The 55,842-nt window shown below is 65.5% G+C and carries 52 protein-coding genes (1 of these 52 only partly in view); 21 read left to right on the top strand and 31 right to left on the bottom strand.

The features are described 5' to 3' along the window. The 13 genes from ACFQU1_RS05205 to ACFQU1_RS05265 form a co-directional block, all read right to left on the bottom strand. A protein-coding gene (locus ACFQU1_RS05205; protein ID WP_378130013.1) for an HlyD family secretion protein crosses the window boundary here: on the bottom strand, positions 1–499 show its 5' portion. Its footprint begins 485 nt before the window's first position; 499 of the gene's 984 nt are visible here — the first part of the coding sequence; the start codon lies at positions 497–499; its stop codon lies beyond the left edge, outside the window. After that, positions 496–1,122: a TetR/AcrR family transcriptional regulator gene (locus tag ACFQU1_RS05210; protein ID WP_378130015.1), complete on the bottom strand. Its 627-nt coding sequence runs from the start codon at positions 1,120–1,122 to the stop codon at positions 496–498. The genes ACFQU1_RS05205 and ACFQU1_RS05210 overlap by 4 nt, the downstream gene beginning before the upstream one ends. Positions 1,123–1,474: 352 nt before the next feature. Beyond that, positions 1,475–2,071: an NTP transferase domain-containing protein gene (locus tag ACFQU1_RS05215; protein ID WP_378130017.1), complete on the bottom strand. Its 597-nt coding sequence runs from the start codon at positions 2,069–2,071 to the stop codon at positions 1,475–1,477. Beyond that, entirely contained in the window at positions 2,068–3,123 is a 1,056-nt protein-coding gene (locus tag ACFQU1_RS05220; RefSeq protein ID WP_378130019.1) for a molybdopterin-binding protein, read from the bottom strand. The genes ACFQU1_RS05215 and ACFQU1_RS05220 overlap by 4 nt, the downstream gene beginning before the upstream one ends. Then, positions 3,120–3,821, bottom strand: a complete 702-nt coding sequence (locus ACFQU1_RS05225; RefSeq protein WP_378130021.1) for an XdhC family protein — start codon at positions 3,819–3,821, stop codon at positions 3,120–3,122. The genes ACFQU1_RS05220 and ACFQU1_RS05225 overlap by 4 nt, the downstream gene beginning before the upstream one ends. Positions 3,822–3,828: 7 nt before the next feature. After that, the gene (locus tag ACFQU1_RS05230; protein ID WP_378130023.1) at positions 3,829–4,458 is read right to left on the bottom strand and encodes a LysE family translocator; all 630 of its coding nucleotides are present in this window, start codon (positions 4,456–4,458) and stop codon (positions 3,829–3,831) included. Between the two features lie 18 nt (positions 4,459–4,476). Further along, positions 4,477–4,800: an XdhC family protein gene (locus ACFQU1_RS05235; RefSeq protein WP_378130025.1), complete on the bottom strand. Its 324-nt coding sequence runs from the start codon at positions 4,798–4,800 to the stop codon at positions 4,477–4,479. 53 nt (positions 4,801–4,853) lie between these two features. Further along, positions 4,854–6,140, bottom strand: a complete 1,287-nt coding sequence (locus ACFQU1_RS05240; RefSeq protein WP_378130027.1) for a VWA domain-containing protein — start codon at positions 6,138–6,140, stop codon at positions 4,854–4,856. A gap of 3 nt (positions 6,141–6,143) precedes the next feature. Beyond that, a complete protein-coding gene (locus ACFQU1_RS05245; protein ID WP_378130029.1) occupies positions 6,144–7,061 on the bottom strand; it encodes an AAA family ATPase in 918 nt (305 codons plus the stop codon). Positions 7,062–7,162: 101 nt separating this feature from the next. Beyond that, positions 7,163–7,966 (bottom strand): FAD binding domain-containing protein, encoded by an 804-nt coding sequence (locus tag ACFQU1_RS05250; RefSeq protein WP_378130031.1) that lies wholly within the window; start codon positions 7,964–7,966, stop codon positions 7,163–7,165. Between the two features lie 87 nt (positions 7,967–8,053). Next, positions 8,054–10,420, bottom strand: a complete 2,367-nt coding sequence (locus ACFQU1_RS05255; RefSeq protein WP_378130033.1) for a xanthine dehydrogenase family protein molybdopterin-binding subunit — start codon at positions 10,418–10,420, stop codon at positions 8,054–8,056. Positions 10,421–10,494: 74 nt separating this feature from the next. Beyond that, on the bottom strand, positions 10,495–10,992 hold the full coding sequence (locus ACFQU1_RS05260) for a (2Fe-2S)-binding protein (RefSeq protein ID WP_378130035.1): 498 nt from the start codon (positions 10,990–10,992) through the stop codon (positions 10,495–10,497). 220 nt (positions 10,993–11,212) lie between these two features. After that, entirely contained in the window at positions 11,213–12,406 is a 1,194-nt protein-coding gene (locus ACFQU1_RS05265; protein ID WP_378130037.1) for a glycosyltransferase family 61 protein, read from the bottom strand. Between the two features lie 184 nt (positions 12,407–12,590). Here ACFQU1_RS05265 and ACFQU1_RS05270 point away from each other — a divergent pair, with 184 nt between their 5' ends. Next, a complete protein-coding gene (locus tag ACFQU1_RS05270; RefSeq protein WP_378131575.1) occupies positions 12,591–13,832 on the top strand; it encodes an O-antigen ligase family protein in 1,242 nt (413 codons plus the stop codon). Between the two features lie 14 nt (positions 13,833–13,846). On the opposite strand, the gene ACFQU1_RS05275 is transcribed toward ACFQU1_RS05270, so the two are convergent. Both ACFQU1_RS05275 and ACFQU1_RS05280 read right to left on the bottom strand, forming a co-directional pair. Further along, complete coding sequence (locus tag ACFQU1_RS05275) at positions 13,847–14,317, bottom strand: carbon monoxide dehydrogenase subunit G (RefSeq protein ID WP_378130039.1); 471 nt, start codon at positions 14,315–14,317, stop codon at positions 13,847–13,849. Between the two features lie 117 nt (positions 14,318–14,434). Then, positions 14,435–15,082, bottom strand: coding sequence for a GntR family transcriptional regulator (locus ACFQU1_RS05280; protein WP_378130041.1), 648 nt, complete (start codon positions 15,080–15,082; stop codon positions 14,435–14,437). Between the two features lie 179 nt (positions 15,083–15,261). On the opposite strand from ACFQU1_RS05280, the gene ACFQU1_RS05285 reads away from it, so the two are divergent. The 7 genes from ACFQU1_RS05285 (at position 15,262) to ACFQU1_RS05315 (ending at position 22,223) form a co-directional block, all read left to right on the top strand. Beyond that, entirely contained in the window at positions 15,262–16,191 is a 930-nt protein-coding gene (locus tag ACFQU1_RS05285) for a dihydrodipicolinate synthase family protein (RefSeq protein ID WP_378130043.1), read from the top strand. 359 nt (positions 16,192–16,550) lie between these two features. After that, complete coding sequence (locus tag ACFQU1_RS05290) at positions 16,551–17,468, top strand: branched-chain amino acid ABC transporter permease LivH (protein WP_378130045.1); 918 nt, start codon at positions 16,551–16,553, stop codon at positions 17,466–17,468. A gap of 19 nt (positions 17,469–17,487) precedes the next feature. Further along, positions 17,488–18,909, top strand: coding sequence for a high-affinity branched-chain amino acid ABC transporter permease LivM (livM, locus tag ACFQU1_RS05295; RefSeq protein WP_378130047.1), 1,422 nt, complete (start codon positions 17,488–17,490; stop codon positions 18,907–18,909). Further along, complete coding sequence (locus tag ACFQU1_RS05300) at positions 18,909–19,763, top strand: ABC transporter ATP-binding protein (RefSeq protein WP_378130049.1); 855 nt, start codon at positions 18,909–18,911, stop codon at positions 19,761–19,763. Before livM ends, ACFQU1_RS05300 begins: the two co-directional genes overlap by 1 nt. Next, a complete protein-coding gene (locus ACFQU1_RS05305) occupies positions 19,760–20,530 on the top strand; it encodes an ABC transporter ATP-binding protein (protein ID WP_378130051.1) in 771 nt (256 codons plus the stop codon). The genes ACFQU1_RS05300 and ACFQU1_RS05305 overlap by 4 nt, the downstream gene beginning before the upstream one ends. Positions 20,531–20,572: 42 nt before the next feature. Then, positions 20,573–20,944, top strand: coding sequence for a DUF6867 family protein (locus tag ACFQU1_RS05310; RefSeq protein WP_378130053.1), 372 nt, complete (start codon positions 20,573–20,575; stop codon positions 20,942–20,944). A gap of 148 nt (positions 20,945–21,092) precedes the next feature. Next, positions 21,093–22,223 (top strand): branched-chain amino acid ABC transporter substrate-binding protein, encoded by a 1,131-nt coding sequence (locus ACFQU1_RS05315; RefSeq protein WP_378130055.1) that lies wholly within the window; start codon positions 21,093–21,095, stop codon positions 22,221–22,223. A gap of 66 nt (positions 22,224–22,289) precedes the next feature. Here ACFQU1_RS05315 and ACFQU1_RS05320 read toward each other — a convergent pair whose 3' ends face one another. Further along, complete coding sequence (locus tag ACFQU1_RS05320) at positions 22,290–23,018, bottom strand: cytochrome c biogenesis CcdA family protein (protein WP_378130057.1); 729 nt, start codon at positions 23,016–23,018, stop codon at positions 22,290–22,292. Between the two features lie 141 nt (positions 23,019–23,159). Here ACFQU1_RS05320 and ACFQU1_RS05325 point away from each other — a divergent pair, with 141 nt between their 5' ends. Next, positions 23,160–24,167: a P1 family peptidase gene (locus tag ACFQU1_RS05325; protein WP_378130059.1), complete on the top strand. Its 1,008-nt coding sequence runs from the start codon at positions 23,160–23,162 to the stop codon at positions 24,165–24,167. A gap of 83 nt (positions 24,168–24,250) precedes the next feature. On the opposite strand, the gene ACFQU1_RS05330 is transcribed toward ACFQU1_RS05325, so the two are convergent. Then, entirely contained in the window at positions 24,251–25,492 is a 1,242-nt protein-coding gene (locus tag ACFQU1_RS05330) for an NAD(P)/FAD-dependent oxidoreductase (protein WP_378130061.1), read from the bottom strand. A 148-nt stretch (positions 25,493–25,640) separates the two neighbouring features. Between ACFQU1_RS05330 and rpe the strand changes: the two genes are divergently transcribed. The 4 genes from rpe (at position 25,641) to sugE (ending at position 28,665) form a co-directional block, all read left to right on the top strand. Beyond that, a complete protein-coding gene (rpe, locus tag ACFQU1_RS05335; RefSeq protein ID WP_378130063.1) occupies positions 25,641–26,324 on the top strand; it encodes a ribulose-phosphate 3-epimerase in 684 nt (227 codons plus the stop codon). 51 nt (positions 26,325–26,375) lie between these two features. Next, complete coding sequence (purB, locus tag ACFQU1_RS05340) at positions 26,376–27,683, top strand: adenylosuccinate lyase (protein WP_378130065.1); 1,308 nt, start codon at positions 26,376–26,378, stop codon at positions 27,681–27,683. Between the two features lie 7 nt (positions 27,684–27,690). Further along, the gene (locus tag ACFQU1_RS05345) at positions 27,691–28,245 is read left to right on the top strand and encodes an RBBP9/YdeN family alpha/beta hydrolase (RefSeq protein ID WP_378130067.1); all 555 of its coding nucleotides are present in this window, start codon (positions 27,691–27,693) and stop codon (positions 28,243–28,245) included. 108 nt (positions 28,246–28,353) lie between these two features. Continuing rightward, the gene (gene sugE / locus ACFQU1_RS05350; RefSeq protein WP_378130069.1) at positions 28,354–28,665 is read left to right on the top strand and encodes a quaternary ammonium compound efflux SMR transporter SugE; all 312 of its coding nucleotides are present in this window, start codon (positions 28,354–28,356) and stop codon (positions 28,663–28,665) included. Positions 28,666–28,752: 87 nt separating this feature from the next. On the opposite strand, the gene ACFQU1_RS05355 is transcribed toward sugE, so the two are convergent. From ACFQU1_RS05355 to ACFQU1_RS05375, 5 genes are all read right to left on the bottom strand, one after another. Next, positions 28,753–29,457, bottom strand: coding sequence for an aquaporin (locus tag ACFQU1_RS05355; protein ID WP_378130071.1), 705 nt, complete (start codon positions 29,455–29,457; stop codon positions 28,753–28,755). Positions 29,458–29,747: 290 nt separating this feature from the next. Further along, positions 29,748–30,365: a 30S ribosomal protein S4 gene (gene rpsD, locus ACFQU1_RS05360; protein ID WP_378130073.1), complete on the bottom strand. Its 618-nt coding sequence runs from the start codon at positions 30,363–30,365 to the stop codon at positions 29,748–29,750. A gap of 201 nt (positions 30,366–30,566) precedes the next feature. Continuing rightward, entirely contained in the window at positions 30,567–31,418 is an 852-nt protein-coding gene (locus ACFQU1_RS05365; protein WP_378130075.1) for an FUSC family protein, read from the bottom strand. A gap of 298 nt (positions 31,419–31,716) precedes the next feature. After that, positions 31,717–32,613: a glutamate racemase gene (gene murI, locus ACFQU1_RS05370; RefSeq protein ID WP_378130077.1), complete on the bottom strand. Its 897-nt coding sequence runs from the start codon at positions 32,611–32,613 to the stop codon at positions 31,717–31,719. Between the two features lie 93 nt (positions 32,614–32,706). Further along, a complete protein-coding gene (locus tag ACFQU1_RS05375; protein ID WP_378130079.1) occupies positions 32,707–33,546 on the bottom strand; it encodes an RNA methyltransferase in 840 nt (279 codons plus the stop codon). 222 nt (positions 33,547–33,768) lie between these two features. On the opposite strand from ACFQU1_RS05375, the gene ACFQU1_RS05380 reads away from it, so the two are divergent. Next, positions 33,769–34,980, top strand: coding sequence for an NADP-dependent isocitrate dehydrogenase (locus ACFQU1_RS05380; protein WP_378130081.1), 1,212 nt, complete (start codon positions 33,769–33,771; stop codon positions 34,978–34,980). Between the two features lie 349 nt (positions 34,981–35,329). Beyond that, a complete protein-coding gene (locus ACFQU1_RS05385; protein WP_378130083.1) occupies positions 35,330–35,770 on the top strand; it encodes a response regulator in 441 nt (146 codons plus the stop codon). 108 nt (positions 35,771–35,878) lie between these two features. Here the strand turns inward: ACFQU1_RS05385 and alaS are convergent, their stop codons facing one another. Both alaS and recA read right to left on the bottom strand, forming a co-directional pair. Then, complete coding sequence (gene alaS / locus ACFQU1_RS05390; RefSeq protein ID WP_378130085.1) at positions 35,879–38,521, bottom strand: alanine--tRNA ligase; 2,643 nt, start codon at positions 38,519–38,521, stop codon at positions 35,879–35,881. Positions 38,522–38,795: 274 nt separating this feature from the next. Then, the gene (gene recA, locus ACFQU1_RS05395; RefSeq protein ID WP_378130087.1) at positions 38,796–39,878 is read right to left on the bottom strand and encodes a recombinase RecA; all 1,083 of its coding nucleotides are present in this window, start codon (positions 39,876–39,878) and stop codon (positions 38,796–38,798) included. Between the two features lie 540 nt (positions 39,879–40,418). Between recA and ACFQU1_RS05400 the strand changes: the two genes are divergently transcribed. The 3 genes from ACFQU1_RS05400 to ACFQU1_RS05410 are packed head-to-tail and all read left to right on the top strand — an operon-like array spanning position 40,419 to position 43,508. Then, on the top strand, positions 40,419–41,615 hold the full coding sequence (locus tag ACFQU1_RS05400; RefSeq protein WP_378130089.1) for an NEW3 domain-containing protein: 1,197 nt from the start codon (positions 40,419–40,421) through the stop codon (positions 41,613–41,615). After that, positions 41,612–42,565 (top strand): ABC transporter ATP-binding protein, encoded by a 954-nt coding sequence (locus ACFQU1_RS05405; protein WP_378130091.1) that lies wholly within the window; start codon positions 41,612–41,614, stop codon positions 42,563–42,565. The genes ACFQU1_RS05400 and ACFQU1_RS05405 overlap by 4 nt, the downstream gene beginning before the upstream one ends. Continuing rightward, positions 42,555–43,508, top strand: a complete 954-nt coding sequence (locus ACFQU1_RS05410) for an ABC transporter permease (protein WP_378130092.1) — start codon at positions 42,555–42,557, stop codon at positions 43,506–43,508. The genes ACFQU1_RS05405 and ACFQU1_RS05410 overlap by 11 nt, the downstream gene beginning before the upstream one ends. A 130-nt stretch (positions 43,509–43,638) precedes the next feature. Here the strand turns inward: ACFQU1_RS05410 and ACFQU1_RS05415 are convergent, their stop codons facing one another. Continuing rightward, positions 43,639–44,718, bottom strand: coding sequence for an NAD(P)H-dependent glycerol-3-phosphate dehydrogenase (locus tag ACFQU1_RS05415; RefSeq protein WP_378130094.1), 1,080 nt, complete (start codon positions 44,716–44,718; stop codon positions 43,639–43,641). Positions 44,719–44,848: 130 nt separating this feature from the next. Beyond that, the gene (locus ACFQU1_RS05420) at positions 44,849–45,715 is read right to left on the bottom strand and encodes a DUF4214 domain-containing protein (protein WP_378130096.1); all 867 of its coding nucleotides are present in this window, start codon (positions 45,713–45,715) and stop codon (positions 44,849–44,851) included. On the opposite strand from ACFQU1_RS05420, the gene ACFQU1_RS05425 reads away from it, so the two are divergent. After that, positions 45,714–46,013, top strand: coding sequence for a hypothetical protein (locus tag ACFQU1_RS05425; RefSeq protein WP_378130098.1), 300 nt, complete (start codon positions 45,714–45,716; stop codon positions 46,011–46,013). The two genes, ACFQU1_RS05420 and ACFQU1_RS05425, sit on opposite strands and share 2 nt — an antisense overlap. A gap of 321 nt (positions 46,014–46,334) precedes the next feature. Here the strand turns inward: ACFQU1_RS05425 and cckA are convergent, their stop codons facing one another. Continuing rightward, positions 46,335–48,866: a cell cycle histidine kinase CckA gene (cckA, locus tag ACFQU1_RS05430; RefSeq protein ID WP_378130100.1), complete on the bottom strand. Its 2,532-nt coding sequence runs from the start codon at positions 48,864–48,866 to the stop codon at positions 46,335–46,337. 350 nt (positions 48,867–49,216) lie between these two features. Here cckA and ACFQU1_RS05435 point away from each other — a divergent pair, with 350 nt between their 5' ends. Beyond that, complete coding sequence (locus ACFQU1_RS05435; protein ID WP_378130102.1) at positions 49,217–50,374, top strand: hypothetical protein; 1,158 nt, start codon at positions 49,217–49,219, stop codon at positions 50,372–50,374. Positions 50,375–50,443: 69 nt separating this feature from the next. Here the strand turns inward: ACFQU1_RS05435 and dksA are convergent, their stop codons facing one another. From dksA to ACFQU1_RS05455, 4 genes are all read right to left on the bottom strand, one after another. After that, positions 50,444–50,863 (bottom strand): RNA polymerase-binding protein DksA, encoded by a 420-nt coding sequence (gene dksA / locus ACFQU1_RS05440; RefSeq protein WP_378130104.1) that lies wholly within the window; start codon positions 50,861–50,863, stop codon positions 50,444–50,446. A gap of 173 nt (positions 50,864–51,036) precedes the next feature. Further along, entirely contained in the window at positions 51,037–52,095 is a 1,059-nt protein-coding gene (locus ACFQU1_RS05445; RefSeq protein ID WP_378130109.1) for a hypothetical protein, read from the bottom strand. A gap of 14 nt (positions 52,096–52,109) precedes the next feature. After that, positions 52,110–53,096 (bottom strand): hypothetical protein, encoded by a 987-nt coding sequence (locus tag ACFQU1_RS05450; protein ID WP_378130111.1) that lies wholly within the window; start codon positions 53,094–53,096, stop codon positions 52,110–52,112. A gap of 61 nt (positions 53,097–53,157) precedes the next feature. Then, positions 53,158–54,528, bottom strand: a complete 1,371-nt coding sequence (locus ACFQU1_RS05455) for an MBOAT family O-acyltransferase (RefSeq protein ID WP_378130113.1) — start codon at positions 54,526–54,528, stop codon at positions 53,158–53,160. 386 nt (positions 54,529–54,914) lie between these two features. On the opposite strand from ACFQU1_RS05455, the gene ACFQU1_RS05460 reads away from it, so the two are divergent. After that, entirely contained in the window at positions 54,915–55,790 is an 876-nt protein-coding gene (locus ACFQU1_RS05460; protein ID WP_378130115.1) for an SMP-30/gluconolactonase/LRE family protein, read from the top strand. Positions 55,791–55,842: the final 52 nt, after the last annotated feature.

A 55,842-nucleotide genomic window follows, 5' to 3' on the forward strand; every position in this document is an offset into this window, starting at 1 on the left:
GGCGCTCGGTTTCCTGCAGTTGCGCGGCATTCTGGTCGCGTGCGGCGACGGCATTGTCCAGCGCCGCCTTGCTCGCATTGCCCTTGGCATAGAGCGCCTGCTGCCGGTCGAGATCGGCCTGGGCGAGAGCGAGCGCAGCCTTCACCCGGTCGCGGGTCGCCCGGAGCACGGCGATCTCCTCAGGCCGTTGCTGGGCGGCTTCGAGGCGAGCGAGCCGGGCGCGGGCCTCGGCCAGCGAGGCGGCCGCCTGATCGCGCGCCGCCACCTGCAGCTGTTCATCGACGGCAAAAAGCGGCACGTCCTTTTCGACCGCCGAGCCCTCGTCGACGGCGAGCGACACCAGCCGGCCCGCCTCGTCGGGGCCGACGAAGAGGAGGTCGGCCTCCACATAGCCCTGGAAGCTCGACGGCTCCGAGGCGTTGCAGGCTGCGAGCGCGAGCAGTGCGCCGACGAGCGCACCCCGCGCCATCCTGCGATCGAGGCTCAGGGGCGATCTCATTCGAGCCCCCGCAGGAGGAGGTCGAGATAGGTCTCGATCATCGCGCCAGCCTCGAGCGGCTCGAACCGCTCGAAGAGCGCTTTCCAGATCACCGCGACCAGCATCGGCGCGACGATCAACTGCGGAAAGCGCACGAGCGCGTCGGAGGAGAACTCGCCGCGCGCGACGGCGCGGGCGGCAACGGCCCGGATCACGCCGATGCCCTTGGAGACGACCTCCTGCCAATAGAATTCGGCGAGCCAGGGAAAACGCGGCGCTTCGCTCAACACGAGCCTCAGAATGTCGGCCCGGTGCGTCTCCAGCACCTCCTTCTGCAGACCGGTCGCGAGCCGCTTCAAGAGGTCGCGTGTCGATCCCCCGAAGACACCGACCATCGCCTCCGTGCCGGCCACGACCGGCCCGATCTCCTCCTGGATCAGGCTGCGGAAGAGCTCCTCCTTGTCGGTGAAGTGCAGATAGATCGTGCCCTTGGCGACGCCGGCCCGCGCCGCGACATCGTCCATGCGCGCGGCCGTGTAGCCCTCTGCCAGGAACACGACGAGCGCGGCATCCAAAATCTGTCGCCGCCGCCGGCTGACGGACGACCGCCTCCGCCTCTTCTCGCCAGCAGGATCGTCGTTCATCGCGCATTCCCATGACTGACCGGTCAGTCATATTAACGTGAACGAAAGGCGCTGTCATCAAGGATGATGAGAAAGCAGCCGAGGCTAATCTGCCGAGACCTGATGGGAACTGAGTCCTTTCTGCTCACGTGTCGTCCCGGGGGCGAGCGCAGCGAGGAGCCCGGGACCCAGAACCGATGTCGTTCAAAGGTATTTCGCCGTTGCGGCTATGCCTTGCCGCGCATCGGTTCTGGATCCCGGACAGCGGCTTGCGCCGCTTCCGGGATGACCTACGGCACTGCTGAGAATTTCTGTAGGTGAAGGCCCAACGACCACCGGGCGGGGTGCCCTGAGAAGCAACGTCTAGGGGACCTCAGCGCTTAAACCGCTGCGCCACTTCGGCAAAGGCCTCGGGCGTGTCGACGTCGGCGGCGATCGCTTCGTCCTCGACCGGGATCTCGACGACACCTTCGCCCTTGATGATCCGCCGCGCGCCTTCATCAGCCGCGAGCTTGAGAACGGCAGGGAAGAGCGCACGGCCGAGGAGCACGGGATTGCCGCGCTGGCCCTTGCGCACCGGCACGGCGGCCGTAGCGTCCGGACGGGCCTCGAAGGTCTCGATCAACCGGTCGAGCAGATCGGGCGTGACGGCCGGCATGTCGCCGAGCACGACGAGCGCACCGTCGGCATCATCCGACACAGCGCGGATGCCAGCCTTCAGCGACGAGGCGAGCCCGGTGGCGTAGTCAGGATTGTCGACGGCGCGAACATCATAGCCGGCGAGCACCTCGGTCACCGCATCGGCCTGATGGCCGGTGACGACGATAACCGGCGTCGCCTTGGACGCCAGCCCGGCCTCGACTGCATGCGCCACCACGGGCTTGCCGGCGAGCGGCAGGAGGAGCTTGTTCGGCCCGCCCATACGCGTCGAGCGGCCGGCGGCGAGGACGATGGCCGCAATCGCGATCACGCGCCGCTCTCCACGTCGCTATCGCCATTCGCCTCGGGCTGCGGCTCGCCGCCCGCCCGCGGCTGCGGCCGCGAGACGATCTCCATGAGGAGCCCGCCGACGCCGAGGCTCGCGATGTCGCCGCGGGTGACGGTCAGCCCGGCAAGCAGCCGGTGCAGCACCCAGTCGAAGCCGTTCTCCTTGGGCGAGCGGGCGCAGCCCGGCGCGCCGACGACCGGAACGGAGCCGAGGTCACCGATGAGGAGGAGATTGCCGGGATCGACGGGCATCCCGAGATGCGAAACGACGCCGCCTGCCGCCTCGATCGCCGCCGGCACCACATCCCGCCGGTCGGCGACGGCCGAGGCACCGAAAATGATGAGGAGATCGATCGGCTCGGACCGGCTCGCGACGACCTCGGCCGCCAGCGCCTCGGCATGATGGTCGACGCGGCGATCGAAGGCGATCGTCGCTCCAGCCGGTGCCAGCCGTTCACCGAGCACGCGCAGCGTCTTGTCGACGACGCTTTCCTTGAGGCCGGGCAGCCGCGTCGAGATCACGCCGATCCGCCGCAACCGGTAGGGCGCCACGCTGACGAGCGGGGCGGCCGCCGCAGCCATGGACTCCACGCGCGCCAGCACGGAACCCGAAACCGCATAGGGAATGATCTTGGCGGTCGCGACCATCTCGCCGACGACGACAGGCTTGTAGGCCGGCAATGTGGCAAGGGTCACCGCTTCGTCGACGCCATTGACGGCATCGATCGCCTGCCGCTCGACGAGCAGCACCCCCGGCTCGGTGGCGTAGAGATTGGAGCGGCCGGTGAAGGGATCCTCCACCCTCACCCCCTCCCCCGCGACGGCGAGTGCCAAGCGATGCGCCGCTTCATCCTCGCTGACATCCTCCGGTTCGAGCTTCGCAGCGATGACGGTCGCCACGCCCGCGTCGTGGAGCGCTGCGATATCCTCGGCCGTCAGCCGCTTGCCCTTTTTGATCGTGCGGGAGGCCAGACGGACCGAATGGGCGGCGACGGCGCCCTCTGCCTCAGCGACCGCCGTCGGGCCGAACCTCATGCCGCCCGCCTCTCGCCGTCGGCCTTGAGCCGCAGCGCCGCAACGATCTCGCCGAGAATGGCGAGGGCGATCTCGGCCGGGCTCACCGCGCCGATGGGCAGACCGATCGGCGCCTTGATGCGCGCGAGCGCGGCCTCGGAGATGCCGCTTTCTTTCAGACGCTCGATCCGCTTGCCATGGGTTTTCCGCGAACCGAGCGCGCCGATGTAGAAAGCCTCGCTCGCCAGCGCCGCGGTCAACGCGGGGTCGTCGATTTTCGGATCATGGGTCAGCGCAACGAAGGCCGTGTAGCGGTCGATCGCCACCTTCGCGAGCGCCTCCTGCGGCCATTCGGCGAGGAGCCGCACGTCCGGGAAGCGCTCCGGCGAGGCGAAGGCCGTGCGCGGATCGATGATGGTGACATCGAGATCGAGAAGTCTCGCCATCGGCACGAGCGCCTGGCTGATATGAACGGCACCAGTCACCACCAGGCGCACGGGTGGGGCCTGCACCGTCAGGAAATAAGCGCCCGCCTCCGTCTCGACGAGCCCGCTCTTGCCCAGCCTGAGGCGCTCGGCGAGCACATCGACGAGCGGATCGCGCGCGATATCCTCCGCCCTGACAAGCCGCTGCTCGCCGCCCTCGACGGCCGTGACCAGGATTGCCGCGCGCCGGGCCGCACGTTCCGTATTGAGAGCCGTGAGAAGATCGAGCCGCATATGTTCCTCAATTCCGGTCGGTGGCGAGCTTCAGCCCCAATCCGACGAGGATCGAGCCGCCGAGATAGCGCACGATCCGCTGGCCGAGACTGCTCGCGCTCAGTCGCCGCATGATGGTCGAGGCCGCAAAGACCGTCACGATATCGGCGGAGGAGAAGGTGAAATTGACGATGATGCCGAGCACCAGAAACTGGAGCCATACCGGCGCGCTCGCCGCAGGATCGACGAATTGCGGAAGAAAGGCCAGGAAGAACAGCGCGACCTTCGGATTGAGCACCTCGACGATCACGCTCTCGATGAAAGCGCGCCTGGCCGATTTCGGCGCAACGACGCCGAGCGCCTGATCGTCGTCCTTTCGCCGGACCATGCTGATGCCGAGCCAGACGAGATAGATTGCACCCGCGATCTTCAGCGCGACATAAGCCTCCGGAACATGCCGAAGGATCGCCGACAGGCCGAGCGTCGCGGCAACGACATGCACATAGCAGCCGACATGGATGCCGAGAACGGCCATGAAACCGGCGCGGCGGCCGCGCGCGAGCGTCTGAGCCGCCGTGTAGAGCAGTGCCGGCCCTGGGAAGGCGGCGAAGGCGAGCGTCGCCAGGGCAAAGGCGACGAGGAGATCGGTGGAGGGCATGGGACCGCTCGCCCGGCGTCAGACGATGGGCTCGACATAGACCCTGATGCGGCCGCCGCAGGAGAGGCCGACCTGCCAGGCGGTTTCATCGGCGACGCCGAATTCCAGCATCCGCGGCTTCTTGTCGGTCAGTACATCCATCGCCTCGGAGACCACAGCCCCCTCGACGCAGCCGCCGGACACCGAGCCGAGGAAATTGCCCTCGCCGTCGATGACGAGATGGCTACCGACCGGCCGTGGCGCCGAGCCCCAGGTCTCGACGACGGTGGCGATCGCCACCTCCCGTCCGGCCTTCTTCCAGGCTTCAGCCTCGTTCAGGATCTGATCGTCGGTCGCGAGCATGGTGATCCTCCGTTACGGCGCCTCCCATAAAGGCGCGGCTATCATGTCGTATCTTACGCCACCTTGCGCAACCAGCGGCGCGGGTCGGCATCGCGGCTTCCGGCCACCGACAAAGCCCCGACCAAGTCGGTCATGGCAGCGAGATTATGCAGCGTGCGGAACTCGTCGACATGCGGCAGCATGGCGCGGATGCCGGCGGCCTTCGCCTCGAAGCCCTCGAAGCGCAGGAGCGGATTGAGCCATACCAGCCGCCGGCAGGAGCGGTTGAGCCGGTCCATGGCGCGGCCGAGTTCCGGCGTGATCTCCCGCTCGAGGCCGTCCGTGAAGAGGAGGACGATGGCGCCCTGGCCGAGCACCCGCCGCGACCACAGCCGGTTGAAGGCATCGATCGAGGCGGCGATGCGGGTGCCGCCCTCCCAGTCCTGCACCAGCGCGGAGGCCCGCGCCAACGCCTCGTCCGGGTCGCGCCGCGTAAGCGCATGGGTGATATTCGTGAGACGTGTTCCGAAGACGAAGCTCTGCACCCGCCTCTTTTCGCTCAACGCATGCAGGAAATGCAGGAAGAGCCGGCTGTAATCAGCCATCGAGCCGGAGATATCGAGAAGCGCCACGACCGGCGGATGCTTCTCTCGCAATTCGCGCCGGGCGAGATCGACGAAGAGGCCGCCAGTGCCGAGCGACTTGCGGAAGCTCGCCCGGGCGTCGATCCGCGCGCCGCGCCTGTCTGGCCGCCATCGCCGGGTTGCCACCTTGTCCTGAGGCAGGGCGAGCTGGGCGACGAGTCGCTTGGCGCTCGCGATCTCAGCCGTGGTCATCTGTGCGAAATCGCGGCTCGCGAGCCGCTCGCGATCGGAGACGGTGAGCTGCGCGGTGAACTCCATCGGCTTCTTCGGGGCGGGCGGCTCCCGCGTTCCCGTGGGGAATGCCGCCGCCACGCGCTCCTCGCCCGGCCGCGGCTTTTCTTCAGGCCGCGCCTCGCCCGGCGCGATGGGCGAGAGCGCCGCGATGAGCTTTTCGACGAGCGCCCGCCGCCGCCAGAACAACCGAAAAGCCTGATCGAAGAGCAGGCTTTCCTCGTGCTTCTTCACGAAGATGGCGTGCAGCGTCCAATAGAAGTCCTGGCGCGTGCCGATATGGGCGGCCTCGACGGCACCGATTGCGTCGATCACCGCCCCCGGGCCGACCGGCAGGCCCGCGGTGCGCAAGGCCCGCGCGAAATAGGCGATGTTTTCAGCCAGCCGGCCGGTGGCCGCCTCGTCGCCCGCAGCCGCCCCTCCCCCTTGTGGGGAGGGGTAAGGGGTGGGGGTGGTCTCCGTCGCGTCTCGGCCGGATCCCGTCATGGCTCACGCCGCCTTCAGGCTCGCCTGCACCGCGTCGAGCATCTCCTTCACCTTCGAGCCCTGCATCTTCTGAATGTCGTCCTGATACTTGAGCAGCACGCCCAGGGTATCGGAAACGAGCGAGGGATCGAGCGCCACCGCATCGAGCTCGACGAGGGCCGAGGCCCAATCGAGCGTCTCGGCGACGCCGGGCACCTTGAACAGCTCCTCCTTGCGGATCGCCTGGACGAAGGCGACGATCTCGCGGGTCAGCTTGCCCGGCGCGTCCGGCAGGCGCGCCTTGACGATAGCGAGCTCGCGCGACGCGTCGGGATAATCCACCCAATGATAGAGGCAGCGGCGCTTCAAGGCGTCGTGGATTTCGCGCGTGCGGTTCGAGGTGATGATGACGATCGGCGGGGCCGCCGCCTGGATCGTGCCGAGCTCCGGCACCGTCACCTGAAAGTCGGCCAGCACCTCGAGAAGAAAGGCCTCGAAGGCCTCGTCCGTGCGGTCGAGCTCGTCGATGAGGAGCACCGGCGCGCCGGCCGCGTCGGGCTCCAGCGCCTGCAGCAACGGCCGCTTCAAGAGGTAGCGCTCGGAGAAGACGTCCGACTCGAGCCGTGCCCGGTCCGTCTCGCCGGAAGCCTCGCCGAGGCGGATCGCCATCATCTGGGCGGCATAGTTCCACTCATAAACCGCCGAGGCGATATCGAGCCCCTCGTAGCACTGCAGGCGGATGAGCTTGCGGCCGAGCGACGTCGCCAGGACCTTCGCGATCTCGGTCTTGCCGACGCCCGCTTCGCCTTCGAGGAAGAGCGGTCGCCCCATCCTGAGCGCGAGGAACAGCACGGTCGCCAGCGGCCGGTCGGCCACATAGTCGGCCCCTACGAGGAGGTCGAGCGTGGCGTCGATCGATGCGGGAAGGGACGAAGCACTCATGCGGCGGTCTCTCCAGTCGCCATGGCCGGATCTGTCCGGCCATTCCGTTGGTCAGACCGCAACGCCTTTTCAGGTCGCAGGGGCGAGGTCAAGGCGGCGCTTTACCGCCCCGCCGCTTTCGCCACCGCCCGGCGCGCCATGACGGCGACGAGCTGCGCCCGATAGGCCTGATCGGCGTGGATGTCGCCGATCAGGCTGTCCGGCGAGGCTTTCAAGCCTTCCAGCGACTTCGGCGAAAAGCGCTTCTTGAGCGCTTCCTCGAATTCGGTGAGGCGGAACACGCCGCTTTCGCCCGCGCCCGTCACGGCGACGCGGATGTCGCTGCTGCGCTTGGCCACGAACACGCCCGCGAGCGCATATCGCGACGCCGGATTACGGAATTTGGAATAGGCGGCACGTGCCACGATCGGGAAGACGATCTTGGTGACGATCTCGCCCTCTTCCAGCGCGGTCTCGAAGAGCCCGGTGAAGAATTCCTCCGCGGGGATCTTGCGCTGGTTGGTGACGATGGTCGCGCCGAGCCCGACGCAGGCGGCCGGATAATCCGCCGCCGGATCGTTATTGGCGACGGAGCCACCGATCGTGCCGCGCTGGCGGACATGCGGATCGCCGATCATATGCGCAAGCTCGGCGAGCGCCGGAATGGCCTGCTGCACGACGGCCGAGGTCTCGACATCCGCGTGACGCGTCATCGCACCGATAACGAGGGAGCGGCCGCGCAGCTCGATGCCGACGAGCTCGGGTACTTGGTTGAGATCGATCAGGGCGCTCGGTGCGGCCAGCCGCTGCTTCATGGTGGGCAGCAGCGTATGCCCGCCGGCGAGAATCTTGGCATCCTCGACTTTGGCGAGGAGATTGACCGCTTTGCGCAGGCTGTCCGGGCGGTGATATTCGAAGGCATACATAGGCTTATCCTTCTCTGAAGGCGGCAGTCGTCCCGGCTGGAGCGCCCAACGGGACGCGCGAAGCCGGGACAACGAAAGTCGTTGGCCTCATTCCGCGGCCATCTGTGCCGGCGCGCGGCCAAGCGCGCGCCAGACCTCCTGCGATGTCGCCGGCATGGCGACATCCTCATGGCCGAGTGCATCGGTGATGGCGTTGATCACGGCCGGCGGCGCGGCGATCGCCCCCGCCTCGCCGCAGCCCTTGATGCCGAGCGGGTTCGACGGGCACGGCGTCGAGGTCATGCCGACCGTATAGGACGGCACGTCGCTCGCGCGCGGCATGGCATAGTCCATGAAAGTCGCCGTCACGAGCTGCCCCTGGGCATCATAGCGAGCGGCTTCGAAAAGCGCCTGGCCTATGCCCTGGGCAATGCCACCGTGCACCTGCCCCTCGACGATCATCGGATTGATGACGACGCCGAAATCATCGACAGCCGTCCAGCGGTCGATGCGCGTCACGCCGGTGTCGGTATCGATCTCCACTTCGCAGATATGGACGCCCGCCGGGAAGGTGAAATTGACAGGATCGTAGAAGGCGCCCTCTTTCAAGCCGGGCTCCAGCTCCTGGCCGGAAAACTTGTGCGCGATATAGGCCTGCAGCGCCACCTCGCCGAAACCGAGCCCCTTGTCGGTGCCTGCCACCGTGAAGCGCCCGTCCTTGAACTCGATGTCGCCCTCGGCGGCTTCGAGAACGTGGGCGGCGACCTTCTTGCCCTTGGCGATCACCTTGTCGAGCGCTTTGACGATCGCCGACATGCCCACCGCGCCCGAACGCGAGCCATAGGTGCCCATGCCGAACTGCACCTTGTCGGTGTCGCCGTGCACCACACTGATCTGGTCGATATCGATGCCGAGACGATCCGAGACGAGCTGCGCAAAGGTCGTCTCGTGGCCCTGGCCGTGGCTGTGAGATCCGGTGAGAACTTCGACGGATCCCGTTGGATTGACTCTGACTTCCGCCGATTCCCAGAGGCCGACGCCGGCCCCGAGCGAGCCGACCGCCTGGCTCGGCGCGATGCCGCAGGCCTCGATATAGGCGGAAAAGCCGATGCCGCGCAGCTTGCCCTCGCGGGCGCTCTCGCGCTTGCGCCTGGCGAAGCCCTTGTAGTCGGCGAGCTCCAGCGCCTTGTCGAGCGAGGCGGCATAGTCGCCGACGTCATAGGTCATGATCACCGGCGTCTGATGCGGGAACTTCGTGACGAAGTTGCGCTTGCGCAAGGTGATGGGGTCCAAGCCCATTTCGCGCGCCGCGACCTCGACGAGCCGCTCGACGACGAAGGTCGCCTCCGGCCGCCCGGCCCCGCGGTAGGCGTCGACCGGCGCGGTATTGGTATAGACGCCGTCGACTTCCGCGTGGATCGCCGGAATGGCGTATTGGCCGGAGAGCAGCGGCGCGTAGAGATAGGTCGGCACCGACGACGAGAAGGTCGAGAGATAGGCGCCGAGATTGGCGATGGTGTGGACCCGCAGCCCAAGCATCTTACCCTTGGCGTCGAGCGCGAGCTCGGCGTGGGTGATGTGGTCGCGCCCGTGCGCATCGCAGAGGAAGGCCTCGGTGCGGTCGCAGGTCCATTTGACCGGCCGGCCGACCTTCCGTGCCGCCCAGACGCAGACCGTCTCCTCGGCATAGATGAAGATCTTGGAGCCGAAGCCGCCGCCGACGTCGGGGGCGATGACGCGGAGCTTGTTCTCCGGTGCGATGCCGACGAAGGCGGAGAGCACGAGCCTCGCCACATGGGGGTTCTGGCTCGTCGTATAGAGCGTGAAGGTGCCGGTGCCCGTGTCGTAATCGCCGATCGCGGCGCGCGGCTCGATCGCGTTCGGCACCAGGCGGTTGTTGATGATGTTGAGACGGGTGATATGCGCCGCCTGCGCGAAGGCCGCATCCGTCGCCGCCTTGTCGCCCAGCTGCCAGGAAAAGACGTTGTTGCCGGGCGCGACGTCGTGCACTTGCGGCGCGCCCTTGGCTTCGGCCTCGGCGGGATCGGCGACCGCCGGCAGCACCTCGTAATCCACCGCGACAGCCTCGGCAGCGTCCTTCGCCTGGAGAACCGTATCGGCGATTACGACGGCAACATGATCGCCGACATAGCGCACGCGATCCTTGGCGAGCGCCGGATGGGCACCCGCCTTCATCGGCGTGCCGTCCTTGGAATGGATCATCCAGCCGCAGATGAGACCGCCGATCTTGTCCGCCTCGAGATCAGCCCCCGTGAGCACGGCGACGACGCCCGGCATGGCGAGCGCAGCGCTCGTGTCGATTCCACGGATATTGGCGTGGGCGTGCGGCGAACGCACGAAAACCGCATGGGCTTGGCCGGCGCGGTTGATGTCGTCGGTATACTGCCCCTTGCCGGTGATGAAGCGTTGGTCTTCCTTGCGGCGCACGGCGGCGCCAATGGCTGTCACGCTCATCCTGTCCCTCCCTCACCCGGGCCCGGGGGCTTCTGGCCCGACGGGCACCTGTTTCCTCCGGTTTTCGCAGTTTTTTATTCGGCCGCATGTTCCAGCGGCCGGCCGGCCGCCATGGCCTCGGCCCCGGCGGCGACGGCTTTGACGATGTTGTGATAGCCGGTGCAGCGGCAGATATTGCCCTCGAGTTCCTCGCGGATCGTCTGTTCGTCGAGCTCGCCGCCACGCCGGCCGACGATGTCGATGGCCGCCATGATCATGCCCGGCGTGCAGAAGCCGCACTGGAGGCCATGATGCTCACGGAAGGCCTCCTGCATCGGATGCAAGGTGCCGCCCTGAGCGAGGCCTTCGATGGTGGTGATCGCGGCGCCCTCGCAGCTCACGGCGAGCGTCGTGCAGCTCTTCACGGCACGCCCGTCGATATGGATGACGCAGGCGCCGCACTGGCTGGTATCGCAGCCCACATGGGTGCCGGTCAGACGCAGATTCTCGCGCAGGAACTGCACCAGGAGCGTGCGCGGTTCGATATCGGCGGACACGGGCTTACCGTTCACCGTCATGGATACGGTGGTCATGGGGGTCCCTCCTTGGCGGATATGACGCTTGCGAGCGCCAGTCGTCCTCTGCAGCGAACGATGCGGTCGGCCCTCGGATCGGGCCAGCGCAGTCAGTCTAGAACTATGCCAAAAAGAAGGTCAAGAGCCCGCATCGGCGCAGGCGGTCGCACGGCGGACCGCGATTCCCGGCCGATTTCGCCCATTTCAGCGATTCGCAGGAATAGCTAAGATCAAGGTTTTATACATCCTGGTCGAGCAGGGGATCGAGCTTCGCGAAGAAAGCCCGGCAGTCGATGGTGAAGGCCTCGAGCCGCCCCTCGTCGGAGCCGAGGACATAGTCATAGCCAAGGCCGAGCTCGGCGGCGATATTGAGATAGGTCGTCTTGCGACGCGTGCTCGGCGCGATCTCGACGAGTCGCGCACCGGGCCGCATCCAGACCATATTGGCGAGGCCGGCGCCATGCACGCCGACCGCGACCGAGGCAGCCGAAAAGCGGGCAACCTGCTCCGCGTGGTTGCTCCACTTGGCCTCGAAGATGTGAAAACCGCGCTGTTTCAGCCCGGCAATCAGCTCGTCCTCATTGGTGAGGGCCCGCAGGCGCGATTTGCCGCGGGTCATATAGAGGCGTGGCCCGAGCGCGACGGTCGGCGGGCCGTAAGCGGCTTCGAAGATCGAACGCAGGAGCGGCAGCGCCTCCTTGACCGGCCAGGACCGCTCGATGTTGCGGCAGCGGCTGAAGCCGACCAGGAGCTCGCGCGCATGGGCATGTTCGAAAGGCTTGAGATCGATGAGCTCTACGGGATAGCCAAGCTGGGCGATGCCGCGCGCAAAGGCCTCGACCATGGGCGGCCGGCTCGGCTTTGTGAGGATCGACAGGGATCGCCCCTCGGCCCCACCGAGGCGCAGGGCATCCGCCAGCGGCACCATGACGTCGAGCAGGAGATGGCAATAGTTCCGATAAGGCGGAACGACCATCGCGAGATCGGCGATCTCCCGGCGCTTGAGCCAGAATGGCGCGGGGAAGGCGAAGTGCCAGACCGCCAGACGAGAGTCGTCGAACTCCATCTGCACGAGCCGCTCGGGATCGACCGGCGTCAGCGTATGGCCGGGGACGATCACCTCGCCATAGACGCCGGCGATCTCGCGGATCCGGAATTCGTCCTTCTCGAAGAAGCTGTCGATGCGCACGTCCCGGTCGTAGAGCGACAGCGGCGCGACCATCTCGTAATAAGGCAGATCGAGCACCGCGCTCTCGCGCGTCCGGTCCTTCAGCAGGCGCACGAAGCGCGCACGGTCGTAAGGGCGGACATCCGGGAAGAAGCCGAGACGATAGGGCATGCGCGGCGAAAGCCGCGACAGCCCCTCGAACAGGGCGAAGGCTTTAGGCTTCAAATCCAACGCCCGCGACAGGCGGGAGCGGCGGCGCGGCATCGCTGATCGTCCTTTCCGGGCTTGGCCGGTCTGCTGCGGCGGCCAAGGCTTACGGGTTGATCGCCCTGTTGTCGCTGCGCTCATAGCATGTCGCGGGACGGATCCAATGTCGCCCTGCCATTGACACCCGCCGGCCTCGCGGCGATAGCTCGCGCAGCTGGGACGAGGAGCACGACGGGTGAGTATGAAGGCCGCGCTCAAAAGCGACTTCGCTTGGCCGCGTGACGCGCCGACCCTCCTGGTCTATGCCACCATTGCCGCGATCAGCGTCATACCGCTTCACGCCGCCTGGCTCATCACTTTCATCGCGCTCATCGTCGGCGGAGTGGTGATCCTCGCGCTCGACCACGGCATCCGCGATCTCTTCCGGAGCTCGCCAGATCTGCGCATCAGCCTTCTGTTGATGGCCTTCGTCTTCGTCTGGCAGGCGTTCGGGCTTTTCGCCCGCGGCGAAGCGGGCTCGGGAAAAGGCTGGCAATCGGCCGGCAACGTCGCGGCCATCGCCATGTTCGCGATCGTCGTCGTCGCGGCTATGCGCCGGGACCCCTCGCTGGCGCGCAACCTCCTGCCCGTTGCAGCCGCCATCATCGCCGCCGGGTCGCTCGCCGCCATTCTCGGCCAGGCGGTGCTGAACTGGTCAGAGTTCACGCGCATCGTTCTCTATGGCCGGGCGAACAGTTCGGTCATCGCGGCGGGCGTCCTCGTCTTCGGCACGGCCGCCAGCGTCTTTGCGCTTCTCGACGGCGAGAACGCGCGCAAGCCTCTCCTCTGGGCGGCACTTGCGCTCAACGGGCTCGCGCTCGTTCTCACCTTCAGTCGTGGCCCGATCGTCGCTGCAGTCGTGGCGGCGGTCGTCCTTTTCGTAACGACGCGTGTGTCGCCCGGACGCAAGCGCGGCATCGTTGCCGGCGTTGCGACGCTCGTCGCCGTGGCGCTGCCTCTCGTCCTCGTGCTCAACGAAACGCGCCTCAACGGGGTGGCCTGCAGCGTCAGCGCCGATATCTGCCGGGGGTCACATCGCCTGGAGATCTGGCTTCAGGCGATCGACGGCATTCGCGCCCATCCCTGGTTCGGCCTCGGTCCGACCGCCGAGATCGACAATCCCTTCGGCCGGCATCCGCACAGCGGCTATCTCGGCCCGGCCTTCTTCCACGGCATCCCGGTGGCGATCGCCTTCATCACGCTGATCGTCATCGCCTTTCGCGCCGTGCTGCGCGGCCAGATGGGCGCCAAGGCCGGTTCGCGGCTGGCGGAATTTTCGTTCTTCATGCTGGCCTTCACCATGGTCTACATGATGACGGATCTGAGAGAGGCCTTTTCCTTCCTCAATGCCCACTACCTCTTTTTATGGCTTCCCGCCTTCCTGGCCATCGAAAGCAATGCGCGCGGAGTTGCACCTCCACGCGCCGCTCCTAGGCGACAATAGACAGGCTGGCCACGTCAGGCGGGGGCAGCACCTTCCTGCGCAGGCGAGACGACCTGGACGAAATTGGCGAAGAAATCGTCGGCATATTTCTTGGCGACGCCGTTGATCAGGCGTCCGCCGAGTTGGGCGAGCTTGCCGCCGACCTGCGCCTCGACGTCATAGGTGAGCTTGGTGCCTTCCGGAATTTTCAGAAGGCGCACCTTGGCGCCGCCCTTGGCGAAGCCGGCGACACCCCCCTCGCCTTCACCGGAAATCGTATAACCGTGCGGCGGGTCGAGATCCGAGAGGGTGACCTTGCCTTTGAAGGTTGCCTTGACCGGGCCGACCTTGACCTTCACCACGGCCCTGAAGCCGCCGTCGTCTGTCTTCTCGAGCTCTTCGCAGCCCGGAATACAGGCCTTGAGCGCCTCGGGATCGTTAAGCTTTTCCCAGACGGTCGCCGGCTCGGCGGTCAACACATACTCACCCGTCATCGTCATTGCCACGGCAGGCTTCTCCTCACGCTCAGCGTCGCCTTCGCCGGCACGTTGTGCCGCGCCGGCCGCCTATAGTCTACGCCAAGTTGAGTATTCGGCCACCCCGGGGCGAGGCGCCGCAGCCGCTCACATGCCGACGACCGTACGCTTGATGCCGCTGCGCAGGTAGTCGACCAACGCCTCTGAGGCCGCCTCGGCCGCCGCGCTGTCGCCGGCAACGACACGGCCGATGACGGCGCGATGCAACTCCGCTGAGGGCGCGAGGTCATCGTCCCGCAGGAAATAGAAGCGGGCGCGGCGCGCCATCGCTTCGAGCGGCGCAAGGGCGCGGACCAGGAAGGGATTGGCCGCCGTCTGCCCGAGCCGCCGATGGATCGTCTTGTCGAGCTGCATGAAAGCGTCGACGTTGGCCGTTGCGGCGGTCGCCACAAGGCGCTCGCCAAGCTCGGTCAACTCCGCCTTCACCGCCGCATTCGCACGCCGGGCCGCTGCTCCGGCCACCAATCGTTCGAGCGCCGAGCGCACTTCAAGGGCCATGAGGACATCGAGCGGATTGATGACGGAAACCGCGATGCCCTTGCGCGGAAAGACGACGACGAGACCGTCGTTGACGAGGCGCTGCAAAGCCTCTCGCACCGGCGTCCGCCCGATGTCGAGGCGCGCGGCAAGTTCCTGCTCCGTCAACCTGGCACCGGGCGGCAGAACGAGGCGAATGATCTGGTCCTCGATCAATCGATAGGCCCGCTCGGCCAAGGTCTCTTCGGATGGCGGCAATGGGGACTCGGCAGCCGGACCGCTGGGATTCGCAACCGGCTCGCCGTCGGCGGGGTTAATGGACATGACAATGAACTCACACTTCCGAAAAAATACGTCCCGCCGGGCATCGCCAAGGGCGCATGACAGACGATCAAATCACTGTAATACTTCAAGAATTATAAGGTGGAGCGAACGAAATGAGCCAATTTGAGTGGCACGGGGTCTACCCTGCGGCAACGACGAAGTTCACGCCCGGCGACCTCCTCGATGTCGCCGAGATGGAGCGATGTTTTGCACGCCAGCTGGCTGCCGGTGTGCATGGATTGATCGTTTGCGGATCCCTCGGTGAAGCATCCACCCTCGACCATCGTGAAAAAATCGAGGTGCTGCGCACCGCCTTGCGCGTGACGGCGGGGAGCATTCCCGTCATCTGCACCATCGCCGAGGGCTCGACACGCAACGCGCAAGCTCTCGCTGAAGCAGCGGCAAGCGAAGGCGCCGCCGGGCTCATGGTTCTTCCTGGCATCCCCTACAGATCCGACCTGCGGGAGACCCTCACGCATTACCAAGCCGTGGCGGCGGCTGGTGGATTACCGATGATGATCTACAACAACCCGATCAGTTATGGCGTCGATATCACGACAGCCGTACTGACCGAAATGGCGAGCGAACCCTTGTTCGTCGCAATCAAGGAATCCTCCGGGGACGTCAGTCGCATTATTCGCCTCCACAACGAATTCGGTGGTCGCTTCAAGATCTTCACCGGTGTCGACAATCTTGCGCTGGAGAGTCTCGCAGCCGGCGCCGACGGCTGGGTGGCCGGCCTTGTCTGCGCCTTTCCGCAAGAGACGATGGCTCTCTACGATCTGCTGCACGCGGGCCGCATCACGGAGGCGCGAGAGCTCTATCGCTGGTTTCACCCGCTGCTCGACCTCGACGTCTCGTCCAAGCTCGTCCAGAACATCAAGCTCACCGAAGCACTCGCCATCGGCTCGAACGACCGCTGTCGGCCGCCACGCCTGCCGCTCGCCGGGGACGAGCGTGCTCGGGTCAAGGGTATCGTGCGCCACGCGCTCGCCACACGGCCGAAACTCGCCAGCGATCCACAGAGCAAAGCCGCGAAATAGGAGAATATGCATCGCCAAGACGCAAAAGGCGCCAACAGCGATATCTTTGGCGCAAAGGTCCAGGCGAGAAGGCCTACCGGCGCTTATGAGGCGCCCATGCCCCCGGTGAGGGCTCAAGTCGCCGAAGGATAAATCGATCACCGCTCCGCGCCGGCGTCGAGCCGCGCGGCGGCCAGGCGCTGCTTTGACAAGATGAAAGCGCTCGGCGATTGTTCGGCGGATTAAAGGATGGCCGGGGGAGTACTTAGCCGATCGGAGCATGGTGGCCGAACGCCGAAGCAGGCATCATGCGCCGTTACTGGCATGAACGGTGCATCGCGATATAAGCGGCCGACCGTTAGAGGGGATAAAGACGCGAGATGGAAGTTTTCCTGCAGCAGCTCATCAATGGGCTGACGCTTGGCTCGATCTACGGGCTCATCGCCATCGGCTACACGATGGTTTTCGGCATCATCGGCATGGTCAATTTCGCGCATGGCGATGTCTTCATGGTGTCGGCGTTCATCGCCCTCATCTTCTTTGTCCTGTTGACGAGTTGGCTCGGGATCGGGGCCATCGCGATCGCGCTGCTGATCGTGCTCGTTCTCGCGATGCTCTTGACATCGCTGTGGGGCTGGGCGGTGGAGCGCCTCGCCTATCGGCCGCTACGCGGTTCTTTCCGCCTCGCCCCGCTCATTTCCGCCATCGGCGTCTCCATCTTCCTCTCGAACTTCGTGCAGGTGGTGCAGGGCGCGCGCAACAAGTCGCTCCCGCCCATGTTGAATGGCGGCTTTCCGCTCTTCGAGGCGAACGGCTATGTGGTGACGCTCGCCTATAGGCAGATCGTGATCATGGCGGCCACCGCCGTGTTGCTGACGATCTTCTGGTATGTCGTTCAGAAGACGCCGCTCGGCCGAGCCCAGCGCGCCTGCGAGCAGGACCGCAAGATGGCCGCGCTGCTCGGCATCAATGTCGACCGCACGATCTCGCTCACATTCGTGATGGGCGCCGCGCTCGCGGCCGTCGCGGGCACGATGTATCTCCTGTACTATGGCGTCGTGAGCTTCTCGGACGGTTTCGTGCCAGGCGTCAAAGCCTTCACTGCCGCCGTGTTGGGTGGCATCGGGTCGCTGCCCGGCGCCGTCCTCGGCGGACTGATCATCGGGCTCGTCGAGACGCTCTGGTCCGCGTATTTTTCGATCGAGTACAAGGACGTGGCCGCCTTCTCGATCCTCGCGATCGTGCTCGTCTTCATGCCGTCCGGCATTCTCGGCCGTCCAGAGGTCGAAAAGGTCTGAGATGGGCGGGGAGACAATAATGAACGCTCCACCCCCCGCCCCGATCGTCGCCGCCGCGCCCAAATCTGCCCGGCACGGTTCGGATCTCACGACCGCCTTCAAGACCGCCGCCGTCGGCGCGCTGGTGATGCTCGGCCTGTCCATTCCGATCATCGCCTTCCGCACCGACCTCGACATGGGCAACGAGTTGATTCTCACGACCCGCTGGCGGGTCGTGGCGATTCTGTGCCTCATCGTCTTCTGCGTCCGCTTCGTGCTGGCCTTGAGCGGCGCGCATCTCACACGGCGACGTCTGGCCTCGCGCAAGGAGGCGATCGTCACCAAGGTGGAGGCGCCGGTCACCTTCGGCCAGCGGCTCCTCGCGGTTGCCGGCCCCGCGTTCCTGGGCATCGCCATCGCCTATCCGCTGATCACCGCCATCATCAATGATGGATTGGACGGGTCGCGCTATTGGATCGATCTCGGCATTCTCGTCCTGACCTATGTGATGCTCGGCTGGGGGCTCAACATCGTCGTCGGGCTCGCAGGGCTCCTCGACCTCGGCTATGTCGCCTTCTATGCGGTCGGCGCTTATTCCTATGCCTTGCTCGCCACGACCTACGGACTGTCATTCTGGATCTGCCTGCCGATCGCCGGCATTCTGGCAGCCTTTTGGGGGATCCTGCTCGGCTTCCCCGTCCTGAGGCTCCGGGGCGACTATCTCGCCATCGTGACGCTCGCCTTCGGCGAAATCATCCGGATGGTTCTGATCAACTGGGTGGATCTCACCAATGGCGGCGCGGGCATCGCCTCCATCCCGCGGGTGTCGTTCTTCGGCATTCCCTTCACCGCGAATGACGACGGCTTCGCAGCGGTCTTCGGGCTCGAATACAGCACCATGCATCGCATGGTCTTCCTGTACTACCTCATCCTGATGCTCGCGCTTGTCACCAACATCGTCACCCTGCGTCTGAGACGCCTGCCGGTCGGGCGCGCCTGGGAGGCATTGCGCGAGGACGAGATCGCCTGCCGCTCGCTCGGCATCAACACGACGAACACGAAGCTCACCGCCTTCGCCATGGGCGCCATGTTCGGCGGTTTTGCCGGGGCATTCTTCGCGGTTCGCCAGGGCTTCATCTCGCCCGAAAGCTTCAACTTCCTCGAATCGGCCATCATCCTGTCGATCGTCGTGCTCGGCGGCATGGGCAGCCAGATCGGCGTTGCCATCGCCGCCACGGTCATGGTGGCCGGCCCGGAGATGCTGCGCAATCTCGGTTTCCTCAGCGTGATCTTCGGCAGTGACTTCGACCCCAACCAGTACCGCCTTCTCATCTTCGGCGCGGCGATGGTGGCGATGATGGTGTGGCGGCCACGCGGGCTTGTCTCCCATCGCGATCCCTCCGCGGTGCTCGGCGAGCGCAAGGCGATCTCCGGCTCCCTCGTGAAGGAGGGACACGGCTGATGGCTGCGCATTATGATTTCGCGGTGGATCCGATCCTGTCGGTCGAGCATCTGACCATGCGATTCGGCGGGCTCGTCGCCGTCAACGATCTGTCCTTCCGCGCCGGCCGCGGAGAGATCACCGCCCTCATCGGCCCGAACGGCGCCGGCAAGACGACGGTCTTCAATTGCATCACCGGCTTCTACAAGCCGACCGAAGGGATGATGACGCTCGCTCACACGAACGGCGCCTCGTTCCTGCTAGAGCGTCTGCCGGGCCACAGCGTCGCCTGGAAGGCCAAGGTGGCGCGCACCTTCCAGAACATCCGGCTGTTCTCAGGCATGACGGTTCTGGAGAACCTGCTCGTCGCCCAGCACAATTCGCTGATGATCGCGTCGGGCTTCACCGTCCTCGGTCTTTTCGGCGCGCCGAGCTTCAGGCGGGCCGAGCGCGCCGCTGTCGAGAGGGCCAAATACTGGCTCGACAAAGTCGGATTGACCGAGCGCGCAGACGATCCCGCAGGGGATCTGCCCTATGGCGCGCAGCGGCGGCTCGAGATTGCACGCGCCATGTGCACCGAGCCGGTGCTGCTGTGCCTCGACGAACCCGCCGCCGGCCTCAATCCACGCGAGAGCCACGAGCTCAACGAGCTTCTCTTGTCCATCCGCACGCATGACGGCACCGCGATCCTGCTCATCGAGCACGACATGTCGGTGGTGATGGAAATCTCCGACCATGTCGTCGTTCTCGATTACGGCACCAAGATCGCCGACGGTCTGCCCGCCGATATCAAGAACGATCCGAGAGTGATCGCCGCCTATCTCGGCGTCGAGGACGAAGAGGTCGAGAAGGTCGAGGCGGAGGTGGGGCTATGAGCGAGACCGGCGCGACAGCTGAGGCCTCGCCAGTCGTGCGCGAGGCGCCCGTTCCCCTGCTGGCGGTCAGAGGGATCAAGACCTTCTACGGCAATATCATGGCCCTGAAGGGCATTGATATCGACGTCAACGAGGGCGAGATCGTCACCTTGATCGGCGCGAACGGTGCCGGCAAGTCGACCCTCATGATGACGATCTTCGGCAATCCCCGGGCCCGCGAGGGCACGATCGCCTACGCCGGCCGCGACATCACGCAGCTGCCGACGCATGAGATCGCCAAGCTCAATATCGCCCAGTCGCCCGAGGGGCGCCGCATCTTTCCGCGCATGAGCGTGTTCGAAAACCTGCAGATGGGCGCCGCGATCAACAACTTCGCCCATTTCGACGAGGATCTGGCGAAGGTCTGCGCCATTTTCCCGCGCCTCAAGGAGCGGCTCAACCAGCGGGGCGGCACGCTATCCGGCGGCGAGCAGCAGATGCTCGCCATCGCCCGCGCGCTCATGAGCCGTCCGCGGCTGCTCCTGCTCGACGAGCCGTCGCTCGGCCTGGCGCCGCTCGTCGTCAAGCAGATCTTCGACGTCATTCGCGAGCTCAACAAGACGGGTATGACGGTCTTTCTCGTCGAGCAGAACGCCTATCACGCGCTGAAGCTCGCGCACCGCGGCTATGTCATGGTGACGGGCTCCATCACCATGTCGGGCAGCGGTCAGGAGCTTCTCGCCAATCCGCAGGTGCGAGCAGCCTATCTCGAGGGCGGCAGGGGCTGAGCGGGCCGGGAACTCCCGGCGATCGATCAAGGGGCATTGCGTATGCAAGGTATTCTCTATGAAGAGCCTTCGATCTGGCTCTTCCTGCTCGTCACTTGCGTCATGGGCGGCTGGGCCGCCTGGATGACGGGCAGGGCCGTGGCGCGTACCTGGGGGGCGGTGGCGCAGTGTGTCGTCTATCTCCTCGTGCTCGGCATGGCAGTGCGGTTCATCCACTTCGCCCTGTTCGACGGCACGCTCATCTCGCTGCACTACTACGTGGTGGACACCATCGTCGTCATGCTGATCGGGCTCGCCGGCTACCGCTATCACCGCGCCCGGCAGATGACGACCCAATACCGCTGGCTCTATGAGCGCACGGGGCCTTTCACCTGGCGGCCGAAGCAGCCGGAGCAGCCGCTGGCAACGGACTGAGCGTCCGTCGGATGCCCTTCGAAAGGCGAATGGCGCATGGCTCGGAATCGGAGTGACTTCCGCCAAAAAAGGCGCAAGAGTACGGGACAAGGCGAGTTGTGCTCGCCGAAGGAGCTCCCGTAAGGGGATATTCCAGAGGAGTTGCTGAATGAAGAAGACTCTCCTATTGGCCGGCGTCGCATTGACCTTCGGCCTCGTCGCGGCGAGTGGCGCGCGGGCTGATATCAAGATGGGCGTTGCCGGGCCGATCACGGGCTCGATCGCCTCGTTCGGCGCTCAGCTCAAGAATGGCGCCGAACAAGCCGTCGAAGACATCAACAAGCAAGGCGGCATTCTCGGCGAGAAGATCGTGCTCTCGGTCGGCGACGATAACGCCGACCCGAAGCAGGGCGTCTCCGTTGCCAATAAATTTGCCGGCGAAGGCGTGAAATTCGTCATCGGCCACTTCAACTCGGGCGTCTCCATTCCCGCGTCGGAAGTCTACAACGACGCCGGGATGCTGATGATCTCGCCGGCCTCGACCAATCCGACGCTGACCGAGCGCGACATGTGGAACGTCTTCCGCACTTGCGGCCGTGACGATCAGCAGGGCGCGGTGGCCGGTGCCTATCTCGCCAGCCACTTCAACGGCAAGAACGTCGCCGTCGTTCACGACAAGACGCCTTACGGCAAGGGTCTTGCCGACGAGACGCAGAAGACGATGGAGTCCAAGGGCCTGAAGCCGGTGCTCTACGAGGGCGTCAACCCGGGCGAGAAGGACTATTCGGCGCTTGTCTCGAAGCTGAAGGGCGCCAATGTCGATGTCGTCTACTTCGGTGGGCTGCATCCCGAAGCCGGCCTCATCATCCGCCAGATGCGCGACCAGGGCCTGAAGACACCGCTGATGTCGGGCGACGGCATCGTCTCGAGCGAGTTCACGTCGATCGCCGGGCCGGGCTCCGATGGCACGCTCATGACCTTCGCGCCGGACCCGCGCAAGAACGAGGCGGCGAAGGCGGTCGTCGAGGAGTTCAAGGCGAAGAACTACGATCCGGAAGCCTACACCCTCTATTCCTATGCCGGCTTTCAGATCATCAAGCAGGCCGCGGAAGAGGCGAAATCGCTCGATCCGAAGAAGGTGGCCGAGGTGATGCATTCCGGCAAGGTCTTCAAGACCGTGCTCGGCGATATCTCCTTCGACAAGAAGGGCGACATCACCCGTCCGGACTACGTCATGTATGTCTGGAAGAAGGGCGCCGACGGCAAGATCAACTACGTCGGCAACGAGCTGACGAACTGAGCAACTTCGCCTTCGCATTGCATGATGGCCGGGCTCGTCCCGGCCATTTTCTTTAGCACTGCTGCTTCAGCCGAGCTGGCTCAATGCCGGGAAGGTCTCGAGAAGCCAGAAGGATACGTCCGTGATGGCGCCCGTCAGGAAGGCGATGCCGGTGATCACGAGCAGCACGCCCATCGCCTTTTCGACCAGTCCGAGCCGCGAGCGCATGCGCTTCAGGAGGGCGACGAAGGGTGGCATGGCGAAGGCCGCCGCGAGGAAGGGAATGCCTAGCCCGGCTGAATAGACGGCGAGCAGCAGGGCGCCCTGGCCGGCCGAATCCTCGGAGCCGGCGATGGCGAGGATGGCGGCGAGGATCGGCCCGATGCAGGGCGTCCAGCCGAGCGCAAAGGCGAGCCCCATGACATAGGCGCCGCCGAGCCCGGCGGGCTTGGCGACCGTGACGCGGGCCTCGCGATAGAGGAAGGCGAGCCGGAAAACGCCGAGGAAATGCAGCCCCATGGCGATGATGGCGATGCCCGCCAGCGTGCCCAGGATATTCACATATTGCCGGAAGACCTGGCCGAGCGCCGAGGCCGTGGCACCGAGCAGAACGAAAACCGTTGAGAAGCCGAGCACGAAGAGCAAAGCGGTGGCAAGCACCCGTCTGTTCAGGGCGGGTTCCTTCCGCTTCCCGAGCTCGTCTATGGTCGCGCCGGCGAGATAGCTCAGATAGGGCGGCACGAGCGGCAGCACGCAAGGGCTGAGAAAGCTCAGGAGCCCGGCCAGGATGGCTGCCGAGAAGGACACATGCGTCATGTCCGCGGTTCTAGCCGCAGCCTCACCTTTGAGAAAGGGCACATGCCGCCGCATTCGGGAAAGTGATGGGCCGCCCTTGCGGCAGAACACTTGCGGCAGGCCACCTGCGTCACGCAATCTCGGCAGAACAGGGAGGCCGCCGTGTCAGAACGCCGCAATCTCATTACCGATGTCGCCGGCATCCACGTCGGCAATGCCCATAACGCGCGCCTCGCCTCGGGCGTCACCGTGGCCCTCTTCGATCAGCAGACTGTCGCCTCCGGCGTGGTGGTGGGCGGCGCGCCGGCCGGCCGCGATACCGGCTGCCTCGATCCGGATCGGTTCGTCGAGGGCGTCGACGCCGTCGTGCTGTCGGGCGGCTCGGGCTTCGGCCTGGACGCGGCAACCGGCGTCCAGGCCTGGCTGCGCGAGAGGAAACGTGGGTTTCCGGTCGGCAACATGCGCGTGCCGGTGGTGCCGCAGGCGATCTGCTTCGATCTCCTGAACGGCGGCGACAAGGATTGGGGGCGCTACCCGCCTTATCGCGAACTGGGCTATGCCGCCTGCGAGGCGGCCGATCTCAGCTTTGCCATTGGCACGGCCGGCGGCGGCTATGGCGCAGCGACCGTGGATCTGAAAGGCGGCCTGGGTTCGGCGAGCGCCGTCACCTCGGGCGGCTTCACCGTCGGCGCGCTCGTCGTCGTCAACGCCATCGGCTCAACGGTCATCGGCGAGGGGCCGCATTTCTGGGCCGGCGGGCTTGAGGAGGACAGCGAGTTCGGCGGCCTCGGCCTGCCCACGAAGGTGTCGCCCGAGATGCGCCGGCTTCGATGGAAAGGCGCACCGGAGCCGGCCACGACGATCGCGCTCGTGGCGACCGACGCCGTTCTCGACAAAGCCATGACCAAGCGACTGGCGATCACCGGCCAGACCGGCCTCGCCAAGGGGCTCAGGCTCTCCCATGCCCTGACCGACGGCGACACCGTCTTTGCGGCGGCGACAGGCCGGCGTCCTCTCACCGACAGGAATAACGACGTCATCGAGATCGGCGCGACGGCGGCCGATTGCCTCGCCCGCGCCATTGCGCGCGCCGTCTACGAGGCGACCGCGCTCCCCTTCCCCGGCGCCCGCCCCGCCTGGAAGGACAAGTTCGGATCGCAGCTTCGCTAGAAGCGCCGCGCCTGCCGTGCCTCTCCGCCTTCGTGGAGCCACCCGTCACTATGGCCGGCGTTCAATCAGCAGTCGCTTTGCCCTCAAAACCGGTCGACACGGAAGGGAGTGGGATCGACGAAGGGCGTCTCGCCCGTCACCATTTCGGCGATCATGCGTCCGGTCACCGGACCGAGCGTCAGGCCGTGGTGAGCATGGCCGAACGAGAACCACAGATTCCTGTGGCGCGGCGCCTTGCCGATGATCGGCATCATGTCCGGGGTGCAGGGGCGCGAGCCCATCCAGGGCTCGTTGTCGAGCCGCTCGCCCAGCGGAAAGAACTCGCGCGCGATCGGCTCGGCGCGGTTGAGCTGCACCGGCGTCTTCATGCCGTCGCGCCGGGCGAATTCCGCACCCGTGGTGAGGCGAATGCCGCGCGCCATCGGGACGAGGAAATAGCCCCGCTCGGTGTCGAGCACCGGGTGATTGAGCGTCGCCTCGCCGGCCGCGCGGTAGTGCATGTGATAGCCGCGCTTCACTGCAAGCGGCAGATTATAGCCGAGCGAGCGCGTCACCATATCGGACCAGGGGCCCATCGCGACCACCGCTGCGCCCGCCGAGAGCGGCCCCTGCGCAGTCGTCAGCCGCCAGCCCGTGCCCTCCACTTCGAGCGTCGCCGCATTGCCCTGCACGTAACGCCCGCCGAGCGCCTCGAAGCGCCGGAGATAGGCGACGGCCAGGCCGTGCGGATCGTTGCAGGTGGTCGGCTCCGTCCAGTGCAGTCCACCGACCAGCACCGGGGCGAGATGCGGCTCCTCGGCCTTGAGCGCCGCCGCGTCGAGCGCGCGATAGGCGAGACCGAATTCCTTGTGCCAGCGTTCCGCCTCGGCGAGCCTGAGGTCGAGCGCCTCCTTCGTGCGGAACACCCTGAACCAGCCGTTGCGCTTGAAGAACTGGGTCGCATCGGCCTCGGCCGCGAGGGCGTCGTGTTCTTCCACGCAATGGGCGATCAGCGTCGCATAGCGCTTGGCTATCTCGGCATGCCGCGCCGGGCGCGAATGCTGCCAGTAGCGCCACAGGAAGGGCGCGAGATCGAGGAGTGCCGAGGGGTGATAATGGGCATCGATCGTGCGGTTCAGGCCATAGCGCAAGAGCGCGCCGAAATCGTGCGGGAAGCCGTAAGGGTAGACACCCTCCTTCTGAATGAGCCCGGCATTGCCATAGGAGGTTTCTTCGGCAGCGCCGCGGCGGTCGAGGAGGATGGTCGATCGGCCGCGCTTTTGCAGGTGGAGGGCAACCGAGATCCCGACGATACCCGCACCGAGAACGACCACGTCCGCCTGCATGGAATTCCTCACCATCTTCGCACCGCAACGCGGTGATACCGTCCTGCAGTCTGAAAGGCTATCCATATAGGTCTCGACACACCCCGATTTGCCGCATCGTCCGCCGCATGCTACCTGCCGCCCATCCTCTCATCGGAAGCCGGTTGCCATGACCCGCCCGCTCGTCATCGCCCCCTCAATTCTCGCCGCCGATTTCGCGCGCTTCGGCGAGGAGGTCCGCGCCATCGATGCCGCCGGCGCGGACTGGATCCACGTCGACGTGATGGACGGGCATTTCGTGCCCAACATCAGCTTCGGCCCGGAGGTTGTGCGCGCCATCCGGCCGGCAACGACGAAGCCGCTCGACGTGCATCTGATGATTGCGCCGGCTGATCCCTATCTGGCAGCATTCGCCGAGGCCGGCGCCGACCGCCTCACCGTCCACGTCGAGGCCGGGCCGCACCTGCACCGCTCGCTGCAGACCATCAATGCGCTCGGCAAGAAAGCGGGCGTCGCCCTCAATCCGGGGACGTCCGAGACGACGATCGCGCATGTGCTCGACCTCGTCGACCTCGTGCTCGTCATGAGCGTCAATCCGGGTTTCGGCGGCCAGGCCTTCATCCCGGCTGCGGTCGAGAAGATCGAACGCATCAAGGCGATGATCGGCGGGCGTGACATCCGTATCGAAGTGGACGGCGGCATTACGCCCGAGACTGCGCCGCTCGCCGTTGCCGCAGGTGCAGACGCGCTCGTTGCGGGCTCGGCCGTCTTCAAGGGCGGCGCCGAAGTCTATGCCGGTCATGTCGAGGCCATCCGCAGGGCCGGCGAGGCCGCCCGCGGCGAATGGGCTTAGATTGCACTTGGGACGTGCCCCGGCCCGCCCCGATGAACTGAGGACTGCTGTATGATCCCCCGCTATTCCCGCCCCGAGATGGTCGCCATCTGGTCGCCCGAGACGCGATTCCGCATCTGGTTCGAGATCGAGGCGCATGCGACGACGGCGCTCGCCGAGCTCGGCGTGGTGCCGAAAGCGGCCGCCGAGGCGGTCTGGGAGAAGGGGTCGAAGGCGGTCTTCGACGTCGAGCGCATCGATGCCATCGAGCGCGAGGTCAAGCACGATGTCATCGCCTTCCTGACGCATCTCGCCGAGATCGTCGGGCCCGAGGCACGCTTCGTGCACCAGGGCATGACCTCGTCCGACGTGCTCGACACCTGTTTCAACCTGCAGCTCGTCCGGGCCAGCGACCTTCTCCTGAAGGACCTCGACGCGCTGCTCGCGGCGCTCGAGCGGCGCGCCTTCGAATATAAGATGACGCCGACCATCGGCCGCTCGCACGGCATTCATGCCGAGCCGGTGACCTTCGGCCTCAAGCTCGCGCAGGCCTATGCGGAATTCAGCCGGGCCCGCGCCCGGCTGCTAGCGGCCCGCACCGAGGTCGCGACCTGCGCCATTTCCGGGGCTGTCGGCACCTTCGCCAATATCGACCCGAGGGTGGAGGCCTATGTTGCGGAGAAAATGGGGCTTGCCGTCGAGCCAGTCTCGACCCAGGTCATCCCGCGCGACCGCCACGCCATGTATTTCGCGACGCTCGCCGTCGTCGCCTCCTCCATCGAGCGGCTCGCCATCGAGGTGCGCCATTTGCAGCGCTCGGAGGTCTACGAGGCGGAAGAATTCTTCTCCGAGGGCCAGAAGGGCTCCTCGGCCATGCCGCATAAGCGCAATCCGGTGCTGACCGAAAATCTCACGGGGCTCGCTCGCATGGTGCGCTCCTATGCGCTGCCAGCGATGGAGAATGTGGCGCTCTGGCACGAGCGCGACATCTCCCATTCCTCGGTCGAACGCATGATCGGGCCGGATGCCACGGTGACGCTCGACTTCGCCCTGGCGCGCCTCGCGGGCGTCGTCGACAAGCTCGTGGTCTATCCGGAGAATATGCAGCAGAACCTCGACCGCCTCGGCGGGCTCGTGCATTCGCAGCGTGTCATGCTGGCGCTGACCCAGAAGGGCGTGAGTCGCGAAGACTCCTATCGGCTCGTGCAGCGCAACGCGATGCCCGTGTGGCGCGGCGAAGGCGACTTCCTGACCTTGTTGAAGAACGACCCGGAAGTGATTCAGCGGATTCCGAAATCCGAGCTCGAAGCTTGCTTCGACCTCACCTATCACTTGAAGCACGTGGACACCATCTTCCAGCGCGTCTTCGGCCGCAGCTGAGGGCCGCATGCGCGTCGCCGATCTCGACATCCTGTTCGTGCCAGGGCTCGGCGGCTCCGGCCCGGACCACTGGCAAAGCCGGTGGCAGGAGAAGCTCTCGACTGCGGTGCGTGTCGCGCAGGACGACTGGTCGCGGCTTGCGGTCGAGCCCTGGCGCGACCGTCTGGTCGCGGCGGTCGTCGCGGCGACGCGGCCCGTAATCATCGTCGCCCACAGCGCCGGGGTGATCGCAGTGGCCCATGCCGCCCCGCATCTCCCGAGGAGCGTGGTTCGGGGCGCCTTCCTGGTCGCACCGCCGAGCGAGCAGGTGCTCGCGGCCTTGCCCGAATGCGAAGCGGCCTTCGCCGCCCTGCCCCGGGCTCGCCTGCCCTTCCCGGCCGTGCTGGTGGCCAGCCGCGCAGACCCCTTTTGCACCTTCGAGGAAGCGACGGAGCTCGCCGCCGCCTGGGGTGTGACGCTGGCCGATGCGGGCGAGGCCGGCCATATCAATGCCGACTCAGGCCATGGCCCATGGCCTGAGGGGCTGATGCGCTTCGCAGGTTTTCTCAAGCGGCTGCGGTGAGCCGCGCCTATTGCCTGCAGACGATCAGCGCTTATCTCTGACGCCGCGCGGACGACCGCGCCGGTGTGACGCCTGGGCGGGGACGGCCCCGCGGCAAGGGAGCCTCACATGGCCTGGGTCTATCTGATCATTGCCGGACTGTTCGAAGTGGGCTGGGCCGTCGGCCTCAAATACACCGAGGGCTTCACGCGCCTCTGGCCGTCCGTTCTGACCGGCCTCTCGATGATCATCAGCCTCGGTCTGCTCGGCCTCGCCTTGAAGACGCTGCCGGTCGGCACGGGCTACGCGGTCTGGACCGGCATCGGCACGGTCGGCACGGCGATCCTCGGCATCGCGCTTTTCGGCGAGCCTGCGACCGCCGCACGCCTCGCCGCAATCGGGCTGATCGTTGCCGGGATCGTGGGATTGAAGGTCGTCTGAAAAGCCACAAGCCGCCCGAATGGCCACGCATCAAAAAGCCCGTGCCGGATAAACCCGGCACGGGCTGTTGCTTCGCGGCTGGACGGCTCAGCTCTTCGCGGTGAGGAGACCGTCCGACTTGAACAGGAGCCCGGCGATACCGGCGCCGATCAACGGTGCGACGATGAACAGCCAGACCTGCGCGAGCGCGGTCGGATTGGAAACGGCGCCGACAATGGCGGGCCCCAGAGAACGCGCCGGATTGACTGAAACACCGGTCACATTGATGCCGACGATGTGGATCGCGACGAGCGTCAGGCCGATGGCGAGGCCGGCGAAAGTCGACGGTGCGCCTGGCTGGGTCACGCCGAGGATGCAGACCAGGAACAGGAAGGTCGCAACCACCTCGAAGACGAAGGCCGAGACGATATTATACTCGCCGAGATACCCCGGCCCCCAGCCGTTCTGACCAAGGCCCCCGGTCCAGCCGGACGCCTTGCCGGACAGGATGAGATAAAGGACCAGCGCCCCGGCTAGTGCACCGAGCACCTGGGCGATCACATACTGGATGAAGTCGCCGACCGACATACGCCCGGCGAGCAGAACGCCGAAGCTGACGGCCGGATTGACGTGGCAGCCGGAAACCGGACCGATGCCATAGGCCATGGCAACGATGGCGAGGCCGAAGGCGAAAGCGATGCCGAGAACATCGATCGCCGTGGGCCCCGTGCCCATGCCCGCGATGACCGCCGCGCCGCAGCCAAAGAAGACCAATGCGAAAGTGCCGACGAATTCGGCCGCTGCCTTCTTCATGAGTACCCCCTTACCAGGATGCCGGACCCGCTCCGGCAGCCAAAGCTAAGCTGGCATCCGAGCGATATGTCCATCATCCACATGGGATATACGCGTAGAAATTGTGCAGAAGGGCTGAAAAGCAACAGGATTTCGGCATCCTTTGGGTGCACTGCCCCTTATTTCACTCGCTATGCGCGTAGAAACGATCCGTTTCGGACAGCAATTTCGTTCGCTGCCGAATCACTCGCCGAAAGGAGCCATAAAAAAGGCCGCCATAAAGGCGGCCTTTCAATCGAAAGCGGATGCAATCAGCGCGAATAGAACTCGATGATGAGATTCGGTTCCATCTGCACCGCATAGGGCACGTCGGAGAGGGTCGGGATACGGACGTACTTCGCCATCATCTTGTTGTGGTCGACTTCGATGTACTCCGGCACGTCACGCTCGGCGAGGCCGACGCTTTCGAGCACGATGACGAGTTGTTTCGAAGCGTCCTTCACCTCGACCACATCGCCCGGCTTCACGAGATAGCTCGGGATATTCACCCGGCGGCCGTTGACCTTGATGTGGCCGTGATTGACGAACTGGCGCGCGGCGAAAGGCGTCGGCACGAATTTCGCACGGTAGACCACCGCGTCGAGACGCCGCTCGAGCAGACCGACCAGGTTCTCGCCGGAGTCGCCCTTGAGGCGGATCGCCTCCTGATAATAGCGGCGGAACTGCTTCTCGGAGATATTGCCGTAGTAGCCCTTCAGCTTCTGCTTGGCGCGCAGCTGCGTGCCATAGTCGGAAATCTTGCCTTTGCGGCGCTGGCCATGCTGGCCGGGGCCATATTCACGGCGATTGACCGGGCTCTTCGGGCGGCCCCAGATATTCTGACCGAGGCGCCGATCGATCTTGTACTTCGCCTGTATTCTTTTCGACATCGCGTGTCCTCTCGACAACGAGCTTTGTGAGGAACGCGCCCTCCTCTTCTCCCGCCGAAAGAGCGGGCGACGACAGGTCCGGATTTACCGGGCCACGGGTGCGCAAAAACGCACACGCGGGCTGAAAAGCCCGCGCGAGCCCGGTTTCTCTAAGGCGCCATGCCGTCGGAGTCAACCGTCCGTCGATAGCCTACGCGCCAATCAGGCGCGCCTGTCGTCGATGGTCCGCAAGGGCCATATCATGGTCGCGACGACGAGACCAAGGCCGGCGCCGATGAGGGTCTCCCACAGACGCGAGAAAAGCAGCGCGACGGAATGCTCGCCGGTCACGGCCAATGTGACCACGAGGGTGAAAGCAAAGGCTCCGCATGCGATCTCATAATGCTCGGGCAGCGCCATGGCATAGATCACCATGGCGAGGGCGGCTGCAGTCCAGATCAGAAGGGGCGCGTGGGCGGCAATCGGAAGACAGGCGATGCCCAATGGCACACCGATGATGGTGCCGATAATCCGTCGGCGTGCACGATCCACGGTGCCGAGCGCCGAATTGGTGATGACATAGGTACTGGCCGTGATCGCCCATGCGGATTGGACAAGGCCAAGCATTTCGTTCAAGGCAACGATGACCAGCCCCGCAACACAGGCCTGCAGGCCCATGACGAGCTCCGGCGAGAAATACCGCCCGCCGGCGCGGGGAGCCGCCGAAAGGGTCAGTGCGGTCACCGGACGTTCTGCCGGGCCGCTCAGCATGCGCGGCACCACCGCTGCGATGGCGGCGATCACAGCAGCCACCGCGACCAGACCGATATCAGCCGTCGTCAGCTTCGTACCGTAAGTAAGGAGCTGCCCGATATAGACCTGCGATCCCAATCCTCCACCAAGGATGCCGAAGCGCTTGAGATGGCCGACAAGGAACGCGCCCAGGGCAAGCATCACCTCTGGGCCGGCCGGGCCGAAGCCGCTGAGAAGTGGCGCGAACACGAGAAAGCTGATGGCGCCCAGCGCCGCGGCAGCGACAAGGAGGACGAGATCGCGACTCGACTCAGTGCGCATCGCCTTCCCCTCGGAAACGCTTGCCCATAAGGCGAAGCCTCCGGCAAGCATGCTCAGAGAGCCACCACTGGCAAAACCGCCAGCAATATCCGGCATGGTCCCCAACATGGCGGCAAGGCCATAGGCCGTGACAAGACGAAGCCCCTTGATGCGGCGATGGGTACCCGGGTCGATCCGCTCAAGCCACCGAGCGACCAGCGTGAACGGCCACAACGGCGCCGGCCCCGGGCTGTCGGGAGATGCGCGGCGGGCGGCTTGATCCTCGTGATGATCCTCCATCGCCAGCCCCGCCAACCTTCTATAATGCAGCCGCAACCTCGGCTGAGAGCGGCATGGTGAGAACGCCAGCGCCCGAGAGCCCCCGCGCGGCCAGCGCCGCGACGAGCGCTGGGGTGAGCGTCGCCCCACCCGTGAAAACCGCCTGCGCCTCACCGGGCAGGGCCGGAGGCTCCGGGGCGGTGTGGCCCTGCTCGACGAGCAGTTGAACGGCACGCTTGGCGATGGCAGGCGCCGGATCAATCCAGGCGACCGGCCAGGAGGCAAGGCGCTCGAGGCGCGGTCGCAGGAGCGGATAATGGGTGCAGGCGAGCACGACCACATCGGTGCGCAGCCCGCCCTCCTGGACAAAGGCTGGCGCGATCTCCGCCGCGATCTCCACGTCCGGGACGGCGACCCCGTTGAGTTCCGCCTCGGCGAGCGAGGCCAGACGCGAAGCTCCCACCAGATTGACCGCGCAATCGGCTGCAAAGCTCGCGATGAGCCCCTGCGTATAATCGCGCTTCACCGTGCCCGGCGTGGCGATCACGCTGATGCGCTTCGTCCGGGTGAGCGCCGCTGCCGGCTTTATGGCCGGGACCGTGCCGACGAATGGAATGCTGTGCCTCGCCCGCAGCGTCGGCAGGACTGCCGTGGAGGCCGTGTTGCAGGCAATGACGACGAGATCGGGCCGGAACCGCGCGACGAGCCGATCCATGACCGCCACAACCCGGGCGACGAGCGCAGGCTCCGCAAGACGGCCATAAGGAAAGCCGGCATCATCGGCGGCATAGACGAAATCCGCATCCGGCCGCGCCTTGAGGAGCTCCGCGAAGACGGTGAGGCCGCCGAGGCCGGAATCGAACACGAGAACGGTAGGACGTTGCATCGGCAGTTCCGCTATCCGGCCTGGGCTCCCGGCGGTGATGTCGAGACGCATTCTGCCCTACCCTCGATGGCCCGCTGCACTGACTTTATCGCGCGAGGTCCTTACCGAAAGCTTCAAATTGCGCCGGAATTCAGATCGTTGCTCTCAGCTCTCGTCAGGCTCAGGGTTGGGCTCGCCTTGTGTAGCCAACGCGCTGCCCTGCCGGCCTGATTGCACGGCATTGCGGCCACCGCGGCGGCCGTTGACCAAGGCCACCGCTGCACCGCGCAGCGTGCGCAGGTCCTGTTCTGTTAGTTCCATCCGGTGGAAGATGTTGCGCAAATTGCGCGTCATCACCGGCTTCTTGTGAGCCGGCACGAAAAAGCCGCAGCGATCGAGCTCCGCCTCCAGAAAATCGAAGAAGGACATGAGCGCCTCGCGCGTTGCCGGCGGCGAGCGCCCGGGCGTCGAAAACGGAAGGTCGACGCCGCTTGCCTTGATCCATTCATAGCCGACGAGCAGCACCGCCTGGGCGAGATTAAGGGAGGCGAAAGCGGGATTGACCGGAAAGGTAACGACCGCGTCGGCGAGTGCGATGTCGTCGTTCTCGAGGCCGGTGCGCTCACGGCCGAAGAGAATGCCGACGCGCTCGCCCTGCGCGATCCGGCGAGCACTATCGGTCATGGCGATATCGGCGGCGAAGACGCGCTTCATCTGGCCGCGCTCGCGCGCCGTCGTCGCAAAGACGTAGTTCAGGTCCGCCATCGCCGACCGCAAATCGGTGAAGACCCGCGCCGCCTCGATCACATGCAGAGCCCCGGCTGCGGCCGCCTCGGCCTGGCTGTTGGGAAAGGGATCGCGCGGCGCGACGAGGCGCAGGTCCGAGAGGCCGAAGTTGGCCATGGCGCGGGCCGTCATGCCGATGTTTTCGCCGAGTTGCGGCGCAACCAGAATGACGGCAGGCCCGCCGGTGAACGACGTCTTTGATCGATCCGTCCCAGCCATAGCGCCTTCACGATCCTCTTCTTCGCTTGCGCGGCATATAGCCCGGCGGCGCGTCCGGGCCAATCGCCATTCCCTGCATGACTTGGTCGCCACCCGCGTGACTTGGCTGCATGCGCAATCCGCGGAACGAGCCTTCCCCCGGCGCATGTCGCGCTGTAGAAGCAGCTAACGCCGGCGAGCAAGCGCGCGCCGCGACCTCTTCTCCCATGCGAGGTGACATCAATGGCAAAGATCAAGGTAGCCAACCCGGTCGTGGAGCTCGACGGCGATGAGATGACCCGGATCATCTGGCAGCTCATCAAGGACAAGCTGATCCATCCTTATCTCGACGTCGATTTGAAATACTACGATCTCGGCGTCGAGCACCGCGACGCCACCAACGACCGCGTGACGGTCGAGGCGGCCGAAGCCATCAAGAAATATGGCGTAGGCGTCAAATGCGCGACGATCACGCCGGACGAAGCCCGCGTGAAGGAATTCAATCTGAAGGACATGTGGAAGTCGCCGAACGGCACCATCCGCAACATCCTCGGCGGCGTCATCTTCCGTGAGCCGATCATCTGCAAAAACGTGCCGCGCCTCGTGCCGGGCTGGACGCAGCCCTTCGTCATCGGCCGTCACGCCTATGGCGACCAGTATCGCGCAACCGACTTCAAGGTGCCGGGCAAGGGCCGCCTGACGATTAAGTTCGAGGGCGAAGACGGCACGGTGATCGAGAAAGAGGTCTTCAACTTTCCGGGCGCCGGCGTCGCCATGTCCATGTATAATTTGGACGAGTCGATCCGCGATTTCGCCCGGGCCTCGTTCAATTACGGTCTCGCCCGCAAATATCCGGTTTATCTCTCCACGAAGAACACCATCCTCAAGGCCTATGACGGGCGTTTCAAAGACATCTTCCAGGAGGTGTTCGACGCCGAGTTCAAGGCACAGTTCCAGACGCTCGGCCTCACCTACGAGCACCGGCTGATCGACGACATGGTCGCCTCCTGCCTCAAATGGTCGGGCGGTTATGTGTGGGCCTGCAAGAACTACGATGGCGACGTGCAGTCCGACACCGCCGCGCAAGGCTTCGGCTCGCTCGGGCTCATGACCTCGGTGCTGATGACGCCGGATGGCCGGACGGTCGAGGCCGAGGCGGCCCATGGCACGGTGACGCGCCACTACCGCGAGCACCAGAAGGGCAAGGAAACCTCCACCAATTCCATGGCCTCAATCTTCGCCTGGACGCGCGGCCTGCTGCACCGCGCCAAGCTCGACGACAATGCCGAGCTCAAGCGCTTCGCCGACACGCTCGAGAAGGTCTGCGTCGACACCGTGGAAGCGGGCTTCATGACCAAGGACCTCGCCCTTCTCGTCGGCGCCGAGCAGAAGTGGCTGTCGACCACCGGCTTCCTCGACAAGATCGACGAGAATCTCAAGACCGCGATGGCCTGAGCGTGCCGGCCCCCGCGCATGTTCCGCAACACGACATCTGTCGGACGAGAACATGCGCGCGGGCGCGGGGCGGTCCTGCGCTGGCTCTCCTGTTTGCGCCGAGAGCGGCGGCGTCTCCTCCGGCGGATCGCCGGAAGCCGGTGTCCGGGCGCTCTCTTGGCGGTTTCAGCTTAAGCTCACGCTTGCTCCATCGTGCACAAAGCACCATCTCTAAAGGTCTGCACTCGCCCCTAAGCTGCCGCGGCTCCGCCGAATAGGCGTCGAGGCGCTCGGGGGGCGGGCGTTCGGTCGAATAGATGCGGCATCGGCAGGTGCGGTATCCCGCGGCGCCACACGAGGTATTTGACGCATGGCCAATGCTGACCCGGGCGCTTCCCCGGCCGACGGGCGCAAGCTCAAGATCTTGCTCGTCGAGGACGAGGTGCTTGTCCGCTTGACGACGAACGACATGCTCTTGGATTTTGGCCATGAGGTCGAGGAAGCGCATGATGGCCGCTCGGCCCTGGCCATCGTCGAGGCGGGTCAGCCGATCGACCTGTTGATTACCGACATCGGCTTGCCGGACATGAGCGGTGCGGCGCTAGCCGCAGAATGCCGCAAGCGCCTGCCTGATCTGCGCATCATCTTCGCGAGCGGCTATGGCGCCGACCGGATCAAGGACGTGGCGAGCGATACCGCCCACATCTTGCTCGCCAAGCCCTTCCTGATCGGCGACCTCAAGCGCGCGCTCGATCAGGCCCTCGGGCATCGCTCGGCAGAAGGCCCGGAGCAGCCGATTTCGCGGGGCTAAGCGCCGCCGGCGAGGCCGTCGTCACCCGGAGCGCGGCCGCAAGCCAAATCAGCTGAGGCACATCTCAGTGGCCCAAGCCGATCTCCGCGGTCCCTACTGGCGATGCATTTATCCTGCAATCGCGGCCTCGATGGCCGCCAGCGCCTCGGCCGCGCGCGCGCCGTCCGGCCCACCAGCCTGGGCGAGATCCGGTCGACCGCCGCCGCCGCTTCCCCCGAGCTCAGCGGCACCGGCCTTGACGAGCGCGACCGCATCGACAGCGCCCGCCTTATCCGCGGTGACGCCGACAATCAGGCTCGCTCGGCCGTCCTCGGCGACGCTCACGAAGGCGACGACACCCGAGCCGATCCGCTTCTTGGCGTCGTCGACCACACCCTTGAGCTCTTTGGCCGGCATATTGGCCAGGACACGGCCGAGGTAATTCGTTCCGGCGATCGTCTTGACGAGGTCGCTCCCGCCACCGCCCGTGGCGAGCTGCTTGCGCGCCTCGGCGAGCTCACGCTCGAGCTTACGCCGCTCCTCGATCAATGACTCGAGACGCGCACCCGCCTCGCTCGGCGGGACCCGCAGCATGCCGGCGAGCGTTTTCAACTGCCGGCCTTCTTCCGCGAGATGGTGGCGCGCCACCTCCCCCGTGACCGCCTCGATGCGCCGGACACCGGCTGCGACCGCGGCCTCCGAGACGATCGACACGAGACCGATATCGCCCGTGCGGCGCACATGGGTGCCGCCGCAGAGCTCGATCGAAAAGACGCTGTTGCCGCCGGGCGAATGGCCCATCGAGACCACCCGGACCTCATCGCCATATTTTTCGCCGAAAAGCGCGCGCGCGCCCGAGGTAATGGCATCGTCCACCGCCATCAGGCGGGTCACGACCTCCTCATTCTCGAGAAGGACGCGATTGGCGATGTCCTCGACTTCGGCGAGCTCGTCTTCCGAAATGGGCTTCGGATGGCTGAAGTCGAAACGCAGGCGGTCCGGCGCGACGAGCGACCCCTTCTGGGCGATATGGTCGCCGAGGACGCGCCGCAAGGCCTCGTGCAGGAGATGCGTCGCCGAGTGATTGGCCCGGATCGCCGATCGCCGCGCGTGATCGACAGTGAGTTCGACCGCCTGGCCGTGCTTCAAGCCGCCGCTGCGCACCGCAACCCGATGCACGAAGAGGTCACCGAGCTTCTTTTGCGTATCGAGCACATCGACGGCACAGCCCGGCCCGCTGATGGTCCCGGCATCGCCGACTTGGCCGCCGGATTCCGCGTAGAACGGCGTCTGATTCAGGATGACGTGGCCTTCTTCGCCGGGATTGAGTTCCTCGACCTCGCGCCCGTCCCGCAACAGGGCCGTGACGACGCCTTCAGCGACCTCCGTGTCGTAACCCAGGAATTCGGTCGCCCCGAGCTTCTCGCGTAGCCCAAACCACACCGCCTCCGTTGCGGCCTCGCCCGACCCCGCCCAGCCGGCCCGCGCCATCTCGCGCTGACGCTGCATGGCGACGTCGAAAGCCTCCGTATCGACGCCGATATCACGGGCGCGCAGCGCATCCTGCGTCAGATCGAGCGGAAATCCATAAGTGTCGTAGAGCGTGAAGGCGACTTCGCCGGAGAGCCTGTCGCCCGATTTGAGCGACTGCGCCTCCTCTTCGAGGATCGACAGCCCGCGTTCCAGCGTTTTGCGGAAGCGGGTCTCCTCGAGCTTCAGCGTCTCGGTGATGAGCGCCTCGGCACGGACGAGTTCGTGATAGGCCTGCCCCATCTCGCGCACGAGAGCGGGTACAAGCCGCCACATCACGGGCTCGCGGGCGCCGAGCAGTTCCGCATGGCGCATGGCGCGCCGCATGATGCGCCTGAGAACGTAGCCCCTGCCCTCGTTCGACGGCAGAACGCCATCGGCCACCAGAAAGGCCGATGCCCGCAGATGGTCGGCGATCACCCGATGGCTCGCCTTCTGCGGCCCGTCCGGATCGACCCCCGTCAGATTGGCGACTGCCATCACGAGCGCCCGCATGAGATCGGTCGCGTAATTGTCGTGCGTGCCCTGGAGCACCGCCGCAATGCGTTCGAGCCCCATGCCAGTATCGATCGAGGGACGCGGCAAGGCGAGCCGATTGCCCGGGGCGATCTGCTCGAACTGCATGAAGACGAGGTTCCAGATCTCGATGAAGCGATCGCCGTCCGCATCCGGACTGCCGGGCGGGCCGCCCGGAATATGATCGCCGTGGTCGTAGAAAATCTCCGAACAGGGGCCGCAGGGACCCGTGTCCCCCATCTGCCAGAAATTGTCTGAAGTCGGGATGCGGATGATCTTCTCGTCCGAGAGGCCGGCGATCTTCTTCCAGAGATCGTAAGCTTCATCGTCCTCGGAAAAGACGGTGACCAACAGCTTCTGCTGCGGCAGCCCGAACTCTCGCGTCACCAGTGTCCAGGCGAGCTCGATGGCATCCGCCTTGAAATAATCGCCGAAGGAGAAATTCCCGAGCATTTCGAAGAAGGTATGATGGCGCGCCGTATAGCCGACATTATCGAGGTCGTTGTGCTTGCCACCGGCGCGTACGCATTTCTGCGACGTCGTCGCGCGCGTATACGGCCGCTTCTCGATGCCCGTGAAGACGTTCTTGAACTGCACCATCCCGGCATTGGTGAACATCAACGTCGGGTCATTGCGCGGCACGAGCGGACTGGACGGGACCACCTCGTGGCCATTTCTGGCAAAGAAATCGAGGAAGCTCGATCTGATCTCGTTGACGCCGCTCATCAGGCTCACATCCGCACACCGGGGCGGCGCCCTTCGCGCCGCCTTCTTCCTGCGGGCCCGCCACGGGACCGGCAGCACGCATCCGGCTGCGAGGTCCGCGCGGCAAGGATCCCCTTGCAGGAGCCCGTGTTTCTAGAGGCGAGACACGTCCCTGTCGAGAGCATCGCGCAGCTCTTGCGGCGCACCGCCGGCAAACGCAGGCCCAAGTGACGCAGGCGCCGGAGCGGAGCGAGCCAAGGAGGCCCCGGCATGGTGCCGGGGCACGTCAATGGTGTCAGGCGGCGCCTTCATCGAGATCGTCAACCGAAGGCTCGACATTCTCCAGAATGCGTTCGGCGAGGACACCTGAATTCTGCCGGATGGCGAGCTCGATCCGGTCGGCGACATCGGGATTGGCACGCAGGAACTGCTTGGCGTTCTCGCGACCCTGGCCGAGCCGCTGGCTGTCGAAGGAGAACCAGGCACCGGACTTTTCGACGATGCCGCCCTTCACGCCAAGATCGACGAGCTCGCCCACCTTCGAGACGCCCTCACCATACATGATGTCGAACTCGACCTGTTTGAACGGCGGCGCCACCTTGTTCTTCACCACCTTGACGCGGGTGGTGTTGCCGATGGCCTCGTCGCGATCCTTAATGGCGCCGATGCGGCGGATGTCGAGGCGGACGGACGCATAGAATTTCAAGGCGTTTCCGCCGCTCGTCACTTCCGGCGAGCCATACATGACGCCGATCTTCATCCGGATCTGGTTGATGAAGATGACCATCGTGTTGGAGCGCGAGATGGAGGCTGTGAGCTTGCGCAGCGCCTGGCTCATCAGCCGCGCCTGCATGCCCGGCTGCATGTCGCCCATCTCACCCTCGATCTCGGCGCGTGGCGTCAACGCCGCGACCGAATCGACCACGAGCACATCGATTGCCCCCGAGCGCACCAGCGTGTCGGCGATCTCGAGCGCCTGCTCGCCGGTATCGGGCTGCGAAATGAGAAGATCGTCGAGCTTCACCCCGAGCTTGCGCGCGTAGACAGGATCGAGTGCGTGTTCGGCATCGATGAAGCCGCAGACGCCGCCCTTCTTCTGTGCCTCGGCGATGGTGTGCAGGGCAAGCGTCGTCTTGCCCGACGATTCCGGCCCGTAGATCTCGATCACACGCCCGCGCGGCAAGCCGCCGACGCCGAGCGCGATATCAAGCCCCAGCGATCCGGTCGACACCGTTTCGATCTCGATCGTCTCCGACTTGCCGAGACGCATGATCGAGCCTTTGCCGAAGGCGCGCTCGATCTGGGCGAGCGCGGCATCGAGGGCCTTGGTCTTATCCATGGAGCTGCCTTCCACGAGTCGCAAACTGGACTGGGACATTGATGTCGTCCTTATGGCACGGGGCGTGAATGAAACTCAATGACTGCCGATCACGCGGAGCTCTAACCGGTTCCGAAATCGCCCCTGAACGGATCGCCGCCAACGTCTCTTGCAGCTACAATGTACCCCTTTTGTTCCAAATTCAAGTTCGATTTTTGTTCTCACCAGGACTTTGCAAACCGCGCTCTCGACCTCGCCACCGCTCTGCCGCGGGGTGGTTACATTGAGCACAGGCATTCCAAGCTTCGGGCGCCCACCACGCGATCCTCGTTCGGCGCCATCGACCGGCGCGAAGGATTGGCGGCCACAACGCCACCAGGTGAGTCAGGTGTTTACTGTTATCCGCTCAATCGAGGCTCTGCGACAGCTTGACGCCTAATTCTGAGATCCTTTTGGAATCTCATGATTTCTGGCCGATCACGGGATTTTGGCTGCTGCCTCTCGCCGGATTCTGGTCACAATTCCGTCAAATCTTGCCTCCCGCTAAGCTGGAGGTGGCCTCGTGCCGCCGTACAACGATAGAGCCTAGGGGAGTGATTCATGATCCGCATTCGCCCTCTCGCCTCAGTGGCAGTGGTCGCCGGGGGTTTGGCACTGTCTGCCTGGCCCGCCTTCGTCGGGCAATTGCACGCACAGGAGGGAGCGTCTAAGCCGTCGGGCCTCTGGCTGACCACCGATTTCCCGCAGGTTACCGAACGCATCGGCCAGGATGCCAATCTGTCGCTGACCCTCGCCAATGCCAATCGGCCTCCAGCGCGAGTGGACCTCACGGTGAGCGGATTGCCGAGCGGCTGGACCTGGCAGCTGACCGGCAGCGGCAGGCCCATCGGCGCGGCGATGGTCACGCCGGACGAAAGCCAGCGCCTCGAGCTCAAGCTGACACCACCGAAGGACGTCAAGGCCGGCACTTATAATTTCACGGTCAGCGGCCGGGCGAGCAGCGGCGAGACGCTCAGCCTGCCGATTTCCATGACGCTCGCCGCCGCCGAGCCGAGCAAGATTACGCTGGAACCGAAATTGCCGGCGCTGCGCGGCACACCGCGCTCGAATTTCGACTTCGAGGTCTCCGTCAAGAACGACAGCCCCGAGGAGGCGACCCTCAATCTGCTTGCCCAGACGCCGCCGGGCTTCACCGCGACCTTCATGGAGCAATATGGCAGCCAGGAACTGACAAGCCTGCCCTTCAAGGCCGATGAGACGAAGACGCTGAAGGTCTCGGTCAAGCCGCCGCGGGACGTTGCCGCCGGCCAGTATCCGGTCGCGATCGCCGCCTCGAATGCCGCGGTCCACGGAGAGACGCAGCTGGTGCTCGACATCACCGGCCAGCCGGACATTTCCCTCTCCGGCACCGAGGGCCGGCTATCCGGCCAAGCGGAAGCCGGCCGCGAGCGCACCTTCAACTTCACCCTCAATAATTCCGGCACTGCACCGGCGCGCAATGTTACCGTCTCAGCTTCGGCGCCCTCCGGCTGGAAAACCGAGGTGGAGCCGAAGACGTTCGACGCGATCGCGCCGAACGCCCCGCAGCAGGTCGCGCTGCATCTGACGCCGTCCGACAATGCCATCGCCGGCGACTACATGGTCACCCTGCGTGCCTCGGGCGACGGCGCCTCCGACAACGCCGACTTCCGCGTCACGGTCACGACCTCGACGCTCTGGGGCGTCAGCGGGCTCGGCGTCATCGGCGCCGCGGTCGTCGTGCTCGCCTTCGCCGTCACGCGGTATGGCCGGCGATGACGGCGCCCGTCATCGAGGCCAAGGGCCTCTCCAAGCACTACGGCCGCGCGGTCGCGGTCGAGGCGCTTGATCTTTCCATCGAGCGTGGCGAAGTCTTCGGGCTGCTCGGGCCGAACGGCGCCGGCAAGACGACGACCATCCTGCTGCTGCTCGGCTTGACGGAACCGACCGCCGGCACCGTCCGCGTGCTCGGCTTCGATCCGCTGCGCGAGCCGCTCGCGGTGAAGCGCCGCGTCGGCTACCTGCCGGATGCGGTCGGCTTCTACGACACCATGACGGCGCGCGAGAACCTGGCCTATACGGCCCGCCTCGGCGGCATCTCCGGCGCGGAGGCCAAGCGCCGCATCGCCGAGGCGCTGGCGCGCGTGCGCCTTGATGCGGTGGCGGACCGGCGCGTCGCAACCTTCTCGCGCGGCATGCGCCAGCGCCTCGGCATTGCCGATCTCCTGGTCAAGGCCTGCGAGGTGGCGATTCTCGACGAGCCGACCTCGGGCCTCGATCCGCAATCGACCCAGGAGCTGCTCGACCTGATCGTCAGGCTGGCGGGCGAGGGCATGACCGTCATCCTGTCCTCGCATCTCCTCGGCATGGTGCAGACCATCTGCACGCGCGTCGCCCTCTTCCACCGCGGCCGGGTCGGTCTCGTCGGGCGTGTGAGCGATCTGGCGAGCGAGGTGCTCGGCGGCTCCTATGTGATCGAGGTGGAGGCGAGCGCCTGCGACATCGCCCGAGCGGTCGAGGGTGTCGAAGGCGTCAGCCGCGTCGCCGCCACCGGATCGGGCGTCGCGCGCATCGATGCCGACCACGACATACGCGGCGAGATTGCTCGGCGCATCGTCGCCGGCGGCGGCGAGCTCCTGCGGCTCTCCATGGACCGCTCCAGCCTCGACGAGGTCTATGTCCGTTATTTCGAGCAGATGCGCGATCCGGAGGTGGCCCATGCAGCGTGAAGGCTCGCCCTTTACGGGGCTCTCCACGGTCGCGCTGAAGGAAGCGGCCGACCATATGACGAGCGCGCGCATGCATCTCGTCATGCTGCTCGTGATCCTCACGGCCGTCGGTGCCATCTACGGCGCCATCGGCCAGATCAAGGCGACGATCGGCGAGGATCCCTTCCTCTTCCTTCGGCTCTTCACGACGGCGCGGGAGCCCCTGCCCTCCTTCGTCGCCTTTCTCGGCTTTCTCCTGCCGCTCGTCGGCATCGCGCTCGGCTTCGACGGCATCAACGGCGAATATAGCCGGCGCACCATGAGCCGTATTCTGTCGCAGCCGATCTACCGCGATGCGCTGCTCGCCGGAAAATTCCTCGGCGGGCTCATGGTCATCGGCATCTGCCTGGTGACGCTCTGGCTCCTGGTGACGGGCATGGGCCTGCTCACCCTCGGCCTGCCGCCCTCGGGCGAAGAAATCCTGCGGGGCATCGCCTTCCTCATCGCGTCGCTCGCCTATGCGGGGGTGTGGCTGGCAGTGGCGCTCCTCTTCTCCACGATCTTCCGGGCACCGGCGACATCGGCACTCGCCGCGCTGACATTGTGGCTGCTGTTCACGATCTTCTGGAGCATGATCGCGCCGCTTGTCGCGGCGATCGTGGCGCCGATCGATCCCTATGATCCGCTGACCGCCATGCATCAGGTGGGCGTGGGACAGGCGATCGCGCGCATTTCGCCCAACACCCTCTATGGCGAGACGACGCTTGCGCTGCTCAACCCCTCGACGCGCTCGCTCGGGCTCGTCTTCATGAGCCAGCTGCAGGGTGCAGTGGTGGGTGCACCGCTCCCCTTCGGGCAGAGCGCGCTGCTCATATGGCCGCAGCTCTCCGGCCTGCTCGCGGCAATGGTGGTCGTCTATACGATCGCCTATGTCGCGTTCCAGCGCCAGGAGATCCGGGCGTGAGTTCCCCTCTCCCCGCCTGCGGGGAGAGGGCCAGGATGAGGGGTGGCATGACCTGCAAGAATCCCCCTCGCCTGGGCGCTTCGCGGCAGACTGCCCGACAAGCGGGCGAGCCAACTAGAGTGCCCTGATTCTAAGGCTGCTGCGGCATCCTGAGCGCAATGTGGCTCGGCTCGGCCCGGAACGGCCGCGCCAGAAGATCGGCCATGGCCTCGGCGACAGGCTTGCCCTCGATGACGGCACGCACGGCCTCGCAGATGGGCATGTCCAAGCCTAGGCTGCGCGCGAGATCGGTAACCGACTGGGCGTTCTCGACGCCCTCTACCACGACCGGACGGCCGTCGAAGATCTCGGCGGGCGACCGCCCCTGCGCCAGCCCGATGCCGTAGCGCATATTGCGAGACTGCTCGCTGGAACAGGTGAGCGTCAAGTCGCCCATGCCTGACAGCCCGGTCACCGTTTCGCTCCGGCCGCCGAGCGCCTCCGAGAGGCGCTTGATCTCGGCGAGGCCGCGCGTGATCAGCGCGGCGCGCGTATTGGCGCCGAAGCCCAGGCCGGTCGCAATGCCGCTCGCAATGGCGATCACATTCTTGACCGCCCCGCCCACCTCGACGCCGACCACGTCGTCGGTGACGTAAGGGCGGAAAGTCGGCGTGCCCAGCGCCACGGCCACGGCGGCGGCGAGAGAGGCCTCCGGATCCTCGGCCACATCCTGCGAGGCGACGGTGATCGCCGTCGGCATGCCGGCCGCGACCTCGGCCGCAAAGGTCGGGCCAGAGAGGACGGCGAGCGGATGGCCGGGAAGCGCCTCGGCGACGACGGCGGCGAGCAGGAGCCCGCTGCCGCGCTCGATTCCCTTGGCGCAGATGACGATGGGCGTGCCCGGGGCGAGCAGGCCGCGCAAGGCGGCCCCCATGCTGCGCAGGAACTGGGATGGCACGGCAAGGATGACGGCATCCATGCCGATCACCGCCGCGGCGAGATCCGCCTCGGCCCGGACAGTGTCGGGAATGTCATAGCCCGGCAAAAAGATCGGGTTCTGCCGTTCGCCGCGGATGGCCTCGACCACCTCAGGCTCGCGCGCCCAGAGGGTGACACGGCGCCCCGCCCGCACGGCCGTGATGGCGAGCGCCGTCCCCCAAGCGCCGCCACCGACCACGGCAATGCGATCGGGCACCCGCGGTGCGGCCGTCTGTTCGGCTGTTTCGGTCATCCCTGCCCTGCCTCCTGGCCACGCGCGTGAACTCGCCTGCGTTTCTGCCAAGGCGGGCGATAGCCGTCCAGCAGAGATATGTGACGACTCGACATGTCGCATCACCTCGCAGGCTGCCGTCGCTACCCGCTCAAGGGAAGAACTCGGCATCGAGGAGAATGCCGTGGGACAGGACGCCGGCCACGCTCATCTTGGCCTCCGGGCACTCGACGAATGCGATCAGCACGTCCTCGCGCGGTCTCTGCCTTGCTTCGCCTTCCCAGAAGCGGAAACCGCCCGGATCGGAAGCGCGGTGGCAAAGCCCGACATAGAGAGCCTCGATGAAATCCTGGTCGCTCGGCCGCTCGCCGAAATGCGAGGCGAACTCCGCCGAATGCAGGAACTCCCGGGCGAGTGCCACCGGTTGCATGCCCTGATCGAGCGCACGCACCCAATGAGAGAGGCCGCCGAGGTCGGGCTCGCGCTGAAACAGACCATAGAGCCGATAGACCAGGCCGGCATGGCCGTCGGTGTCGAGCGCCAGCATCGCATCCGGAAAGCGCAGCCGCTCGACATTGATCAAGGTGAGCTTGTAGCTCTTGGCGGCGTCGATCAACTGCCAGGCAAAGCCGTCCTGCACAAGCTCCACGGCGGTCCAGGCCTCGCTGATGATGATGGTGTCGAGACCGGCGCCCGTATCGACGAGGCCGGTATGCTGGCCGGCATGGAGCGTATCGTCGTGTTCGGTCGGCAGGCCGAGGTCCGCCGCCAGCGCCACATCGAGGGCAGAGACCTGGAGGCGGCATCCGGCAGGGATGAGTTTGGCGAGAGATGAGCCGGCCTTTTCGGCCGCCTCCTGCGCCAGATGCCAGACATCGTCGAGCGGGACCGGTCCGCCGAACACGCGCACCGCATTGGCGCCGGTGAAGACAGCGCCATCCCCTTTTTCCGCGACGCGCAGGTCCCAAGGGGATCGGCCGACGGCCAGCACACCTTCCGGCCCGCCACCGCCGCACATGATGAAGGCGGCCCAGTTCGTGGAAGAAGACGCTGAGAAGGTCGATCAAATTGTCCGGCACCTCCGCATTGCCCAGGTGAAATTCAGCAAGCCTCGCCGCATTCAGATTGATGACGATATCGGCGCGGTCGCCGTTCGCGTCGTGGCCGAAGGCGAGCTTATAAGTCGCGCCGGGCACCAGCACGGGCGCCCCCTCGTTGACGCCGACAAAAACCATCCGCGCAGAACAGGCATTGGCGAGCTTGTTGCCCGGAAGGTTCGGCAAGATGTTCAGGGCGATGCTGATCTGCCGGTCTGAGATGAAATGCCGAGCCCACTCCCGATAGGCGCGCGTCAATACCTGCGCCATGAGAAAGCGCTCCGGTTCCGAAACCGCTTCCGTCGGATCCGAGATCGATATATGTGGATTTTGCATGTTTATTCCGCGCATCTCACCTCAAAGGGCGCGGAAAAACATCAGGATATCAGCCTGCTTTCTAGAGCCGGGCTTGTTCACATGGTGGCATTTGCTGCCTCCATCGCGGGCGACGTCGCGCCTCCCGCGGCCAGCCGGACAAATCCGCACGTCGTGAGAAAAAGAGCGATCACGAGCGGCGACTTTGGGCAGGAGATGGGCGCCTCAGCGCTCCACCATTGCCGCCTTCACCGCCTCGACGAGCTGCTTCAGGCTGAAAGGCTTCGGCAGGAAGGTGAAATCCTCGCCTTGCGGCAGGTTCTTCTTGAAGGCGTCCTCGGCATAGCCGGAGACGAAGATGATCTTGAGCCCGGGCTGGCGCCGGCGCAATTCGCCGAGCAGGGTAGGCCCGTCCATCTCCGGCATCACCACGTCGGAGACGACGAGATCGAAGGGCGTGTCGCGGTCCTCCATGACGGCGAGCGCCTCCCGGCCGGAGCTCGCCTCGAGCACTGTATAGCCGCGCGTGGCGAGTGCCCGCGCCGCAAAGGCCCTCACCGCTTCCTCGTCCTCGACCAGCAGGATGGTGCCGCGGCCGGTCAAGTCCGGCGTCGCGGCCTTGCCGACGACCGCCTTGGGGCTTTCCTCCGGCGCCGGCACGTGCCGCGGCAGGAAAATGGAGAAGGTCGTGCCCTTGCCGACGCCGCTGTCGCAGAAGATGAAGCCGCCGGTCTGCTTGACGATGCCGTAGACGGTCGACAAACCGAGACCCGTGCCCTTGCCGATCTCCTTCGTGGTGAAGAAGGGCTCGAATATCTTGTCCATGACATCGGGCGGAATGCCCGTGCCGGTGTCGGCCACCTCGATCAGCACGTAATCGGCCGCGGGCATCGATTTCTGCCCGAACTTCTCGCTCTCCTCGGCCGGTACATTGGCCGTGCGAATGGTGAGCGCACCGCCGTCCGGCATGGCATCGCGCGCGTTGACGGCGAGATTGACTACCACCTGCTCGAACTGGTTGACATCCGCCTTGACGAGCCAGAGGTCCCGGCCGTGGCGCAGGTCGAGGGTGACATGCTCGCCCAGCAGGCGCTTGAGCAGAAGCGACAGATCGGAAAGGCCCTCGCCGAGCTGGATGACCTGCGGGCGCAGCGTCTGCCGGCGTGAAAAGGCGAGCAGCTGCCGCACCAGGCTCGCCGCCCGGTTGGCATTCTGCTTGATCTGCATGATGTCCTGGAAGGACGGATCGGTCGGCCGATGATTGGCGAGCAGCAGGTCGGAATAGCCGATGATGGCCTGCAGGACGTTGTTGAAGTCATGCGCCACGCCGCCGGCGAGCTGGCCGACGGCTTGCATCTTCTGCGCCTGTGCGAACTGCGCCTCGAGCGCCCGCTGCTCGGTGGTATCGAGCGCATAGATGATGGCGACTTCGCCCGCGCCCTCACCGCCCGCCTCGTTTTCTTCCACTCCGGTGATGTAGAGCCGCGCCGAGCGCCCGCCTTCGCCCTCGATGGTGGCCTCGATCGGCGCTATCTCGTCGCGGCCGGCGGCGGCACAGGCGAGCGCATTGGCGAGCGCTTCACGGTCCCGCTCGACCACGAGGTCGAAGAGCGAACGTTCGCTGCCACCCTCGCCTCTTGCAAGCGCCGCGCCGAAAAGCCGTGCGAAGGAGCCGTTCGACCCCGTCACGGCGCCGTGGCGGCTGACCGTCGCGATGGCGACCGGCGTATTGTTGAAGAAACGGGCGAAGCGCACCTCCGCCGCCCTTTGCCCCTCGGCCACATCCTCGCCCGGTGAGCGGTTGAGCACGAGTGTCCGCGAAGGGCCGGGCACGCCGTCGGCGCCGATCGCCACCCGATGAAACAGCCGCACCGGCAGCGATTTGCCGCCGCGCCGGCGCAAGTCGAGATCGAGAATTTCGGTGTGAACGTCGCCCGGCGCTCCGCTGACGGCGCCGATGAGGGCCGCCGCATTGGCCGGCGCCACGTCGCTCAGGCGCAAGCCCCCCGAGCCGACCTGCGCCAGATCATGTTCGAGCCAAGTGGCGAGTGTCGCATTCATATAGACGATCTCGCCGCCGGCATCGACGGAGAGAAAACCGGCCGGCGCATGGTCGAGATAGTCGATCGCGTGTTGCAATTCCTGGAAGACGTTTTCCTGGCGCTCGCGCTCGCGGGTGATGTCGACGACGGTCCAAACCGTCGCCGCGCGGCCATTCGGCTGCGGCAGCGGCCGCACCCGGACCCGGTACCACCCCACCTCCCCACCAGTGAGAGCCGGTTGCAGCCGGATCTCCTCCGTCGCGGGGCGGGTCTCGCGCGCGGCCTGAGCGAGCCGGTAGATAGCTTCCGACACTTCAGCGGTTCCGGCGAAGAGGCGCTCCACGATTCGCACCTCGCTGGCATTGCCGGCGCCCGACAAGGTGAGATAGGTCTCATTGGCGTAAATGACCCGGCCGTCGGCACCGGCTACGAGAACGCCCTCCGGCGCCGTGTCGACGAGATGCTTTGTCACATCGTTGCGTGTGCCACGGCCCGTAAACTGCGCGAGGCCGATGGCCAAGGCGAAGAGGCTGAACACCCCGACCATGGCAAGGATTGCAAGAAAGGCGATGATGAGCGGCTGGGCCACGTCGCTTGCGACAAAGCTCAACGCGACCGCCGCGCCGACGAGCACGACGGCGAGCAGGAGCACGAGGCCCGCATTGCCCGGACGATCGGACCGATCAATCGACCTCTTCACGCTCGTGTCGCTCATCCCCCTGCCCTCTCGTACTCCACCGCGCCGAACGGGCCAATGGCCGCCCCCGCGTCCGACGCCGTGGCTCCGTGCCGCACCACCCGCTCTGCAGGAGCACGACTTCCACACCGGTGGACAGTTTCGGTCCAGGGTTGGGATTTATCATAGAAGCCGAGACGCCGCGGCACAGGTGCTCATCCCGCTTTCTGCCCGTTCGCGCGAAAAATCGCCAGTGCAGGGTGCCGGTTTGAGAAAAATCTATGTGGTTTGCATTAACCGCGGGTTAACCTTGCACTGCAAAAACCCTAATCTGGCCGCGTCTCGAGGCATCCCCGATCATCGGCGATGGGCACAGCGGGAGACGTGACGTGCGGTCGCTTTTCGGAATCGAGATTTCCGCGCCAGTGCAGTACCTTATCGCCTTCGTCATCATCTTCGTGCTGTTGGCGCTCTTTGCCGTCGTGTTGCGGCGTGTCTCCGCGCCTCGCGGGAACACCGCGAATCAGGCGGGCGGCCGTAGCCGGCAGCCGCGGCTGGGCGTCATCGATTCCTTCGACATAGACCGCAAGCGTCAGTTGGTCCTGGTGCGGCGTGACCATGTCGAACATCTTCTCATGATCGGCGGCCCGAACGACGTCGTGATCGAGAGCAGCATCATCCGCAACGCGCAGCGCTCGGCGCCTCCGCCGAGCCCTCCTGCCTCGGTCGGCGACGCGCTTGCGCAAATTTCCGGCTCGCCGGCGCTCGCCATCGCCGATCCCGTGCCGCCGCTGCGGCCATCGGCGATCGAGGCACGTCAGGACACTCGGCCCGAGACGACACAAGAAGGCCGCGCCCCGGAAAGTCGCATGCCGGAACGCACCGGTGCCGCATCTTTCCCGCTTTCGGGGGACCGTGCGCCCGCCCCGCCCGAGGCATCGCCGCCCGGCAGGGACACGGCGAGACCGTCCGCACGAGACCTCGCCCGCGACTTTGGACGGGAGCGGCCCTCGACCACCAACGGCACCCAACCACCGGCACCGCGCCCACGGCCGCCCTTGCCGTCCGCCGCACGTGCGCCAACCCCCCAGGCCGAGGCGAAACCTGCCCCCGCGCCACCCGCCGGCGCCAATGCGCCCGAGGACGAACTCGCCGCCATGACGAGACAACTGGGCGAAGTGCTGCAGAGGCCATTCGCAGCCGAACGCCTCGCTGAACGCGCGCCCAGCCATTCAACGGAACGGCCGGCAGCGCCTGCGACCCTGCTCGCGACAGCGCGGCCGCGCCAATCAGCGTCGTTGCCGCTGCAGGAGCGTCCCACCGGCACCGAGAAGCCGGCAATGCCGGCGCAGGACGCCCCGGCTGCAGCCGCAGAAGCACCCCGCCCGCCATCCGGCCCGCATCCTTCCCAGAATGGCGAGATCCCGCCGAGCTCAAGCTCCACATCGCCGAGCGAGCCTCCGGCGAAAGCCACGGTCGACCCCTTCTCCGTCGACGACATCGAGGCCGAATTCGCGCGCCTCCTCGGGCGCATCCCGCCACGCTGAAAAAAAAGCGGGACCGGCGATGCCGCGTCCCGCTTCATATAGTGTGCGGGCCGAAGCCCCGCGCATTTATCAATCGTCGCGATAGACGCGCTCGTTACGTTCGTGGCGCTCCTGCGCCTCGAGCGAAAGGGTAGCGATGGGGCGGGCTTCGAGTCGTTTCAAGGAAATCGGCTCGCCCGTCTCCTCGCAATAGCCGTAGGAACCATCCTCGATCCGCATCAAAGCAGCTTCGATTTTGGCGATCAGCTTGCGCTGGCGATCGCGCGCCCGGAGCTCGATGGCGCGATCCGTTTCCGACGAGGCCCGATCGGCGATATCGGGATGGTTTTCGCTCTCGCTCTGCAGCGCAACGAGAGTCTCACGACTCTCTCTGAGAATGTCTTCCTTCCATTTCAGGAGCTTGCGCCGAAAGTACTCTCGCTGACGCTCGCTCATGAAGGGCTCGTCTTCTGACGGGCGATAGCCCTCGTCGATTACGATGTCCGACATGCGTGGCTGTGCTCTTATCCCCTGAGCCTCGAATGAGGCGCCGCCTATATAGCCGCCGAACGGCGCCGGGACAACGCGGATTGTACTCACCTTTCGGTGCATGTTGCTCGCACCGCTGATGCGGGGGATGTGATGCTGATTCGGCACCCTGGCCGGGAGGCCGCGAGCCTCGCTCACGGCGCCTTGGCCGTGCTGCGCCTGAGCATCGCGATGAGATCCTCCTCGACGCGGCGCGCAACCGGCTTGCGATAATGCGTATGGTCGAAGAACGCTGACTGTTCGCGAACTTCCGGCCGATCGACACGCCAATCTAACAAGAATGTGTTCGGCCGGGAGCGGACGAGCGCGGTGAAGCGATCGAGACAAGCCGCCTCAGCGGCCGCCTCCGGCGATCCTGGCATCGGCAGCCCGGTATAGAAGACAGGCGGGCGCAGCAGCACGACTTTGGTCTCGCGCGGCAGCCGCTGAAGGCGGGTGGCGAGTTCGTCCGCCGCCGGAAAACGCCCCGTGAGGTTCACGTCGGCAGCAAACTCGTGCCGAAGCAACGCACGCTGCTTCTCCTCGCTGTCCATCCCCACCTTGAGGTAGAGCGTCTCGTAGTTCCAGAAGCCGTCGGGGCGGGCTCGCGGCCTGCCTCCGAGCACATAGGCGCCGTAGCGCCCGAGACCTTCGAGGGCTGTCGCGCGGAACAGGCCCCGCAAATAGGTGAGCGTGGACGGGCTGTAGAGCCAGTAGGGAAAGGGATGGACTCCCTGTGCAAGATCACTCTCGCACCAGACGCCATCAATGCCGACGACGATCACCGCGGGATCGGGATGGTGCGCCAGAAACCAATCCAGCGTCGCGAGTTGCTCGCGGGGGTAGCTTCCCTCGATCCCAAGCGAAACGAACGGAATACCGGTCCCGGCCGTAAGCACGGCCGGCTCGATCAACTGAATCCGGGAATTTCCGAAGATCGCTGCGCGAAAGGCTGGATCGCGGGCGCGGCTGGCATTGGCAAAGCGGTTGATCTGCTCGGGCACGCCTTCCGCCAGTTGCAGAGGCGAACGCCCGCTGTCGAAGGGATCGACCAGAAAGGCGATGAGCAAGAACCCGCAGGCGACTGCGAAAGACGTGCCGAGAAAAGTGACGGCAAAGCGCCACCAGGTGCGCGCTTGGCCACCAAGCGAGGCGCCTCGTCCTGTCGTCGGGCTGCGCCCCGCGCCATCGTCCCTTATGATATCCGAGATCATGAGCTCCGCCGTCGTCAGTCGAGACTGATGGTGGTCTTGCCAGAGGGACCGCGATCATTCGCGATCTCGCGGGCGATATCGGCCTCGACCAGACGTGCGAGTTCTGTCCGATAATGCGTGTGATCGATAAAGGCTGCAGCGTCGCGCAGCTCTGGCCGGTCGGCGCGCCAATCGAGCACGACCGTGTTGGGTCGTGCGGCTGCAACCGCCTGGAAGGCTGCGAGGCAGGCGAGGTCCGCAGCCGCCGAGTCGGAGCCCGGTGCCGGCAGGCCCGTGACGAAGACCGGAGGGCGCAGGAGCACCACCGTGGTCTCAGCAGGCAGGCGCGCGAGGCGCAGCCTGAGTGCATCAACGGCAGCGAAACGGCCGGTCAGGTTGATATCCATCGTCAATTTGGGACGCTCCAGAGCGCGCCTCTTTTCTTCGCTGTCGAACCCGAGTTCCGCGAATCGCGGCTCGTAATCCCAGTAACCGTCCGGTCGCGCCCGCTCACGCAGGCCCAAAAGATAGGCGATGCGTTCGGGGAGAGCGTGGACCACGACGCTATAGCGTAGCAGACCTCTCAGATAGGCGAGGCGCGACGGATCATACAGCCAGAACGGAAAAGGCTCGCTGGTCGTCAACGGCCCTGCCGTGCACCACGGTCCGTCGATGCCGAGCACGATGACCTTGGCCGGGCTCGCGCGATGAGCGACGAACCAGTCCCATAAGGCGAGGAGCTCGCGCGGACCACTCGCCTGCACCACGAGGGCAACGAAGGATATGCCGGTCGCGGCGGTGAGCCGCTCCGGCTCGATCGCCTGGACATGCGAGTTGCCGATGATGGCAGCGTCGAAGGCCTGATCGCGCCCGCGGCTCGCGTTCCCGAGGCGGCTGGTCATCGGCGATTGGAAATCGGGCGCGGGATAGCCCTTCTTCAGTGGCAAGGGCGAGCGCCCGGTATCGAAGGGATCGACGAGATAAAGAACCGCACCAAGAGCCGCGAACAGGCTGATGGCCATCGCGGCGAAAATCTGCGCGAACCGCCACCAGGAACATCGGCCGGCGGCCACCCCACCCTGCTCAGAAGTTGAAGTAGATGAACTCATAGGTTTCATCGTCGCCAATCTTGAGAAGCAGGACCACGAAAAGGACTGCCAAGGCGGCCGCGAGCAAGGGATGAGGCGGCGGCTTGTGCACCAGGGTCCAGGCGGTTGGCCCGATCATCGCAAAAACCGCCGCCCAGACGATCGCCCGCCAGCGTATACCGGAACCAAGCGGCGTGAACCCGACGAGCCCCTGATAGATGTTCAAAGCACCCTGGAAGCTGTGGGCGCGAAACAGCACCCAGGCGAAGGTGACGAAGAGGAAGGTGAGCAACCAGCCGAGCACGGCGGGCATGGGCCAGCCGGCGCGCCGCCACATAAGGCCGACGCAAAGGCCGATGCCATGGGCAATGCCCCAGACCACGAAGGTGAGCCCCGCCCCGTGCCAGAGCCCGGCCAAGGCCATGGTCGCAAACAGCGCGAGAAGCTGCACCTTGAGGCCGTGCCGATTACCGCCGAGGGGAATATAGAGATAATCGCGCAGGAAACGTGACAGCGTCATGTGCCACCGGCGCCAGAAATCCTGCAGCGACACCGCGCGATAGGGCCTGTCGAAGTTCTGCGGCAGAACGATGCCGAAGAGGAGCGCGATGCCGAGCGCCATATCGGTATAGCCGGAGAAATCGAAATAGATCTGGAAGGTGAAGGAGAGCGTGGCCTGCCAGGCCTGCGCTACCGTCACCACCCCGCTCTCGGCCGCCGCGAAGATCGCATCGGCATTGGCAGCGAGCTGATCGCCGAGCAGTATTTTCTTTGCCAGCCCGACGACGAGCAACATGAGCCCGCGCGAGAAGCGTTCGGCCGCGTCGCTGCGCTGATAAGGGCGCTCGTCGAACTGGTGCATGATCTCGCTCCAGCGCACCAGGGGGCCGGCGAGAACCTGCGGAAAGAAGGCGATGTAGAGACCGTAGCGGACGACGTCGAAGGTCTTCGTTTTACCCGCCTTCAGATCGGTCAGATACATGATGTGGTGAAAGGTGAAGAACGAGATGCCGAGCGGCAGGGCGAGCGAGAGCTCGGGCACCGACACGCCGGGCAGGAGATTGGCAAGGCCTGCGAAGAAATCCTCGTATTTGAAGAGGGCGAGAACCGCGAGATTGAGGGTGATCGCCAGGACGATGAGCGCCGACCGCCCGCTTGCCGCAAAAAGCCGGGCGACAGCCCAGTTGACGGCGATCGACAGAACCATGAGCGGCAGGAAACGCCAGTCCCAGTAGCTGTAGAAAGCGAGCGACAGGGCAAGCAGCAGCGGCAGCCGCCAATCCGGACGAAAGCGTTCCACGAGCGCGTGGAGAGCAAGCGCGGCGGGCAGGAAGACCACCAGGAACGCGAGAGAATTGAAAAGCATCTGTCGGCTGCGGCCCCACCCCGGAGCATGCTCTGCTACGATCGAAGCGGGTCCAATAGGCCCCACCACAACCGGCGCGAGCAAAATCCCAGACATATATCTTGGGAGCTCACTTTATCGTCTAACCCTTGTAGCTGCTCTTTCAAAAGAATTCGGCCGTCAACAGAAATCAATTCCGACACACGCATTTTGCGCACCGATCCACAACCAGCGGCCGGCATTTCCTTCGCGCGGCAAAATCTCTAACGTGAGCACTACTGGTCGGCATCGGAGCCGGCCGGTCGTCGATCATCACCCAGGCAGAGCTTCGAAGTCCAACAAGCGATCGGAAAAGCCGACCGCGCGGCAAGATGGATCGAGGATCGCAACGGAGGAAAAAACCAATCATGGCCGAGATCAGCTGTGTCGCCCGCATGTCCCAGCGTGTCGGCGAATCCGCCGTCTGGGACGAAGAGCACGGACACCTGCTCTGGTGCGACATCATGGAGCCGGCGATCTATGAGCTCGATCTCGCGAGCGGCGAACGCCGGCGCTGGGGCTTCGAGGAGCCGGTCGGCAGCTTCGGCTTGACGCGCAGCGGCCGGCTCGTGGTGGCGCTCGGCCGTTCCGTTCAGCTCTTCGACCGGCAGAGCGGCCGATTGGAGATGCTGGCCGCCGACGTCGAGACGCATCCGCTCGTCGCCCGGCTGAACGACGGCAAGGTGGGCACGGATGGCGCCTTCTGGGTCGGCAGCATGACGAAGCCCAATACGCAGGCGTCAGCTTCGCTTTACCGCGTCACGGCGGACGGCCGTGCCGAACGCAAGGTCGAGGGACTGGGCACCGCGAACGGCCTCGCCTGGTCGCCGGACGGGCGCATCATGTACCATACGGACTCCCGCGGCCCGTGGATCGATTGCTGGACCTTCGATCCGGCAACGGGCGCGATCTCCGAACGCCGGCGCTTCCGCACCTTGAGCGAAGAGGAGGGCCGCCCCGATGGCGGCGCGACCGACAGCGCCGGCAATTACTGGAGCTGCGGCATCTCGGCCGGCTGCCTGAACTGCTTTGCGCCGAACAGCGGCCTTCTCGCCCGCATTCCCGTCCCGGTGCTCAGGCCGACGATGCCGTGCTTCGGCGGGCGGGACCTGAAGACCCTGTTTTTCACAAGCCTGACAGAGGGGCTGAGCGCCGATGACCTTGCGCGCTCTCCCCTCTCGGGCAGTGTGTTCAGCATGCCGGTCGACATTCCCGGCACACCGGTCGGCCGTTTCGCCGACTAGAGCAAGTCCGGCTGTTGCGGACTTGCTCCGCTCAAAGATAGACGAGCAAATT

The sequence above is a fragment of the Chelatococcus sp. GCM10030263 genome, assembly GCF_042666455.1.
In the GTDB taxonomy this organism is placed as follows: Bacteria; Pseudomonadota; Alphaproteobacteria; order Rhizobiales; family Beijerinckiaceae; genus Chelatococcus.

What these genes read in the sequence shown, in the direction of transcription:
- ACFQU1_RS05210 (WP_378130015.1), bottom strand. Translation starts at nt 1,122, where the DNA reads ATGAACGACGATCCTGCTGGCGAGAAGAGGCGGAGGCGGTCGTCCGTC.
- ACFQU1_RS05220 (WP_378130019.1), bottom strand. Translation starts at nt 3,123, where the DNA reads ATGAGGTTCGGCCCGACGGCGGTCGCTGAGGCAGAGGGCGCCGTCGCC.
- ACFQU1_RS05225 (WP_378130021.1), bottom strand. Translation starts at nt 3,821, where the DNA reads ATGCGGCTCGATCTTCTCACGGCTCTCAATACGGAACGTGCGGCCCGG.
- ACFQU1_RS05230 (WP_378130023.1), bottom strand. Translation starts at nt 4,458, where the DNA reads ATGCCCTCCACCGATCTCCTCGTCGCCTTTGCCCTGGCGACGCTCGCC.
- ACFQU1_RS05235 (WP_378130025.1), bottom strand. Translation starts at nt 4,800, where the DNA reads ATGCTCGCGACCGACGATCAGATCCTGAACGAGGCTGAAGCCTGGAAG.
- ACFQU1_RS05240 (WP_378130027.1), bottom strand. Translation starts at nt 6,140, where the DNA reads ATGACGGGATCCGGCCGAGACGCGACGGAGACCACCCCCACCCCTTAC.
- ACFQU1_RS05245 (WP_378130029.1), bottom strand. Translation starts at nt 7,061, where the DNA reads ATGAGTGCTTCGTCCCTTCCCGCATCGATCGACGCCACGCTCGACCTC.
- ACFQU1_RS05250 (WP_378130031.1), bottom strand. Translation starts at nt 7,966, where the DNA reads ATGTATGCCTTCGAATATCACCGCCCGGACAGCCTGCGCAAAGCGGTC.
- ACFQU1_RS05255 (WP_378130033.1), bottom strand. Translation starts at nt 10,420, where the DNA reads ATGAGCGTGACAGCCATTGGCGCCGCCGTGCGCCGCAAGGAAGACCAA.
- ACFQU1_RS05260 (WP_378130035.1), bottom strand. Translation starts at nt 10,992, where the DNA reads ATGACCACCGTATCCATGACGGTGAACGGTAAGCCCGTGTCCGCCGAT.
- ACFQU1_RS05265 (WP_378130037.1), bottom strand. Translation starts at nt 12,406, where the DNA reads ATGCCGCGCCGCCGCTCCCGCCTGTCGCGGGCGTTGGATTTGAAGCCT.
- ACFQU1_RS05270 (WP_378131575.1), top strand. Translation starts at nt 12,591, where the DNA reads ATGAAGGCCGCGCTCAAAAGCGACTTCGCTTGGCCGCGTGACGCGCCG.
- ACFQU1_RS05285 (WP_378130043.1), top strand. Translation starts at nt 15,262, where the DNA reads ATGAGCCAATTTGAGTGGCACGGGGTCTACCCTGCGGCAACGACGAAG.
- ACFQU1_RS05290 (WP_378130045.1), top strand. Translation starts at nt 16,551, where the DNA reads ATGGAAGTTTTCCTGCAGCAGCTCATCAATGGGCTGACGCTTGGCTCG.
- livM (WP_378130047.1), top strand. Translation starts at nt 17,488, where the DNA reads ATGAACGCTCCACCCCCCGCCCCGATCGTCGCCGCCGCGCCCAAATCT.
- ACFQU1_RS05300 (WP_378130049.1), top strand. Translation starts at nt 18,909, where the DNA reads ATGGCTGCGCATTATGATTTCGCGGTGGATCCGATCCTGTCGGTCGAG.
- ACFQU1_RS05305 (WP_378130051.1), top strand. Translation starts at nt 19,760, where the DNA reads ATGAGCGAGACCGGCGCGACAGCTGAGGCCTCGCCAGTCGTGCGCGAG.
- ACFQU1_RS05310 (WP_378130053.1), top strand. Translation starts at nt 20,573, where the DNA reads ATGCAAGGTATTCTCTATGAAGAGCCTTCGATCTGGCTCTTCCTGCTC.
- ACFQU1_RS05315 (WP_378130055.1), top strand. Translation starts at nt 21,093, where the DNA reads ATGAAGAAGACTCTCCTATTGGCCGGCGTCGCATTGACCTTCGGCCTC.
- ACFQU1_RS05320 (WP_378130057.1), bottom strand. Translation starts at nt 23,018, where the DNA reads ATGACGCATGTGTCCTTCTCGGCAGCCATCCTGGCCGGGCTCCTGAGC.
- ACFQU1_RS05330 (WP_378130061.1), bottom strand. Translation starts at nt 25,492, where the DNA reads ATGCAGGCGGACGTGGTCGTTCTCGGTGCGGGTATCGTCGGGATCTCG.
- rpe (WP_378130063.1), top strand. Translation starts at nt 25,641, where the DNA reads ATGACCCGCCCGCTCGTCATCGCCCCCTCAATTCTCGCCGCCGATTTC.
- purB (WP_378130065.1), top strand. Translation starts at nt 26,376, where the DNA reads ATGATCCCCCGCTATTCCCGCCCCGAGATGGTCGCCATCTGGTCGCCC.
- ACFQU1_RS05345 (WP_378130067.1), top strand. Translation starts at nt 27,691, where the DNA reads ATGCGCGTCGCCGATCTCGACATCCTGTTCGTGCCAGGGCTCGGCGGC.
- sugE (WP_378130069.1), top strand. Translation starts at nt 28,354, where the DNA reads ATGGCCTGGGTCTATCTGATCATTGCCGGACTGTTCGAAGTGGGCTGG.
- ACFQU1_RS05355 (WP_378130071.1), bottom strand. Translation starts at nt 29,457, where the DNA reads ATGAAGAAGGCAGCGGCCGAATTCGTCGGCACTTTCGCATTGGTCTTC.
- rpsD (WP_378130073.1), bottom strand. Translation starts at nt 30,365, where the DNA reads ATGTCGAAAAGAATACAGGCGAAGTACAAGATCGATCGGCGCCTCGGT.
- ACFQU1_RS05365 (WP_378130075.1), bottom strand. Translation starts at nt 31,418, where the DNA reads ATGCGCACTGAGTCGAGTCGCGATCTCGTCCTCCTTGTCGCTGCCGCG.
- murI (WP_378130077.1), bottom strand. Translation starts at nt 32,613, where the DNA reads ATGCGTCTCGACATCACCGCCGGGAGCCCAGGCCGGATAGCGGAACTG.
- ACFQU1_RS05375 (WP_378130079.1), bottom strand. Translation starts at nt 33,546, where the DNA reads ATGGCTGGGACGGATCGATCAAAGACGTCGTTCACCGGCGGGCCTGCC.
- ACFQU1_RS05380 (WP_378130081.1), top strand. Translation starts at nt 33,769, where the DNA reads ATGGCAAAGATCAAGGTAGCCAACCCGGTCGTGGAGCTCGACGGCGAT.
- ACFQU1_RS05385 (WP_378130083.1), top strand. Translation starts at nt 35,330, where the DNA reads ATGGCCAATGCTGACCCGGGCGCTTCCCCGGCCGACGGGCGCAAGCTC.
- alaS (WP_378130085.1), bottom strand. Translation starts at nt 38,521, where the DNA reads ATGAGCGGCGTCAACGAGATCAGATCGAGCTTCCTCGATTTCTTTGCC.
- recA (WP_378130087.1), bottom strand. Translation starts at nt 39,878, where the DNA reads ATGTCCCAGTCCAGTTTGCGACTCGTGGAAGGCAGCTCCATGGATAAG.
- ACFQU1_RS05400 (WP_378130089.1), top strand. Translation starts at nt 40,419, where the DNA reads ATGATCCGCATTCGCCCTCTCGCCTCAGTGGCAGTGGTCGCCGGGGGT.
- ACFQU1_RS05405 (WP_378130091.1), top strand. Translation starts at nt 41,612, where the DNA reads ATGACGGCGCCCGTCATCGAGGCCAAGGGCCTCTCCAAGCACTACGGC.
- ACFQU1_RS05410 (WP_378130092.1), top strand. Translation starts at nt 42,555, where the DNA reads ATGCAGCGTGAAGGCTCGCCCTTTACGGGGCTCTCCACGGTCGCGCTG.
- ACFQU1_RS05415 (WP_378130094.1), bottom strand. Translation starts at nt 44,718, where the DNA reads ATGACCGAAACAGCCGAACAGACGGCCGCACCGCGGGTGCCCGATCGC.
- ACFQU1_RS05425 (WP_378130098.1), top strand. Translation starts at nt 45,714, where the DNA reads ATGATGAAGGCGGCCCAGTTCGTGGAAGAAGACGCTGAGAAGGTCGAT.
- ACFQU1_RS05420 (WP_378130096.1), bottom strand. Translation starts at nt 45,715, where the DNA reads ATGTGCGGCGGTGGCGGGCCGGAAGGTGTGCTGGCCGTCGGCCGATCC.
- cckA (WP_378130100.1), bottom strand. Translation starts at nt 48,866, where the DNA reads ATGAGCGACACGAGCGTGAAGAGGTCGATTGATCGGTCCGATCGTCCG.
- dksA (WP_378130104.1), bottom strand. Translation starts at nt 50,863, where the DNA reads ATGTCGGACATCGTAATCGACGAGGGCTATCGCCCGTCAGAAGACGAG.
- ACFQU1_RS05445 (WP_378130109.1), bottom strand. Translation starts at nt 52,095, where the DNA reads ATGATCTCGGATATCATAAGGGACGATGGCGCGGGGCGCAGCCCGACG.
- ACFQU1_RS05450 (WP_378130111.1), bottom strand. Translation starts at nt 53,096, where the DNA reads ATGGCCATCAGCCTGTTCGCGGCTCTTGGTGCGGTTCTTTATCTCGTC.
- ACFQU1_RS05455 (WP_378130113.1), bottom strand. Translation starts at nt 54,528, where the DNA reads ATGCTTTTCAATTCTCTCGCGTTCCTGGTGGTCTTCCTGCCCGCCGCG.
- ACFQU1_RS05460 (WP_378130115.1), top strand. Translation starts at nt 54,915, where the DNA reads ATGGCCGAGATCAGCTGTGTCGCCCGCATGTCCCAGCGTGTCGGCGAA.